The sequence below is a fragment of the Streptomyces sp. NPDC033178 genome, from assembly GCF_055577685.1.
The window spans coordinates 1-56372 of record NZ_JBVIPT010000015.1 but is presented as its reverse complement, the minus strand read 5'-3'; the positions used below and the strand labels follow the sequence as shown (position 1 = coordinate 56372).

Below are 56372 nucleotides of genomic sequence, written 5' to 3'. Positions count from 1 at the left end.
GGCACCCCGCTGCGGTACATGGACAAGCCCTCCAAGGACGGCCAGTCCCGCGACAACTGGGACGCCTCGCTGGGCAGCATCGACGTCCACTACTCCTCCGGTCCTGCCAACCACTTCTTCTACCTGCTGTCCGAGGGCAGCGGAGCGAAGACCGTCAACGGGGTGAACTACGACAGCCCCACCGCCGACGGCGTCCCGGTCGCGGGCATCGGCATCGAGAACGCGGCCCGGATCTGGTACCGGGCGCTGACGACGTACATGACGTCCTCGACCAACTACGCGGGCGCCAGGGTCGCGACCCTGCAGGCCGCGGGTGACCTCTTCGGTGCCTACAGTGACACCTACCTCGCCGTCGCCGCCGCCTGGGCGGGCATCAACGTCGGCGACCGCATAGCGCTGGGCGTCAACGTCTCCCCGATCGACGACCAGACCTCCGGTGTCGGCCAGGAGGTGTCCCTGCAGATCGACGCCTACACGACCAACACGGACGCGACGCTGACCTACGAGGTCACCGGCCTGCCCGACGGACTGACCGCGAGCGACAGCGGGCTGATTTCCGGGGTCCCGACCACGACCGGCACCAGTGAGGTCACCGTGAAGGTGACCGACAGCACGGGTGCGACGGTGTCGGACACCTTCGAGTGGCGGGTGGCGTACGTCTACGGCAACTCCACCCGGGTCGACATCCCCGACGTCGGTGCGGCGGTCGAGTCGCCCGTCACCATCACGGGCCGCCCGGGCAACGCCTCGGCGGCCACGGAGGTGTACGTCAACATCGTGCACACCTACCGGGGTGACCTGACGGTCGATCTGGTCGGACCCAACGGGACCGTGTACTCGCTGCTGAACCGCAGCGGCGGCTCGGCCGACAACGTGAACCAGACCTTCGTCGTGGACGCCTCGGCGCAGCCCGTCGACGGCACCTGGAAGCTGCGGGTGCGTGATGTGGCGTCGATCGACGTGGGCTACATCCAGCAGTGGAGGATCACTCCCTGATCCACCGCCCGCTCTCACGCCCGCCCGGACCGCGCCATGGTCCGGGCGGGCGTTCGGGTCGTACCTTCCGGTCGTACGTTTCGTAGCTTCGAGTCGTACGTTCCGGTCGCCCGGTATCGCTGTGGTGTGTCCGGTATCGCCTCTAGCCTCGGTGGTAGAGATGTCCCTCGGGGCTTCGGCCACGGAGGCGGCACAGGAGAGGCGGACCGATGGACTACTACGATCTCGGCACCCACGGGCGGCCCGTGACGACATCGTCCCCCGAGGCCCAGAAGTGGTTCGACCGCGGCCTGGTCTGGTCGTACGCCTTCCATCACGAGGAAGCCGTCTCCTGCTTCGAGGCGGCCGTAGCGGCGGATCCCGACTGCGCCATGGCCCACTGGGGCATCGCCTACGCCCTGGGCCCCAACTACAACAAGCCCTGGGAGTTCTTCGACGGCGAGGACCTCGCCCGCACCGTCGACCGCACCCACGCCGCCGTCGAGCTCGCCCAGCAGAAGGCAGCCGGCGCCACCCCCGTGGAGCAGGCGCTGATCGGCGCGCTGCGGGCCCGCTACCCGCAGGCGGAGGCGGTCGAGGACTGCTCGGTGTGGAACGCGCCCTACGCCGACAGCATGCGCGCCGTGTACGAACTCGCCCCGGACGACCTCGACATCGCCACGCTCTACGCCGACGCGCTGATGAACCTCACCCCGTGGCAGCTGTGGGACCTGCGCACCGGGGAACCCGCCGAGGGCGCGCGCACGCTCGACGCGAAGGCGGTCCTGGAGCGGGCGATCGCCACCGAGGCAGGGGCGCGGCACCCCGGCATCCTGCACATGTACATCCACCTGATGGAGATGTCCTCGGCCCCCGAGACCGCGCTGCCGGTCGCGGACCGGCTGCGCGGCCTGGTCCCCGACGCCGGCCACCTGCAGCACATGCCCACACACCTGGACGTGCTCTGCGGCGACTACCGGCGCGTGGTGTCCGACAACAGCACGGCGATCGTCGCCGACGAGAAGTACCGCGCGCGGGCCGGGGCGATGAACTTCTACACGCTGTACCGATCGCACAACTACCACTTCAAGATCTACGGCGCGATGTTCCTCGGCCAGTCGAGGACCGCCCTGGAGACGGCCGCCCAGCTCGAAGCCTCCATCCCGGAGGACCTGCTGCGGGTGCAGAGCCCGCCCATGGCGGACTGGCTGGAGGCCTTCCTGGCCATGCGGGTCCATGCGCTGATCCGGTTCGGCCGCTGGTCCGACATCGTGGAACTGCCGCTGCCCGCCGACCCGAAGCTGTACTGCGCGACGACCGCGATGCTCCACTACGCCCGCGGTGTCGCGTTCTCGGCCACCGGCCGGATCGACGCGGCCGAGACCGAACGCGAACTGTTCCGCGAGGCGGTCACCCGGGTACCGGAGACGCGGATGCTGTTCAACAACACCTGCGCCGACATCCTCGCGATTGCGGCGGCGATGCTCGACGGCGAACTGGAGTACCGCAAGGGCAACCACGAGGCCGCCTTCGCCGCCCTGGAACGGTCCATCGAACTGGACGACAGCCTCCCCTACGACGAGCCGTGGGGCTGGATGCAGCCCACCCGCCACGCGTACGGCGCCCTGCTCATCGAACAGGGCCGCATCGCGGAGGCCGAGGCCGTCTACCGGGCCGACCTGGGCCTGGACGACACGCTCCCGCGCGCCCTCCAGCACCCCGGCAACGTCTGGGCGCTGCACGGCTTCCACGAGTGTCTCGTCCGTCTGGGCAAGGTGGGGGAGGCGGAGATCGTGGCCCAGCAACTGAAGATCGCCACGGCACTGGCGGACGTACCGGTCGAGGCGTCGTGCTTCTGCCGCCTCGAAGCGGTCAACGGCGGTGCCGACGGCGGGTGTTGCTGAAGGGGCGAGGCAACGTCCTCGCCCACCCCCGGAAGTGTTCGGTGCGGTGCGGTCACTCCTGCGCAACGGTGAGGGCGATGAGTGAGGCAGGGCGCGCGGTTGATGTGGTGACCCGTAGTGCCACGTAGCGGGCGGTGCGGTCGGTGCGCAGGACGCCACGCGCCGACAGTCGCGCCGCGCCACTGTACGTACGGCCGTCCAGGCTGAACTCGACCTGGGATGCCGGGGCATGGCCTCCTCGCCACTGGGTCCGGATCTCGGTGATGTGCTGTTCGGCACCCAGGTCGACGACCATGCGACCGTCGGGACCGGGCGACCATGCGGTGCCCGCGTCGCCGTCGACCGCGGCCTTGGGGTCCGTCATGCCGGGTGGCAACGGCGCGGTCGGGAAGGTGGTGCGGCCGAGTGCCAGGTCGGCGAGGGGGTAGGCCGTGGCGCGTGGCACGGTGACCGTGGTCGTGCGGCCCGCCCGGACCGTGGCGTCGACGCTCTTGCCCTGTGCCGAGACGGTGACGTGGCAGGAGGGGCCGGTGAGGCGTACGGTCCGGCCGTCGCGCACCTCGGTGCGGAGCCCGACAGGAATGCGGCCGCCGGAGAGGACGAGGCGCGCAGGCGCCAGGGCGGCAGAGGCTGCGGACAGTTCGGCGTGGAAGGCAGTGCCCGATTCGGTGACGGTCTGAACGCCTTGGTAGAGGCGGATTCCCGCGGCGGGAGAACCGGGGATCGTCACGGTGGTGGTCACGGCGTCCGAGGAAAGGTTGAACAGGCTCAGGTGGTGGTCGGTGAGGGCCGCCTTCACCTGTGCGGACTGCGTCGAGGGGGTCTTGCGGGCGGCCGCGGTACGCAGTTCTTCGGGCGTTGCGCCGGGGAGTGCCTCGATGAGCACGCTCTCGGCCGGTCCGTCGGAGAGGACGACCGTGTCTCCGTACACCGAGATCGGGTTGGCGCCGCCTCGCACGAGGAGCCCCGCGCGGCCGTCGATGTCCAGCCATCCGCCACGGCTGGTGAGGTCCGGTCGCGGCCAGGAGACCAGGTCGGTCCACCGCTGCCCGTCGACCGATCCCTGTATCCGGTACGCACGGCCCGCCGCGGCCTCCCAGCGAAGCGTCACCCGGTCCACGTCCCGGGACGCGCCCAGGTCGACCGCGATCCAGCTGTCCGCCCGCGGACGGTCCGCGCGCGACACCGCCCAGCGGCTGGTGGCGTTGCCGTCGACGGCGAGCCTGGGTTCCCTGCCCGGGTCGAAGGAGGACGCGGAGGCTGCCGAACCGGCCTCGCGCGCCAGGTCGGGGCCCGAGGCTCCGTCACGTATCTCGAAGGCGTACAGCGAATAGCCGTACGACGGGTCGGGGCGCACCCCGAACATGCGCAGATGACGGAACCGGGCACGGGGAAAGGTCAGTTCGTCGACGCGTGGGCCGGCGGACGTGCCACCGCTCCCGGCCAAGACCGTTGTGCTTCCCTCTGCGGCCCGATAGGTGCGCTTCCCGTCCAGCCCCGGCATGCCGGGCATGGTCAGGTTGCGCACCTCCAGGTGGCCCTCGCCGTACGCCGTCCCGGAGGACGCGTACACGACGGCGCCGGACGGCAGCGTGGTGAACCCCGCGTACCCGCGGTCCAGCGTGAGCAGGTTCGCGCTGCCGTCGAACCCGTCCCGCAGCCGCGAGTAAGTGACGACCGAACGCCGGGTGACCTTGGCGCCGGTGGTCGGCAGGAACATCGGTGTCGAGCCGCTGAGTGCGAACAGCCAGTCGTCATGGGCCGGTTGCCAGGCGAACTTCACGAAGCCGGACTTGCTGACCGCACCGGACCACGCGCCCGGTGACTGATGGGAGACGAGGCCGGGCCCTGGGCCGTAGTCGGTGACGCCGCTCGCCCGTTCGAAGAGCTCGCGCTGTGACAGGGGACGCACCGGTGCCTGCCCCGACCGGGCCCGCCACTCGTGCAGCAGGTAGCTGATGGCCAGTTCGGCCCGGGCCTCCGGCTCGTACTTGGACTCGCCCGAGAACTTCGCGAGACGGTACTGCGGCGGGTACTCCTGATACGACTCCAGGCGCTCGGCCAGGGCCACTTCACAGCGGGCCGCCGCACGGTCGCCGACGACCTGGGCCAGGAAGGCGAGCGGAATGACGTCCCGCCCGTAGAGGTGCTCGCGATCGGCGACCATCGGCATCAGGGGCTCGCCCGCGTCGCTCATCACGCCGAGCAGGGTGCGCCACAACGGCCCGGCGTTCGGCTGTGCCGTGAACACCTCGGGCAGAGCGCGGCCCGCGGCGAGGAAGTGGGCGCTGTTGCGTCCCGAAGTACGCCAGAGTTCTTCCTGGTAGTGCGGGCCGAACGAACCGTGGTTCTCGACGATGAACGTGTCATAGAGGTTCTGCGCGGTGTTCGCGCTGACGGCGACCCCGTCCACGCGGGCCGGGTTGGCGAGGTCGGCGGCCGGCAGCCCCGCCTCGTTGCGGCTCCACCGGCCGAAGGCGGCGCGCCATGCCTCGTACCGCGGATCGTCGCTCGCCCAGGCCAGACCGGGGGCCAGTGACTGGGTGTAGACCCCCATCTCCTCCAGCTTGGTGTCGCCTTCGAATCCGCCGCTCAGGCCGTGCGGGGTCCAGCCACCGGAGCCGGGGTCGTCGCCCGTGCCCAACTGCGTGGTGAACTGCGCCTGTTCGCGGGCGATGGTGTCGACATTCCGGCGCGTCGCCTCGTCGAGGTCGTCCCACAACAGGCGGGCCGCGAGCACGAAGTACGACTGGAACGTGGTGTCCCAGAACAGCCGCCGCCCCCACTTGGTACCGCCGGTCAGCCGGTTGGACGCCGCGAAGTTCTTCACGGTGGCGACGGTCCTGGCGCGCAGGGTGTCCTTGTCGACTCCGGCCCGCTCGGCGTCGTACGGGCCGCGGGTCAGCAGGACGGCGTTGCCGAGTACGACGGCGAAGCCGAAGTCCTTGTCGGTGTAGTGGCCCTGGGCCGGGTCCCATTGCTGCTCCGACCACCGGGTGTGGGAGAGCAGGACGCGGTAGTACGTGTCGGAGACAGGGTCCTCTCCTGGGGCGGCCGCGGTTGTCGCGGCGGAGGCCCGGCCCGAACCCAGGGCGAGCGGGAGGCCGGTCACGATGCCGGAACCGCCGAGGAGTTGCATGGCTCGACGGCGTGTGAACCCCACGGCGCGCTGCGACATGTACGCAACCTTTCGACAACGTTGTCAGAGTGTGCGGTCATTCTGTGGTCGTCCCGTGCGCACGTCAATACTCTCGGAGTCCCTCGCAGCACATGGTGGGCCGCGCGTGACGATCGGCGCACGCCCACCTTCGGTCCCGGTTGGGGCGGGCTCTTCCCCGACCTGGTGAGTGTGCCGTACGCGGACGCGACAGCACCTCGCCCAACGCCCCGGGCCGACCTGCTCGACCGGGCCGCGTGGCGGGGCACTTGACCGGACGGGCGCCGGGTCAGACGTTGCGGCGGTACTGGCCTCCGACCTCGAAGAAGGCGTCGGTGATCTGCTGGAGGGAGCAGACTCGGGCGGTCTCCATGAGGACGGCGAAGACGTTGTCGCCGCTGACGGCCGCGTCCTTGAGGGCGGCCAGGGCCGCGTGGGCCGGGTCGCGGTGACGGGACTGGTAGTCGCGCACGCGCTCCAGCTGGGACTGCTTCTCGTCCTCGGTGGCGCGGGCCAGTTCGATGACGACGGGTTCGGCGGTGTCCGCGTGGGGGTTGCGGAAGGTGTTGACGCCGATGAGGGGCAGGGTGCCGTCGTGCTTCCGCTGTTCGTAGAGCATCGACTCGTCCTGGATACGGCCGCGCTGGTAGCCGGTCTCCATGGCGCCGAGCACACCGCCCCGCTCGCTGATCCGCTCGAACTCCTGGAGGACGGACTCCTCGACCAGATCGGTGAGTTCGTCGATGATGAACGAGCCCTGGAGGGGGTTCTCGTTCATGGCCAGGCCCCATTCCCTGTTGATGATCAACTGGATGGCCAGGGCGCGGCGGACGGAGTCCTCGGTGGGGGTGGTCACGGCCTCGTCGTAGGCGTTGGTGTGCAGGCTGTTGCAGTTGTCGTAGATGGCGATGAGTGCCTGCAGGGTGGTGCGGATGTCGTTGAAGTCCATCTCCTGGGCGTGCAGGGAGCGTCCGGAGGTCTGGACGTGGTACTTCAGTTTCTGGCTGCGCTCGTTGGCCCCGTACTTCTCCTTCATCGCGACGGCCCAGATCCGGCGGGCGACGCGGCCCAGGACCGAGTACTCCGGGTCCATGCCGTTGGAGAAGAAGAACGACAGGTTGGGGGCGAAGTCGTCGATGTGCATGCCCCGCGCGAGGTAGGCCTCCACGTAGGTGAAGCCGTTGGCGAGGGTGAAGGCGAGCTGGCTGATGGGGTTCGCCCCGGCCTCGGCGATGTGGTAGCCGGAGATGGACACCGAGTAGAAGTTGCGGACCTTGTTGGCGATGAACCACTCCTGGATGTCGGCCATCATCCGCAGGCTGAACTCGGTGGAGAACAGGCAGGTGTTCTGCCCCTGGTCCTCCTTGAGGATGTCGGCCTGCACCGTGCCGCGCACGTTCGCCAGTGCGTGCGCACGCAGTTCATCCGTCTCCTCGGGGGAGGGGTCACGGCCCTCGGCGGTACGGAACCTCTCGACCTGCTGGTCGATGGCCGTGTTGAGGAAGAACGCGAGCACGGTGGGGGCCGGGCCGTTGATCGTCATCGACACCGAGGTCGTCGGCGCGGTCAGGTCGAAGCCGTCGTAGAGCGCCTTCATGTCGTCCAGGGTCGCGACCGACACGCCGGACGTGCCGACCTTGCCGTAGATGTCGGGACGCTCGTCCGGGTCGCGGCCGTAGAGGGTGACCGAGTCGAAGGCGGTGGAGAGGCGGGTGGCCGGCTGGCCCTCGGACAGCAGCTTGAAGCGTCGGTTGGTGCGGAACGGATCTCCCTCACCGGCGAACATCCGCGCCGGGTCCTCACCGTCGCGCTTGAAGGGGAACACCCCGGCGGCGAACGGGAAGTGGCCGGGCAGGTTCTCCCGACGCCAGAACCGGACCAGCTCCCCGTGGTCGGTGAACCGGGGCAGCGAGACACGCGGGATCCTGTTCCCCGAAAGGGACTCGCGGGTCAGCTTGGTGCGGATCTCCTTGTCCCGCGCCTTCACGACCAGCTCGTCGCCGGAGTACGAGGCCACGACGGAGGGCCAGTTCGCGATCTGCTCCCTGATGTCCTGCGGGAGCTGCTTGCGGGCGCTGTCGAGCAGCGACTGGACGTTCCCCGCCTCGGAGCCGGCCGCGACCAGCTCGCCCTTCACGGCCTCCAGGAGCTGAACCCGCCGGGCCGCCTCGGCCAGCAGCTCGGTGGCGGCGTGGTACCCGCGGACCGAGTCGGTGATCTCGGCGAGGTAGCGGACCCGGTCCGCGGGAACCACCTGCCGGATGCCGGAGGAGTGGCGCACGTCGACCGGCGCCAGCGTGCCGTCGGACAACGGCAGCCCGTGCTCGGCCAGCGCCGCCTTCACGTACTGGTAGAGCGCGGTGACACCGTCGTCGTTGAACGTGGCCGCTGAGGTGCCGAGCACCGGCATGTCCTCGGGCCGCTTCCCGAACGCCTCGCGGTTGCGGACCAGTTGGCGGCCCACGTCGCGCAGCGCGTCCTTGGCGCCGCGCCGCTCGAACTTGTTGATCGCCACGACGTCGGCGAAGTCGAGCATGTCGATCTTCTCCAGCTGCGAGGCGGCGCCGAACTCCGGCGTCATCACGTACATCGACGTGTCGACGAACGGCACGATCGCCGCGTCGCCCTGGCCGATGCCCGGTGTCTCTACGATCACCAGGTCGAAGCCGGCGGCTTTGACCACGTCGATCACCTCGGACAGGTGCGCGGGCAGCTCGTGGCTGCCGCGGGTGGCCAGGCTCCGGAAGAAGATCCGGTTCCCGTCGAGGGAGTTCATACGGATCCGGTCACCGAGCAGCGCACCGCCGCCACGGCGGCGGGTCGGGTCGACCGCGATCACCGCGATCCGCAGCTTGTCCTGCTGGTCGAGACGGAACCGGCGCACCAGCTCGTCGGTCAGCGACGACTTGCCCGAGCCGCCGGTGCCTGTGATGCCGACCACCGGCGTGCTGCGTACGGCCCCGGCGGCACGCAGCTGCTCCAGGAGATCCGGGGGCAGCTTGCCGAGTTCCGCACCGGTGATGGCGCGGGCGATCGCGAACCGGTCGCCCGCGAGGACGGCGGCCGCGTCGGCGGGCTTGCCGTCCCAGAGGTCGAAGTCGCAGTCCTTCACCACTGTGTTGACCATCCCGGCGAGGCCCATGCGCTGGCCGTCCTCAGGGGAGAAGATGGTCACCCCGCTGTTGCGCAGCCGGGTGATCTCCTCGGGCACGATGACACCGCCCCCGCCGCCCACCACGCGCACGTGCTCGGCTCCCTGCCGGCGCAGCGAGTCGACCAGGTACTCGAAGTACTCCACGTGCCCGCCCTGGTAGGACGAGACGGCCACACCGTGCGCGTCCTCCTCAAGGGCCGCGTCCACGACCTCCTGCACCGACCGGTTGTGCCCGAGATGGATCACCTCGGCCCCTTGGGACTGGAAGATCCGCCGCATGATGTTGATCGAGGCGTCATGCCCGTCGAACAGCGCCGACGCGGTGACCAGACGGATGGGGTGCACGGGGCGGTGCAGGTCGCTCATGGGGGCCTTCCCAGACAGGTCAGGGGAACGCTGACTGATTAGATAGTAGGACGTCCTAGTAAATTACAGGAGGCGATGGCGGTGTGAGCAGAAGCACAGGGCGCGCGCGAGTCGGCTCGGCGTCTTGAGAGCCCCCTCTCGGGGCCCGCGCAGGTTACAGGCTCCGCGACCGCAGACCGCAGACCGCAGACCGCAGACCGGCGGACGGCACGGTGAGGACACGGACCGACCCGGCCATCCCGAAGGGCGGGGCCGCGACTGTCCCGCGGCGCTAGCTTTCCCCCATGAGCCGCCCCAACGTGCCACACGCCTTCACCGCGGTCGACAGCCAAGCCCGGCCGGCAGAGCTCGTCGAGGTGTTGAAGCGACTGACCGCCGAGCCGTTCTACGGGGCCTACAAGCAGCGGCTTCGAGAGCTCCTGCACGCCCGTCCCGGCGGACGATTCCTCGATGTGGGCGCGGGAACGGGGGACGGCGCCCTTGCTCTGAGCGCCGAATCGGGAGCACGGGTCGTCGGAGCGGACAGTTCCCTGACGATGGCCGCCGCGATGAAGGAGGCGGGCCTCGGACACGTAGTCGTGGCGGACGGGCACCGGCTGCCGTTCCGGGACTCGTGCTTCCGACGGCGCATGGGCGGATCGCGTGCTCCAGCACGTGGAGGATCCGGCGCGGGTCGTCGACGAGATGTCCCGCGTGGTCCGCCCAGGCGGCAGGATCGTGCTGGCCGACCCCGACTACGCCACCCAGGTCCTCGACATCGAGGACCAGCACCTCGACACCGCTGACGCCGACCGGTTCGTCGCCCAGTTCGATCAGGCGGTCCGCGCCGGACGCTTCACCTACGCTGTCACTTTCTTCCTGACCTCAGGGACACGAGAGGAACCCGATGGAGCCCACAGCCGACCTCTACGACGAGCACGGTGACGACCTCCAGTCGTGCACCACCCAGTTCCGGATCTTCGGCGCCCGGACGTCGTTCGAGGGGGCCGTCACGACCGTGAGGTGCCACGAGGACAACGTGATCCTCAAGGCCACCCTCGGTGAGCCCGGCGCGGGGCGGGTGCTCGTCGTCGACGGCGGTGGCTCGCTGGCCGCCGCTCTGATGGGGGATCTCATCGCCGACCTGGGTGCGTCCAACGGCTGGGAGGGCGTCGTCATCAACGGCGTCGTCCGTGATGTCGAGGCACTGTCCAAGATCAACCTCGGCGTGAAGGCCCTCGGTTCCAACCCCCGCAAGAGCCGCAAGGACGGGATCGGGGACAAGGACGTCGAGGTCTCGTTCGGCGGGGTGACCTTCACACCCGGCTGCCACCTCTACAGCGACGCCGACGGGATCCTCGTCACTCGCGCCCAGGGCTGAGCGCTCGCCTTGCCCGCGACGCCCGTCCGGCGCACGCTGGTCCTATGGGCGAGCACGACGGCCCCACCCTCATCACGTCCGTCCAGCGGGCCTTCCGCCTTCTGGAAGCCGTCAGCGCGCACCAGAACGGGGCGCCGGCGAAGCAGCTGGCACGTGAGACGGGCCTGCCCCTGGCCACCGCCTATCACCTGTTGCGGACACTGGTCCACGACGGATACCTGCGGAAGCTGGACGACGGCGGCTTCGTCCTGGGCGACAAGCTGCAGATGATGCAGAGCACGGGCCGTGGTCAGGCGCTGCTCAGCCGTGTCCGCCCCACGCTCGCCGCGTTGCGCGACGAGCTCACGACCGCGGCCTACCTCACCTTCTACGAGGAGGGTGAGATCCGGGTCGCGGAGATCGTCGACGGCCCCCGGGCGCCCCGCGTCGACCTCTGGGTGGGGTTCGAGGACGCGGGCCACGCCACCGCGCTGGGCAAGGCCGTGCTCAGGGAACTGGACGACGAGAACCGCAAGGACTACCTCTCCAGGCACCACCTCGCCGACCTCACACCACGGACGATCACCAGCAGACCGGAACTGCTCCGGCGCCTGGACACCTCACCCGTGGCCCCGGCCGTCACGGATCTGGAGGAGTACGCCCTGGGCACGGTCTGCGTCGCCGTGCCCGTCTACAGCGGGGACACGCTCGGCTCGCTCGGCGTCTCGATGCCGGTCGACCGGCTCTCCCGAGTGGAGGACGTCCGGGCACGGCTGATCCCGACCGCGAACCGCGTGACCAGGAGCCTGTCGCTCACTATCTGAAAATCCGCTTCTTGTGAGGTCCGGGCCGACACCGTTTCCTGGATGAAACCGGCATTTCAGGAATGTGCGCCGTGCACAGGTGAGGACAGCGGACGAAGTATGAGTCAGGCCCGTGATCATGGCGGCAACCACTGGTCCATACGGACACTCAGGAACCGGGTGAGCGATCCCGGGGCCTCGGCACGTGGCCGGGCCACCGCGCGGTTGGCCGCCGGGACGCCCGTACTGCACCTGCTCCACGTACTGCCCGTGCTGATCGTCTCCGTCGTCGTGCTCGCCGACTTCGTCGGTGGAGCGGGCATGGTCTGGCTGCCCCTCCTGGTGGCCGGGCCCGCACTGGCCGCCACCACGAACGGGCCGCGCGGTGTCGTGTGCGTCGGTTTCCTCGCGGCGGTGCTCGGGGCGACGCTCGGAGCCCGGGACGGCGTTCCGGGCCGTGAACTGGCGGCCGTGCTGTCGGCCCTGGCCGCCGTCACCGTGGCGAGTGGCCTGGCCAGCGCGCTGCGCGGGCGCCGTGACCGGGTGCTCGCCGCTGTCCGTTCGGTCGCGGAGACAGCCCAGCACGCGCTGCTCAAGCCCGTACCGGCGACCGTCGGCCCGTTCCAGGTGGCCGTCCGCTACAGCGCCGCGGCGGCCGAGGCCCGCATTGGCGGGGATCTCTACGCACTGATACCCACCCCGTACGGGGTGCGGCTGATCGTCGGCGATGTGCGGGGGAAGGGACTGCCGGCCGTGGGGACCGCCGCGCTGGTGCTCGGTGTCTTCCGTGAGGCCGCCTACGACGAGCCCGACCTCCTCGCCGTCATCGACAGGATCGAGCGGAGCCTGGCGCGCAATCTCGGTTGCGACGACTTCGTCACCGCCGTGGTCGCCGGTTACTCACAGGCAGGGCAGCTGGAGCTGGTGAACTGCGGACACGCGCCTCCGCTGCTGGTACGCGCGTCCGGAGGCGTCGAGGCGGTGGAGCCCACGCATCCGGCCCCGCCCCTCGGGCTGCGCGCCCTCGCCAAGCACACCCCCGCCCTGGAGGTCGTGCCGTTCGCCGACGGGGATCAGCTGCTGCTCTACACCGACGGGGTCACCGAGGCCCGCGACCGCGGCCGGGAGTTCTACCAGCTCGCCGATGGGCTGGCACGCCACGTGTCCGACGAGCCGGCCCGCACCCTCACCGCGCTGCATGACGAACTGCTGGCACATGTCGGCGGTCGCCTCCACGACGACGCGGCACTGCTCCTGATCCGCAAACCGACGGTCCGGGAAGTGGTGGTTCCCGAACCGACGGTTTCCGGAGTGACTCCTCTCGGAGCTACTGGTTCCGAAGCGACGGCTACTCGCCCGACGGCGCCGTCAGTGTGACGCCGAGGGCCACCGGTGTGCCGAAGTTCGGCGTGCCGTCGGCGTTCCAGGTGAACTTCTGCGCCCGGGTGGACCGGTTCATGTCGCAGCCGCCGCCCGCGGAGTTGTTCGCGTGGTAGACGATCCAGTCCTCGGTCCCGTCCGGCGACTTGAAGAAACCGTTGTGGCCGGGGCCGTACACACCGTTGGCGTTGGACCGCTGGAAGACCGGGTTCGGTGACTTGACCCAGGAGGCGGAGCTGAGCGGGTCACCTCCGTTGTACGTCAGCATCCCCAGCTTGTAGTCGGGCGTGGAGCAGTGGCTCGCGGAGTAGACGATGAAGGTCTTGCCGCCCCGCTGCAGCACCTCGGCGCCCTCGTTGACCGCACCGCCCACCGTCTCCCAGCCGTAGGTCGGAGTGGACAGCACCCGGCGCGTACCGCTCGCGGTCCACGGGTTCGACAGCGGCCGGATGAACATGGGCTGCGAGCCGTTGTAGAACGTGCCGAGGAGATAGAGCTGACCGTTCAACTGCAGGATGCCCGGGTCCAGTTCCCAGGTGTTGTCCTGGGTCGGGTCCAGCAGGTCGGCCTTGAAGCTGTAGGGGCCCATCGGGTCCAGGCCCGCGCTCTCCAGGACGTGGATCCGCTGGGTTCCCAGGTCGTACGGCTCCCGTCCGGCCGTGTAGTAGAAGTACCACCGCTTCCCGTTGGGACCGTCGAGCAGGTGGAACTCCGGAGCCCACATCGTGCCGGCGCCGTTGGGCCTGGTGAGGTTGAAGATCACCTGGTCGGTTGCCGTGGCGAGGCCCGCCAGGGTGCCGGCCTTGCGCATGGTGACCGTCGAGTTCCAGGTGGTCGTGGCGAGGTAGTAGTAGCCGTCGTAGTACGTCAGCCAGGGGTCGGGGCCGCGCTGGGAGAGCGGGTTGGCGAACGTGCCCGGGCCCGTGCCGCCGCCGGTGAAGCCGGGCAGGCGCCACACCCTGCCGTTCCCGGTACCGCACGGCAGCTGCACCAGGCCCGTGTTCGAGGCCGACGAACCGCCGCTCGGCACGACGCACTTGCCGGAGCCGACGGAGACGAGGTGGAACGTCTTGTCGGCTCCACTGACGGTCACGGGCACGAGCCGCCACCGCTGGTTCGTGCCGTTGTGGCAGGTCCACTGGATGATCGTGGCGTTGTCCGCGGTGGACGCGCCGTAGACGTCGACACACTGGCCCGAGGCATGCGTACTGATGGTGTAGGTGTCGGGCGTCCCCGCGACCGGCGTGAAGCCGAAGGACTGGCTCGCGCCGGAGGCGCAGGTGTTGGCACGGAGCTGTGTTCCGCTCGTCGTCGAACTGCCCGGCACACCAAGGCAGTTGGCGCTGTTCTGGTTCACCCCCGTCGAGGTGAACGTGACGGCGGCGGCCGCGCGCGGCGGCGCCAGGAAGACGAACACCATGGCGAGCACGGCGGTGAGCACGGACAGGCATCTGGAACGAGTCACTTGGGCACACCCTTCATCGCTTGGCCGTTGACGCGGGGCCGTACACCTTCGTCTCCAGAAGACCCACGGAGTTGGTGCCGTTCCCGGTGAGCAGCACCCGTAGCCGTGTGGTGCGTTTGAGCCGCGCGACCGCCGGGGCCGTAGGTGATGGCGTGTCCCTGACATGCGCAGTGCGCTGATGCGGCGCCGCAAATGAGGCTGACCTAAAAGGTTTTCGCAACGTAGAGGCGGGCTGACGCACTGTCAACAGCCGAGAGTGGGCCGCATCCCTTAGCCGTATCCCTTACATGGCAAGGGCTTACCGGTCTAGGTTCGGACCGGGCGAGGGCAGATGGCGTCTGAAGTGCCGGTTCCTCTATGCGGAAAAGGTTTTCGTGACGATGGGTTCTACGCGGCGACGCGCGACCACGATCACCGATGTGGCCACACGCGCGGGGGTGTCGATCGCGACCGCGTCCAAGGCTCTCAACGGCCGGAGCCAGGTCCGCGCCGAGACCCTCCAGCGTGTGCTCCGGGCGGCGGAGGAACTGGGATACCAGCCGAACGCGCTCGCCCAGAGCCTGATCTCCGGCCAGACCCGCACCGTCGGGCTGCTCACCAGCGACAGCGTCGGCCGCTTCGGCATCCCCGTGCTGCTCGGCGCGGAGGACGCCTTCGGCACGGGGGAGATGGCCGTCCTGCTCTGTGACGCCCGCGGAGACGCCATCCGCGAGCGGCACTACCTTCGCACCCTGCTCGCCCGTCGCGTCGACGGGATCATCGTGGTCGGCGAGAGCACGGATCCACGACCGTCGATCAACCTCGATCTGCCCGTGCCCGTCGTCTACGCCTATGCGCCCTCCGACGACCCGCAGGACGTCTCGTTCGTGCCCGACGACATGGGAGGGGCGCGCATCGCCGTCCAGCACCTGCTGACCGTCGGCAGACGGCGCATCGCCCACATCACCGGGCCCACCCACTACCAGGCCGCCCAGGACAGGGCGGCCGGCACCGTCGAGACCCTGGAAGAGACGGGCCTTGCCCTCTCCGGCGGCCAGGTTCTCTTCGGTGCCTGGTCGCGGCGATGGGGGCGGCAGGCGGCCGAGATCGTACTCACCGCCGACCCGGAGACCGACGCCGTGTTCTGCGGAAGCGATCAGATCGCTGCGGGGTTCGTCGAGGCGGCCCGCGAACGGGGCCGCCGCGTTCCCGACGACATCGCGGTCGTCGGATACGACAACTGGGAGGTCCTGTCCGCCGAGACCAGGCCACCGCTGACGACCATCGACATGAACCTGGAGGTGCTGGGCCGCACCGCCGCCCAGCACCTGTTCGCCGCCATCGGCGGCCGGGCCGCCTCGGGAGTGCATCGCATGCCCTGCAGCCTGACGATCCGGGAGTCGACCGTGGTGGAGTAGGACCGCCGGGCGCGGTGCCTACTGCACAACAGCACCCTCTGCACCACAGTGCCTACTGCACGAGTTCCCACTCCTGCGAGCCGTCCGTGACCGCGTTCTGCAAGGTGAGCGCCGCTCCGTCCGACGCACCGGTCAGGTACAGGTTCTGGTTCTTCACCGACTGCAGTCTGTAGAACCCGTCATCGGTCCTGACGAGGTTCCAACTGCCGGTGGGGCTGTTGTCGACCCACTGGCCGATCCGCTGGCCGACCGTCGCGTTGCCGGTCCAGATCGCCGCCGCGCGACCGCCCGACTTGTTGAGCAGCGTGACGCCGCCCTGGCGCTCGGTCACCACGTGCCAGTACTGGGTGTCCGGGTTCGCCGCCGCACCGGGCTCCTCCAACACGACGTCAGGGACGTCCCCGTTACCGATGTTTGCGTCGTTGGTCTTGTTCCCGGTGCCGATCACCTGGTCGGTCCTGCGGTTCACCAACTGGTAGTAGGCGCCGTCCGATTGGCCGAGGTCGACCTCGGCGAAGGCGATCGTCGAGGTGCCCTGGTTGTTGAGGATCGCGATGCGCCCGGTGCCCTCGACGTACTGCAGGTTGCGGCTGTAACCGGCCGGCGAGGTCGTCTGGTACTCCTTCCACGTGCCGTCGCTGCGGCCGCTCTCGTTGACCCAGACGTTGCCGCTGCCCGCGGCGTTGTAGACCAGGCGCCCACCGGGAAGCCTGATGACGACCGGACTGCCACCTCTGGCGAGAGGACGGGAACCGGCGGCGACCGGCAGTGAGGCGACGTCCGTGCCGGTGGCGGAGCCGCGGTAGAACTCCAGCGGGCTGTCGGCGATCACGTACCGGGTGTTGGCCCCGCCACCCCAGTACTCGAACGGGAGCATCCACTTGCCGTCCGTCGTCCGGACGACGTTCGTCATGCCCGGCCGTCCGCCTCCGATCTCCGTCTTGCCGCCGCCCATGTTCTGGGTCAGTCCCGCGAGGTCGACGACGGGGGCGCTCCACTGTGCACTGCGGCCGTCCCAGGTCTTGTGCACGAGGATCTGGCCGTGCGAATCAGGGGCGGTGTCGTTCGCGGGGTCCGGTGTCGGGACGCCGGTGGCCGGGTCGAAGCCGATGTAGTCGTTCTCGTCGGAGTAGTAGCAGACGAGCTTGCCCTTGTAGACCATCAGGTACGGCTCCCAGAGGGGATCCACCTGCTTGTGCGTGTTCGCGCTCGCGATGTTCTGGCCGACCGCGCCCGCGCTGCCACCCTGCCAGCCGCCGGTCGCGATGACGTTGATGACGTTCCATGTCCTGCCGTCGTCGGTGCTGGAGTACAGGGCGATCGCCAGGTCCTTGCGGTCTCCGTCGTTCGTCGGCGTCCAGTTCGGATCGGCCGCCTTGCGCTCCTTGTAGTAGTGGTCGTCGCCCGACACGACACTCGCGAGAAGCAGTGTGCCCTGCTTCAGGTTCCCGACGTCCTGGGGGAGCGTGTAGAGGTACGGGTTCGTCCAATTGCTCGTGTACTTCGCGTACTTGGGGTCGCTGGAGAGGTACGCGGGGGCCTTGACCTCCGACAGCGGCTGCCAGCTCGTTCCGTGGTCGTCGCTCTTGTACACGGGGAGGGTCTGCTTGTCGGCGCTGCCCGTCTCCGGCACCACCGTGGACTTCTCGAACGACGCGACCAGGCGTCCGCCCGGCAGCTGTGCCGACTTCGGGTAGACCGCGCAGTTGCCCCGCCCCTTGAGGCACGGTTCGTTTCCGAGCTGGTAGAGGATCCCTCCCGTCGGGTTGTAAGCCTGCGCCGTGCCCATGGGTATGGCCAGCAGCGCGGATGCCGCGACGAAGGTTCCCAGTGCTTTCCCTGCTCTTCTTCTGTGCAAAGCCCCTCCTCGGGGTGGCCACGGTGGTGCCTGTGGAGGTCGGATCAGGAGACGAACACGCGGACGTCCAGGGCATCGAGGTCAGGGACGTGCCCGCGGGGAGGCCACAGCCGCGCATATCGAGGCGTTGGCGGGCGTGCACGATCCGCACCCGGCGTCTGGAGTCGAGGGCGCTGCGGTGGAAGGGGTCGAAGATCCCGGTACGGCGGCTCGTCCTGGGATCACATGCCCGGCTGTGGGCGCTGTCGGCGCGGGGCCGATTGCCGCCAGTCGGCGGTTGTGAGCGGTCGGCAGTGCGGGTCGGCGAACCTCAATGGCCGGCGGGTGAACCTCCCTTCGGGAGCGGGGAGTTGCCGCGTCGGCCGCGTCCCGGGGTCTTCCGGGGCGGCGGAGGCGCGGTCGAGGAGCGTACGACGAGGTCGACCGGTGGGTCGCTCGCGGGCAGTGGGTCCGCCTGCGGATTCTCGATGGAGTGCACGAGACGCTTGAGGCCCTCCTGGGCCACGGCGTCGAACGGCTGGCGGATCGTGGTCAGCGGGGGAGTGACATAGCCCGCGACGGGGATGTCGTCGAAGCCGACCACACTGACGTCCTCCGGCACGCGTCGGCCGGCCTCGGTCAGCGCACGGATCAGACCGATGGCCATGTCGTCGTTGGCGGCGAAGACCGCGGTCACCTCCGGGCGGGAGGCCAGTTCACGGCCCGCCGCATATCCGGACGCGGCCGACCAGTCGCCCTGGACGACCGGCGGGACGTCCTTGCCGTGCTCCGTGAGTGCGGAACGCCATCCCACAAGGCGGTCCCGGGCGGCGTACCACCGCTGCGGACCGGCCAGGTGATGCACCGTCATATGGCCCAGGTCCAGCAGATGTTCGGTGGCCGCCCGGGCCATCCGGTCGGCGCCGCCGCCCGCGGCCAGCACTGTGGAGGCGGTGAAGGGCGAAGGCGCGCCGATGACCAGGACCGGCACGTCGAGCCGGGCGGAGATGTCCCCTCCGTCGCCTTCCTCGTCGATCGGCTCGGAGATGACGATGCCGTCCACGCCCTGGTCGAGGAGTGAATCCACCGCACCGGCGATGCCCGCAGGGTCGCCTTCCATCGTGTTGACCACGCGGAGCGCGTATCCCGTGTCCCGGACGATCCGCTCGACACCCATGAGCAGGGTGGCCGGGCCGTAGAGGGCGGTGCCCAGCGTCACCACACCGATGGACCGGGTCCGCCCCGAAGCGAGCGCCCTGGCCGCGTTGTTGAGCCGGTATCCGAGTTCCTCGGCGGCGGCCAGTACGCGTCGGCGCACGTCGGCGGACACGTACTGCTCGTCGTTGAAGACCCGCGACACCGTCTTCTGCGACACCCCGGCCAGCCGGGCCACATCCACACTGCGCGGCGCGGCGGAGCCCCCGCCCCGCCCTGTACCTCGCGTCATGGAGCCTCCCCGACGGCCGGCGATCGGATCCCAAGGATGCCAGACCACCGACGACCTGACTGCGCAGACATGTCTACGCAGTCATACAGTCGGCGTCAAGAGTTCCGGCGCGCATCCGGAGTCTCGTCCCCGTTTGGGCATGTGCACTTCCTGGGGTAGTCAACTACCTTAATAGCCGACTAGTTAGTCATCCCCTCTCGCTCCGCAGGCAGTGGGGGTCCGAGCTCGGAGAAGGCGGGCGATCATGGCGAACAGTGGCTACGCGCGGTACGTCGCCCTGGGTGACAGCCAGACCGAGGGGCTCGGTGACGACGACGGCACCGGGAACCCGCGAGGGTGGGCGGACCGGCTCGCCGAGCAGATCGCGCGCACCGACCCCGGCCTCCTGTACGCCAACCTCGCCATCCGCGGGCGCCTTGCGGGTGAGGTGCGCTCTGAGCAGTTGGAGCCCGCGCTGGCACTGCGCCCGGACCTGGCGACGGTCGTCGCCGGTGTCAACGACGTGCTGCGTCCCCGTTTCGACGCGGACGAGGTGGCCGAGCACCTGGAGGCGATGTTCGCCGCGCTCACCGGGAGCGGTGCCCGCGTAGCGACGCTGACCTTCCCCGACTTCGCGCGGATCGTCCCGGCCGCCAGACCAATCGGCCACCGGGTAACCGCACTGAACAGCCGCATTCGCGAGGCGGCCCGACGCCACGGTGTAGTCGTGGCCGACGCCGAGCCTCACTCGGTGGTCACCGACCTCCGGCTGTGGAGCCCCGACCGGCTGCACGCGAGCCCGCGCGGCCATGAGCTGATCGCCGCCGCGGTCGCCGAGGCACTCGCCGTACCGGGAAGCGACGACAGCTGGATCCGCCCTCTGCCCGCCGACGAGCCCAGGCCTTCGACGCTGCGCGTCGTCGGGACCGAGCTGCGCTGGGCGGGCTCCTTCCTCGGCCCCTGGCTCGCCCGCCGCCTGCGCGGCCGCTCGTCCGGCGACGGCCGGGAGGCCAAGCGACCCACCCTGCTTCCGGTGGCCCAGGTCGTCGAGGGCCCCTCGTGAGGCCCCGCTCATAGTCGTCGCATTGAGTAATCAACAGGCTGTTAGGTTGGATTCATGGCTCTTCGCAATGCGGTGATGGCGGCGCTTCTGGAGGGTGAGGCGTCGGGGTACGACCTCGCCAAGGGGTTCGAGGCGTCGGTCGCCAACTTCTGGATGGCCACACCGCAGCAGATCTACCGCGAGCTGGAGCGTATGGAAGGCGAGGGCCTGGTCGCCGCTCGCGTCGTACAGCAGGAGCGCCGTCCGAACAAGCGGCTGTTCTCGCTCACCGAGGAGGGCCTCGCCGCCGTACGGGCCTACACCGCCGAACCGCCCGCCAAACCGACGGCGATCAGGGACGAGCTGCTGGTAAAAGTCCAGTGCGTCGACGTCGGCGACATGGAGGCCGTACGAACGGCCATCGCCCAGCGCATGGAGCTGGCCGCGACCAAGATCGCGCGCTACGAGCGTGTACGGGAATGGCTGTTGGCCGGACGTACCGAGGACGAGTACTTCACCACCGCCGAACGCATCGGGCCCTACCTCACCTGCCTGCGGGGCCTCTCCCTCGAACGGGACAACCTGACCTGGGGCGAGGTGGCTCTCAAACGACTCGCACAGCGCGCGGAGGCGCTCGCTGCCCCGGCACGCGACTGAACACAGATGCCCCTGCCGCGGCCGACGATCGGCCTTCGGGCTGTCTATGTACACTCCCCGGCATGGCATGCCGCATCAGTGAACTGGTTCTCGACTGCGCAGACCCCGACCGGCTCGCCGCATTCTGGTGCGAGGTCCTCGGCTACGTAGAACTCGGCCGGGAGGACGACGGAAGCATCGAGATCGGGCCGCCCGACGTCGGCTTCGGCGGCCCGCAGCCCACCCTCGTCCTCAGCCCCAGCAGCGACCCGCGGAGAGGGAAGCTTCCGCTGCACATCGACGTCAACGCCACCGACCGCGACCAGGACGCCGAGTTGGAGCGGCTGCTCGCCCTCGGCGCCAGGCCTGCCGACGTCGGCCAGACCGGCGCCGAGAACTGGCACACCCTGGCAGACCCGGAAGGCAACGAGTTCTGCCTCCTGCACACCCGGCTCAAGCCCCTCTGACCTGGCCGGGGGTGCGTCGGACAGGAACCTACGGGCGCGCTGTCGCAGAGCGGCTGTTGTACGCCTCCACCTTCAGGAGCGGGCGGTGCGAGGGCAGAGCGCGCGCGGGCCAGGACAAGGTGACGGTCTGTGACTCGCCGGGCAGCAGCCACAGGTAGTTGTCGCTGTAGAGCGTCGGCAGCACGCGATGGCCGGTCTTGTCGTTGAGCAGGGACAGCCGGACCATCGCGGCGACGGACCGACCATGATTGCGGACGGTGGCGGTCAGTTCGTGACGGGCTCCGGAACGGGACAGACGCGGCACCGCCGCGGACACCTTGGTCTGCGGCGCCTTGGTCAGCGCCCGCATGGCGGCCGCGGTGCGGTGGCGCCAGTAGGTGTTGCGCGACAGGACGCGGCCGTCGCTGCTCTCCAGGGTCAGGCGCAGCAGGTGCAGGTCGGGCAGGTCGTCGGTCCAGGCGCTGGTGAACGCCTTCGCGGTGGCGGCCGGTGCCACGTCCAGCCGTGCGTCCTTCGTCTTGCCGAGCTGCCGGCCCGCCAGGTCGAACAACCGCGCCGAGACAGTGGCGTTCTTGAGGTCCTTGCGCGTGTGGTTGACGGCCAGGACCTGCCCCTTCGGGTCGGCCTGGACATGCAGGGGCTCGCACGCCGTCCGGGCCCCGTAATAGGTGCCGTTGACGTCGAAGTCGTAGTCGTAGGTCTGCCAGACCGTGCTGTGCCACGCGGGGTGGGACATCCACAGCATCAGGCCGCTGGCGTTGTCCCACAGGTTCGCGTTCCATGCCTCGAACATGGAGCGCGTGTTCTCGTAGTTGACGAACTGCGCCTTGCGGGCGAAGTCGTCCAGGTCCTCGGTTTCCCCGAGTCGGGCCTCGACGGCTGCCTTGTACGTGTGCGGTGCCTGGTTCCCGCGCTCACTCCAGTCGTGGTAGTACCACGCGCCACGTATCGGCCACTCGGGCTCGTCGCCCGTCATGTTCCGCATGCTGGCCGCGGTGGAGACGACCGGCATACCGATCTCGGTGTGGAAACCGAAGTCCTTGCTGCCGTACGTCGACGGATCGAAGTACTTCTCCGGCTCGACCCAGCCGTACGGGCCGCCGCCGGTGATGATGCCGCCGGCCGAGTTGTTCTGGTAGAGGATGCCAGGTGCCTGCTGTTCGACGGCCTGGCGCATGCCCTTGTCGATGGCGGCAGGCGGGTTGCCCTCGTTGGCTCCGCACCAGATCACCACGCTGGGGTGGATGCGGTAGCGCAGGACGGTGTCCCGCGCGATCGAGTTGAAGGCGTCATGGTCCGGCGGGTCCATGGCCCACGCGTTGGGGAAGTCGTTCCACACCAGGATCCCGTGCTCGTCGCAGGCGGCGAAGAACTCCTCCCGGTCGCAGGTGCCGACCCAGTTGCGGATCATGGTGAAGTTCATGTCGCGGTGCATCCGCACGGCCGCGTCCATCCGCTCCGGCGGCATCCGGCGCAGCAGCTCGTCCCAGCCCCAGTTGCCTCCGCGGGCAAGTACCCGCACTCCGTTGACGCTGATCTTCAGCGGATCGGGGGTGTTGGACACGGACTTCACGTCGGTCCACGTGTCGCCGTCGTCGGACACCTGGATCACGTAGGTCTTCGGGTAGGCCGGCTCCCAGACGATCGCCACCCTGTCGAACCTCTTCGCGGATCCCAGGTCGACCTGGAGCCACTGCTGGTCCTCGTACTGGGAGGACCAGCGGGTTCCCGCATCACCGTCGGTGGCGTGCGCGGCCGGGTGGTCGGACTCCTCGGTCGAGGCGGTCGCCTTCTGACGCAGGGCGAGGTCGGTTCCGGGCTTTGTGCTGTCGATGACGCCGAGGGACCACAGGGAGTTGCCCCAGCTCGTGTTGCGCACCCCGCAGGCGATACGGACGTACCGGGCGGTGCGCGGAGCGAAGTCCTCGACCTGGAGGCTGGCGTTGCCGTTGTTGAAGGGCAGCGGCACCGCGCTGTTGTCCACCGACGCCACATCGGTCCAGTCGGCGTCGTTCGAGGAGACCTGCACCAGATAGGTCTTCGCGTACGCCTGCTCCCAGGTCAGGTCGACCCGGTCGAACGACTGCGCCGAGCCCAGATCGACCCGGATCCACTGGTCGTCCTCGTAGGACGAGGACCAGCGGGTCGCGGGATTGCCGTCCGTCGCATTGGCCGGGCCGTGGTCGTTCCCGTCCTTGCTCGACGCGTCGGCCGGTGCGTGCAGCGCGAGGTCGACGGAGGGCCGGGTGCTGTCGGACACGGACAGCGTCCACAGCGAGTTGCCCCAACCGGAGGCCCGGGTCAGGCACTTGATGCGTACGTACTGGGCTTGCTGCCGGTCGAAGGTCACGGACTGGGTGTAGGCGTCTTCGGAGGCGGTGAACGGCAGCGGCACCTCGTACTCGTAGCCGAACTGACGGATGCCGAACCGGGTGGTGCGGCGGTCGCTCTCGGCGCCGTCGAGCGACGCGACCAGCGTGAGATCGTGCAGCACGGGGTCGCCGAGCCCGTTGGGCCACCACAGCTCGGGGTCGCGCAGCCGCAGCCGGCCGAAGGCGTCGGGGGTGAACGTGACGTCGATGCTCCCGCCCGCGGGCACGGTGACGACCTTGGACACCCGTACGCCGTCGAAGGCCGCGGAGACCGTCGCCCTGTGGTCGGTGGTGTCGGCGTTGCGGACCGGAACGACGATGGTCAGCTCGGCGACCGACACGTCGGGCAGCTTCGGCAGCAGGGTGTCGACACGAGGATCGCCGATCACGACATGGCCGGTGGATCTCAGCCGGACGTGGTTCCAGATGCCCGCGGCCCGGTCGCGTACCGCGGGCATCCAGTCCCAGCCCGAAGAGGCCAGGTAGGTGGGCGAGTTGAGGTTCATCTGGTTGGCGCCCGCGTCCACCCAGGCCTCGCCCGCGGGGCCCTTGTCGCCGGGACTGCCGGGCACCGGCATCGGCGTGATCTTCACCGCGAGCGCGTTCGCGTCGCCCGCCGAGAGCAGCTCGGTCACGTCGTGGGCCGAGCGGGCGAAGGGATACGTCAGGTCTCCGACCTGCTTGCCGTTGAGCCAGATGTCGGCCTTGTGGTTGATGCCGTCGAACTCCAGCCAGATCCGCCGCCCGGCTCCGGTGCGCAGACCGCGCGGCAGCTCGAAGTCCCGCTTGTACCACCACGCGTGCCGGGACAGGGCCTCGGGGACATGGAGGTTGTTGAGTCCGGTTACGGGATCGGGCAGCTTGCCCTGGTCAACGAGCGAGGCCAGGACCGTGCCGGGTACGGTCGCCGGCAGCCATCCGCTGGTGTCGACAGTCGTCTTCGACAGTTCCTCGCCGTCGGCGTCGGCCCAGTCGTCGAGGGTCAGCCGCCAGCCTGACTCCACCGGCACTGTGCCGTCGTCGGCCACCACCAGCCTGGGCGCGGGCCCGGAGTGCTTGCCCCAGTCCGTCCAGCCGGTGGCCGACGGCCGGTGCCCCTTGGGACTGCCGTAGACCTCGAAGCCGTTCAGACCGAGGGGATTGGGGTTGGAGCGCTTGCGCGAGGTCATCCGCACATGGCGCGCGGTGACCGGGCGCGGGAGCTGGATGTTCACCACTCCGCCGGTGCCCGCCGTCGTGCGGTACACGCTGGTCCAGGACTCGCGGTTGGTGGACGTCTCGACCACGTACTCGACCGCGTAGCTCGACTGGATCTCCTTGCCCGTGGTGCCACTGGCCGGATTTCCCGTGGTCGGGGGAGTGAACACCGGGTCGCTCGCGTCGCCTTCGAACGTGAGACGGATCCAGGTGACCTCGCAGGCGGCCTGCAGATCGATCGAGATCCACTGCGGGTCGCCCGCCCCGGCACGCCAGCCACTGCCCCGCACTCCCGGTGAGGCGAGCCGGTCGACCACGAACGAGCCCGGAGTGGGCGCGTAGGCCGTCGAAGAGACCGTGACGGGGCGGTAGAGCGCCAGCTCACGAGGCGAGGAGGGCGCGGCCGACGCGTCGGTGCCCGCCGCGGCGGCGGTCGACGCGGGCAACAGGGAACCAAGTCCGAACCCCGCCAGCAGGGTGGAACCCGTGGTGACGAGGGAGCGTCGCGACAGGCGTGGCGAGCTCGACTGATCTGTCATGAGCGTGATGTCCCATCAAAAGACAGCGGTGCGGGCCGGGTACGACACGGCACGTGATCCAACGAATGACAACGTTGCCAAAGGCTGTGGCGCGAGCGGGATTCTGTCAACCCCTGATGCGCAGTTCGTCTCTTGAGGCCTGTTTGACCGGCGCCGTGGCTCCGTACTCCGGGCGGCCTCCCCGGTTGCTTGAGCAGGGCGAAGTGCCTGCCGGGGCGCCGAGACGCACGGCGAGGCGCGGCACCTCTTTCTATTAAATTAGGAATTAATATTGACAGGGTTTCGGCCGCGCGCCACAGTCTTCGCCGTGACGTCGACGGCCCCCTGTCGCAGCGCGGCCCGCGTCACGTCCTCGTGCTTCCCAACCCTCGGGAGAGGCAAGTGACTTCACACCCGCAGGTCCGCACACCCGCGGCGTCCAGACTGACGCGCCGTGCCACCGCGGTCGCGATCGCAACCGTGCTGGCGGTGACCGCCGCCCCGGCGGCCACGGCGCAGACCGGCGCCGATCGGGGCGCCGTCGACCAGGGCGCGCCCGAGTACTACGACAGTGGTCTCGCGCCGACGCCCTACATGGGCTGGAACACCTACTACGGCCTGGGCGCACCCACCGAACAGGCGGTGCGCTCCGTGGCGGACAAGCTGGTCAGCAGCGGTCTGCGCGACAGCGGCTACGACATCGTGTGGCTGGACGGCGGCTGGCAGGCCGACAACCCACGTGACGCGCAAGGGCGGTTGGCCGCCCATCCGGACCGCTTCCCCTCCGGCATCCCCGCGCTGGTCTCCTACCTGCACAAACGTGGCCTCAAGGCGGGCATCTACACCGACGCCGGCGCCTACGACGGCGGCAAGACCTGCGGCCTCGGCAGCAGGGGCCACTACGAGGAGGACGCCCGGCAGTTCGCCGACTGGAAGATCGACGCGGTCAAGGTCGACTTCCTGTGTGGGATCGGCGCCAAGCTCGATCCGGGCCCGGCGTTCAAGGAGTTCAGCGACGCGGTGGCCAAGTCCGGCCGCAAGATGCTGCTCAACCTCTGCAACCCGCTCACCGACGACTGGGGCCTGCCGCACACACCCGAGCAGGACGCGCACAACTCGTACGTCTACGCCCCGACGATCGCCGACTCCTGGCGAACCGGCACGGACATCGCCTGGGGCACCCCGAGCCCCGGACAGTGGCCCAACGTGCTGCGCAACATGGACGCGAACGCCTGGCATCCCGAGGCGCAGGGGCCCGGCCACTACAACGACCCGGACTACCTCATCCCCATGCGGCGCATGGGCGACGGATCCCTGGAGCTGACGCAGGAGGAGTCCACCACACAGTTCGTGATGTGGGCCCAGATGGGCTCGCCGCTGGTCATCGGATCCGATCCGCGCACCCTGTCGGACTCGATGATCAGGACGCTGCGCAACCCGGAGATCATCGCCGTCGACCAGGACCCCCTCGCCGTCCAGGGCGTACGGGTGGCCAGTGACTCCGTCGGCGACGTCTACAGCAAGGTCCTCGCAGGCGACGGCAGGCGCGCGGTCGTGCTGCTCAACCGCTCTGACAAGGCGGTCGAGCGCACTGTCCGGTTCTCCGACGTCGGGCTCGGCGGCGGGGTGAAGGTGCGTGACCTGCGGGCCAGGGCGGACCGGGGCGTCCACACCGACTCGTACACGGTCGAGGTCCCCGCGCACGGCACCGCGTTCCTGAAGCTGACCGGCGCCGACGCCCTGCCCGGCACCAGCCTGGGACAGAGGGCCACGGCGAGCCCGTCAGTGGTACGCGACGGCGACACGCTCACAACGTTCCTGCGCGGACCGCACGGCTCCCTCGTCCAGCACACGGCCACCGCCGACGGCAACGGCAGGGCCCGGCCTCGGGATCTCGGCGGTCCCACGAAGGGCAGGATCCTCGGCCAGCCCACCGCGTACGCCTCGGCCGGCGGCCGGATCGACGTCTTCGTGCGCGGCACCGACTCGCGGGTGTACCGGCGGGTCTTCGCCGACGGCCGCTGGGGCGCCTGGCAGAGCCTGGGCGGCCGGGTGACCGACGCGCCGTCGGTGGCGTTCACCGACCCCGGGCACTGGACACTGTTCGCCACTGGCTCCGACGGGCAGGTCGTGCAGCGCGGCCCGTCGTCCGGCTGGTCCTCGCTCGGCATGCCCGGTGACCGGCCGGTGTACGGACGGCCGTCCGCCGCAGTCGACTCCCAAGGGCGGGTCCACGTGGCCGTGCGCTCCGCGGCGGACGACGTGTGGACGCGGTCCCGGGAGGCGTCGGCCTCGGGGGAGTGGTCGCAGTGGACGTCGCTCGGCGGGACCGTCAGCGGCAGCCCGACACTCGTCGCGGTGGGAGACGCCGTGGTGCTGTACGCGCGGGCCTCCGACTACACGCTCTGGCAGCAGCGGTACGAGAACGGCGGCTGGCAGGGCTGGACCAAGCGGCAGGAGTTCCCCAGCGCGGCTTTCGAAGGCGCGCTCGGAGCGGTGGCAGGGCCGGGTGGCACGGTCGACGCGGTGTTCCGCGGAGTCGACGGCTACGTGCACCGGACCCAGTTCAAATAAATTAGTAATTATTCTTGACGTGGCGTGAGTGCCACGCGAATCTGTATCCGCGCGAGCGGGGCCCGGCCGTCAGGAGGGCCGCCCCGCCCGCGCGGATCCACAGGGAGCCATCCATGACGAACCATCAGACCGGCCGACGCCGGTTCCTCGCAGGACTCGGTGCCGCCGGGACGACGGCGCTTCTCAGCGGCTGTGTCACCTCCACCTCCTCCGGCAAGAGCTCCTCCAAGGGCGCCGTGACCCTCCAGTCCAACGTGTCCGCACCGCAGGCCAAGGCCGCGATGCAGGACCTCGTCGCCGCGTACGCCAAGAAGGGGTCGGGGCGAGCCAGCCTCAACACGGTCGCCGCGGAGACCTTCCGTACGCAGCTGCCGACCTACCTGACCTCCGCCAACCCGCCGGACGTGTACACCTGGTACCCCGGCTCGGTGGCGGACGCCTACGCGAAGAAGGACCTGCTGCTCGACCTCGGTGAGGTCTGGAACGCCTCGCCCGACCTCAAGAGCTACTCCAAGGCCCTGAACTCCCTGTGCACCGCGAGCTCCGGCAAGAAGGTCTTCGTCCCCGCCACCTACTACTGGTGGGGCATGTTCTACCGGAAGTCCAACTTCGCCAAGTGGGGCGTGAGCGAGCCGAAGAGCTGGGACGAATTCCTCGACCTGTGCGACAAGCTCAAGAGCAAGGGCGTCGACCCGATCGGCCTCGGCGCGGGCGGCAACACCGCCTGGGTGGCCTCGGCCTGGTTCGACTACCTCGACATCCGGATCAACGGCGCCGAGTACCACCGCGAACTCCTCGCCGGAAAGCACCGGTTCGACGACCCCGAGGTGCGCAAGGTCTTCGACCGCTGGCAGGAGGTGCTGCCGTACTTCGACCCGAACGGCGCCGCCGTCCCCTTCCAGGACGCCACGACCACCCTGCTCAACGGCCGCAGCGGCATGATGCTCATCGGCACCTTCTTCGCCGACGCGGCGCCCAAGGACGCCCTGGACGACATCGACTTCTTCCGCTTCCCCGTCATCGACCCGAAGGTCCCGCTCGCCGAAGAGGCCCCGGTCGACGGCTACTTCGCCAGCGCCCGCACCGGCCGCCGCGAGCAGGTCGTCGACCTGATGAGCTATCTCGCCACCGCCGAGTCCCAGGAGATCTACATCAAGGGCTCGTCGGGCACCGTCCTGCCGTGCAACCCGAAGGCGACGGACGCCGGCACCGCCCTGGTGAAGAAGGGCCGCGCTCACGTCGAGGAGGCCGCCGAGATCACCCAGTTCTTCAACCGGGACTCCAGCGACGCCCTCCAGCCCACCGCGGACACCGCATTGACCAGGTTCCTGGCCAAGCCGAAGGAGATCGGCAGCATCCTCACCGGCTGGCAGCGCGACGCCGAGAAGATCTGGAACGCCTGACATGGCAGTCCTGACCGCGCCCGAACGGAAGTCCCCGGCCCCGCCGTCGCCCCGCGGCAGGCGGACCGGGGGCCCGCGCCGTACGCCCCCGCTGGTGCTCGCGTTCGTCCTCGTCCCGCTTCTCGCCGAAGCGGTATGGGTGTTCTGGCCCGCCCTGCAGGGCTTCTACCTCGCCCTCACCCGCTGGGACGGAGTCTCCGCACCGCAGTTCGTCGGCCTTGACAACTTCCGGGAGATGGCCCACGACGAGGTCTTCCGCAGCGCGGCGGGCCACACCGTGCTGTGGCTCGTCCTCTTCGGCGGTCTCTCCGCCCTGCTCGGCCTGGCGGCCGCGCTGCTGCTCCAGCAGGAGCGGCGCGGCGTCGGCTTCTACCGCGCGGCCCTCTTCCTGCCCGTCGTCTTCTCCCTGGTCGCCACCGCCCTGGTCTGGCAGGCGATCTACCAGCCCGACGGCGTCCTGAACCAACTTCTGGAATCGGTCGGCCTCGGCAGCCTGCGCCACGCCTGGCTCGCCGACCAGGACACCGCCCTGTACGCGGTCATCGTGCCCGCGCTCTGGCGGCAGATCGGCTACGTCATGGTCCTCTACCTCGCCGGCCTCAAGGGCATCGACCCGGCGCTGTACGAGGCGGCCAAGGCCGACGGCGCAAGCGCCTGGCAACGCCTCCGCCACGTCACCCTGCCCCAACTGCGCAGCGTCAACGCGGTCGTTCTGTCCGTCATCGTCATCGACTCGCTGCGCTCCTTTGACGTCGTGTGGTCGCTGACCCGCGGCGGCCCCTACCACTCGTCCGAGCTGCTGAGCACCTACATGTACTCAACCGCCTTCCAGTCCCTGCGACTTGGCTACGGCTCCGCACTCGCCGTCGTCATCTTCGTCCTGGCCTTCGGCGTCATCTGCTCCTACCTCGTCCGCGCGTTCCGGGAGGCCGACTGATGTCCGCCACGTCCACGGCCCTGCGCCGCAAGAGGGCCGCGACCGCCGGATTCCACCTGGGCGCCGGGACGTTGGCCCTCCTGTGGCTGCTGCCCATCGCCCTGGTCCTGGTGACCAGCCTGCGCTCCTTCGACGACATCGCCGCGAACGGCCTGGGCAGCTGGCCGCAGTCCTTCACCCTCGACAACTTCGGCCAGGCCTGGAACGACGGCGGCCAGCAGCGCGCCCTGATCAACAGCCTGCTGGTCACCGTGCCGTGCGTCCTGGTGACGCTCGCGCTGGCCGCGATGGCCGCCTTCTCGCTCAGCCGCTACGAACTGCCCTTCCGCCGCTCCCTGTTGCTGCTCATGCTCGGCGGCAACCTGCTCCCGCCGCAGATCCTGCTCATCCCGGTCTCCAAGCTCAGCGAGCAGATGGGCGTCTTCGACACGCTGCCCGCGCTGATCGGCGTACAGATCGGCTTCGGCGTGGGCTTCTACGTCTTCGTCCTGCACGGCTTCATGCGCTCCATACCGGCCGAGATCCAGCAGGCGGCGGTCGTCGACGGCGCGGGGCCCTGGCAGATCTTCTGGCGGATCATCCTCCCGCTCACCCGCCCCGCTCTGGCCGCCCTCAGCGCCCTGTCCTTCACCTGGATCTTCAACGACCTGCTCTGGGCCATCACCGTGCTGCGCAGCGACACGAAGATGCCGATCACCGCGGCCCTCATCGGACTTCAGGGACAGTACGTATCGATGTGGAACGTGATCGCCGCCGGCTCGGTCATCGCCGCCGCGCCCACCGTGATCGTGTTCCTGCGGTTCCAGCGGCACTTCGTGGCCGGCCTCAACCTGGGAGCGGTGAAGTGACGTCGTACCCGCGCTGGACGCTGCGCACCGAGCACACCAGCTACACCGTCCGTCTGTCCCCGGACGGACCCTGGGCCGAACTCGACGCCTGGGGCCCGCTCGGCGTCGAGGACGGTCCCTCCGCCCTCGACTGGTCCCGTCGGACCCACTTCGTCACCCCTGCCGACGCGGCGCCCGCGGAGTATCTGCCGTACGGGCTACGGCCGTTCACCGGGTCCGAGCTGGTCGCGGCACGCCCGGGTCAGGACCGTGGCGTGTGGTGGGACTTCGAGGGCGCGGAGGAGGGGGAGGGCAGCCTGCGGCTCACCTTCACCGACGACGTCCTGGGACTGCGCACGGTCCTCTGCTACGAGACGGTTCCGGGCACGGACGTGATCCTCCGCTGGACCGAACTGACCGCCACGCGGGAACTGCGCCTGGAGCGGCTCGACTCGGCCGCCGTGAACATCCCCGTCACGGGTACCGCCCGGCTGACCTATCTCACCGGCCAGTGGTCCCAGGAGTTCCAGCGAACCCAACTCGACCTGGCCAGAGGTACGTTCACCATGGGCAGCCTCCAGGGCGCGCCCGGACACGCGTACGCTCCCTGGCTCGCCGTGCAGGACGGGGAGGCCGAGGCGGCCTACGCCATCGCCCTCGAATGGCCCGGCAACTGGCACATCACCGCCGAGGCGGAGCCGGGCGGCAGCGTGCGCGTCCGCGCCGGGCGAGTGCCGCACGAGGGCGTCGTCCACCTGGCACCCGGCGAAACCATCACCACCCCCCGCCTCGCCTGCGCCTTCAGCCCCGACGGCCTCGACGGGCTTTCCCGCGTCTGGCACCGCTACGAACGCCACCTCTCCGGCGAGCGACTGCACCGCTCCCGCAAGGTGCTCTACAACTCCTGGGAGGCCACCGGCTTCGACGTCGACGCGGCCGGCCAACTGGAACTGGCCAAGCTGGCCGCCGACATCGGCGCCGAACTGTTCGTCGTCGACGACGGATGGTTCACCGGCCGCGGCGACGACACCGGGGGGCTGGGTGACTGGTACCCGGACCCGGCGGCGTTCCCGCAGGGCTTCGGCCCGTTCGTCGAGGACATCCGGGCGCTCGGGCTGGACTTCGGCCTGTGGGTCGAGCCCGAGGCTGTCAGCCCGACCAGCCGCCTTTACGCCGAACACCCCGAGTGGGTCTACCGGATCGAGGGCCGCCCCGCCCGCCTGGTCCGCAACCAGTTGCTGCTCGACCTGGGCCGCACGGATGTCCAGGACTTCGTGATCGGCACGCTCGACCGGCTGCTCGGCGCCTACGACATCAGCTACCTCAAGTGGGACATGAACCGCCCGCCCACCGAGCGCGGGCGACCCGGTGCCGGACCTGTCGACCTGGACGCGGAGCACGTCGCCGGGTACCTGCGCGTCCTGGACCATCTGCGTGCCGCCCGTCCCGACGTCACCGTCGAGGGCTGCGCGGGCGGCGGCGGGCGGATCGAGCACGCGACCATCGCCCGCACCGACGTCGTCTGGCCCAGCGACAACACAGCTCCCCTGGACCGGTTTTCGATCCAGTACGGGTTCCTGCACGCCCACGCCCCGCACGTCATGAGCTCCTGGGTGACCGACGCCCCCGGCGTCTTCGACCCACGCCCCCGCAGCCTCGCCTTTCGCTTCGTCAACGCCATCTGCGGCGTCCTCGGCATCGGCGCCGACCTGCGCGCCTGGACACCACAGGAGCGGGCCGAGGCCGCCGGGTGGACCGCCCGGTACAAAGAGGTGAGGGACGTCGTCCATCGGGGAGAGGCCCGACTCCTCGGCACGCCCGACGACAGCACCTGCGGCGTGCAGTACGACCTCGACGACCGTACGGTCGTCGCCGCGCTCGGCACCGGTCGCCTGGACGGGGCCCCGCTCGTGCCCGGGCGGCCCGACCGGCTGCGGCTGCGGGACCTGGAACCGGCGGCGCACTACCGCGACACCGCGACGGGGACGACGTACAGCGGAGCCCATCTGCTCCACTACGGACTGCCGTTCGCGTGGAGCGCCGACCATGACGCCGAACTGGTGGTGCTGATACGCCAGTGAGCCCGGTCCGGCATATGTTCTCAGGACGGCCGATCAACCGTCCCACGCCCGCGAAGGAGTCGAACCCCACGATGGACCAGCCCGTACGACGGCACGGAGCCCGCTTCGGCGGCCGCACGGCCGTGGTCACCGGAGCGGCCTCCGGCATCGGAGCCGCCACGGCCGCACGCCTCGCCGAGGAGGGAGCCGCCGTCGTACTCGTCGACCTGGCCGAGGAGCGGGGCGAGGCCGTGGCGGAGCGGATCGGCAAGGACGGCGGCCGGGCCCGGTTCGTGACCGCCGACGTCGCGGCCGAGGACGACTGGAGCCGAGTCGCCGCCGCGGCGCACGACTACGGGCCCGTGGACGTCCTCGTCAGCAACGCCTTCACCGTCGACGTCACCCCCGCCCACGCGATGTCCCTCCCCTCGTGGCAGCGGCAGCTCGACGTCAACCTCACCGGCAGCTTCCTCGGCTTCCGGGCGGTGCTGCCCGATCTGCGGGACCGGCGGGGCGCGGTCGTGCTGACCTCGTCCGTCCACGCCCACAAGGGCATCCCCGGCCATCCCGCCTACGCCGCCTCCAAGGGCGCCCTGCTCTCCCTGTGCGGCCAACTCGCCGTCGAATACGGGCCCGAGGTACGCGTCAACGCCGTCGTCCCGGGCCCGATCCTGACCGCCGCCTGGGACAGGGTCCCGCCCGAGGACCGGGAACGCAGCATCGCCGAGACGGCGGTGCACCGCTTCGGCTCCCCCGAGGAGGTCGCCGCCGCCATCGCCTTCCTCAGCGCCGACGAAGCCTCCTACATCACCGGGACGAGCCTCGTCGTGGACGGCGGCTGGAGCGTCGTCAAGGCCTCCGCATGACCACGCTCCCTCAACAGCAGAAAGGCTGTACGACATGACGCCCTATGCCCGTCGCGGCGTGCACGGACAGACCGTGGAACTCCTCGCCCGTCGCATCCTGGGCGGTGAGATCCCCGAGGGGGCCACGCTGGACCTGGTGGCACTGCAGAGCGAGCTGGACGTGAGCCTGACCGCGCTCCGCGAGTCGCTCAAGGTGCTCGCCGCCAAGGGAATGGTCGACGCCCGCCAGCGGCGCGGCACCTTCGTGCGCACCCGCGCCGAGTGGAACCTGCTCGACGCCGACGTGCTGCGCTGGCAGTTCGAGGGCGGCCGCACCAACGCGTCCGACCGGGCGCTGCTGCACAACCTCGCCGAAGTACGCGCCATCATCGAACCCGCCGCCGTGCGCCTGGCCGCCGAGCGCCGCACCGACGAGGACCTGGCAGCTCTGGACGCCGCCATCGAGGCGATGGGGGAGCAGGACGGCGACGCCGCCCACGCCGTCGAGTCCGACCTCGCCTTCCACCGCGCCCTGCTCACCGCCACCCACAACGAACTCCTCGAACGCATGGAGATGGTCATCGAGTCCGGCCTGGCACACCGCGACCGCATCGTGCACAGCTCCCCGCACAGCGAGGACCCGGTCCCGGCCCACCGCGCCGTCCTGGACGCCGTACGCGACCGGGACCCGGGGGCCGCCGAGGCCGCGATGCGTGCCCTGCTCGACCAGGCCGGCCGCGATCTGGACCGCGTCGGCGACTCCGACGCCGAGTCCGACGCCGATTCGGTCTCCGATTCCGATTCCGTGGAAGGCTCCCGCTCCCAGTGAAGATCACCCGCATCGAGACCTTCCTGGTCCCGCCCCGCTGGCTGTTCTGCCGCGTCGAGACTGACGAGGGCGTGGTCGGCTGGGGAGAACCGGTCGTCGAAGGGCGCGCCGAAGTCGTCCGAGCCGCCGTGGACGTCCTGGCCGAATACCTCGTCGGCCAGGACCCGCTGCGCATCCAGGACCACTGGCAGGTGCTCACCAAGGGCGGCTTCTACCGTGGCGGCCCGGTCCTCTCCAGCGCCGTCGCCGGCCTCGACCAGGCCCTGTGGGACATCGCCGGGAAGGCGTACGGCGCTCCCGTGCACGCCTTGCTGGGCGGCCCGGTGCGCGACCGCGTCCGGGTCTATGCCTGGGTGGGCGGCGACGAACCCGCCGAGCTGACCGAGCAGATAGCCGCCCAGGTCGAGGCGGGCTTCACCGCGGTGAAGATGAACGCCGCCGGAGCCACCTCACCGGTCCCCACCGCCGCCGAAACCGCCGCGGTCGTCGCCCGCGTGGCCGCCGCCCGCGAGGCACTCGGCCCGGACCGCGATGTCGCCGTCGACTTCCACGGCCGCTTCACCGCCGCGGGCGCCCGCCGGGTCCTCGCCGAACTCGCCCCGCTGCACCCGCTGTTCGTCGAGGAACCCGTCGTACCCGAGCACGGCCATCTGCTGGCAGGGCTGGTCGCCGCGAGCCCCGTACCGCTCGCCACCGGTGAACGGCTCTACGGACGCGCCGAGTTCCTGCCCGTACTCGCAGCGGGCATCGCGGTCGCCCAGCCCGACCTGTCCCACGCCGGCGGCATCTCGGAGGTGCACCGCATCGCCTCGCTCGCCGAGACCTACGGCGCCCAACTCGCCCCGCACTGCCCCCTCGGCCCCATCGCGCTCGCGGCCAGTCTCCAGATCGCGTTCGCCACCCCGAACTTCCTGATCCAGGAGCAGAGCCGTGGCATCCATTACAACAAGGACGCCGACCTGCTCTCCTACCTCGTCGACACCGAGCCGTTCCGGTTCGTCGACGGCCACGCCTCCCGCGGCGACGCCCCAGGCCTCGGCATCACCATCGACGAAGCCGCCGTACGCGCCGCCGACCGCACCGGTCACGCCTGGCGCAATCCCGTGTGGCGGCACCTCGACGGTTCCTTCGCGGAGTGGTGACCGTACCGATGGACATCGTCACCGACCTTGTCCACGGCGGTCGTTGGACCTCACTGCGTACCGCGGGGCGCGAATGGCTCTGGCGGCGCGAGGTACCCGAGCGGCGGAGCGTGTCACCCGGTGACGCCTTCGTGGACGCGGGCGGACTGGAGGAGTGCATCCCCACGGTCCGCGGCGCCCCCGACCACGGTGACGCCTGGTCACGGCGCTGGACGCGCGACGGTGACAGCGACGCCGTCCGCTGCGACCGCTTCACCCTGACCCGCACGATCCGCGGCACCACCGACGGGGCCGAGGCCGACTACGTGCTGAAGGCCGAGGCGGGCTTTCGTTTCGTGTGGGCCGCACACGCCCTGCTCGACCTCACCGACCGGGCGACGCTGCACATCCGCGACGGAGCGGACACCCGCCTCTTCCCCGAGGCGGCGCCGCTGCTGGACCGGGCGTGGCCGCAAGGCGCCGCCTGGGTCGAAGGGAGCTGGCCCGCACCCTGCGGACTGCGCCTGGACCAACTCGGTCCGGACGACGGAACCGCCGTCGGAGCCGTCGTGGACGCCTCCCGCTGCTGCGTCCACGACGAGGCCGACAGTCTGTCGCTGGCCCTCGAAGCCGACGGACAGCCCGTGTCCATCGCCCTGTGGCGCAACCTGGGAGGCTTCCCCGCCATGGGCCCCTACCGCAGCACGGGCGTCGAACCGATGCTCGGGCGCGTCTTCGACCTCGCCGAGGCGGGCCCCGGCGAGGCTGCCCTCGTACCCGCCTCGGGAGAGGTGCGATGGCGCCTGACACTGACCGCGAACTGCCGCTGTACGTGAACCGACCTGTGTGACTCTCGATGAACCTGTATGAGCCGTTGTGAACCCGCGTGAAAAGGAGAGCTCGTCCATGGATCTGCGAGCGGCCCTGGCCGCCCACCGCCTGGTCGCGATCATCCGCGGCACCGACTCCGAGGCCTCGCTACGCACCGTGCTGACCCTCGCCGAGGAAGGCGTCGAGCTGATCGAGGTCTCCCTGACCGGCGCGGACGCCCTGTCCGTCATCGAGCAGGGACGCAAGGCGCTCGGCCCCGACCGGCCCCTCGGCGCGGGCACGGTCCTGACCGCCGACGACGCTCGCGCCGCCCAGCAGGCCGGCGCGAACTTCGCCGTCACCCCCGCACTCGGTGAAGGCGTCGTCGCGGCACACGAACTCGGCCTGCCCGTCCTGGCCGGAGTCATGACCCCCACCGAAATCCTGGCCGCACGCCCCCTCGGCGCCGCCGCGCTGAAGATCTTCCCGGCAGCCCAGGCCGGCGGCCCCGCCTACCTCAAGGCCCTGCGCGGCCCGTTCCCGCACGAACTGTTCGTGCCGGTGGGCGGTGTCGACGAGGCCGCCGCCCGGGCGTATCTGGCCGCCGGAGCGACCGCGGTCGGAGTCGGCTCACCGCTGATCGGAGACGCCGCCGACGGCGGCAGCCTGACCGCGCTGCGCGACCGAGTCCGCGCCTTCCTGACCGTCGTACGGAAAGACACGCCGTGACCGAAGCCGCACCGCACACCGAGGCTGCACCGCACACCGAGGCCGCAGCGCGCACAGAAACCGAAGGGGACACCGCAGGCTCAGCCGGAGCCGGAGCCGGAGCCGTTGCGGAAGCCGTCGCCGAGGCTCTCCGTCCCGACCGTCTGGAACTCGGCGAGGGCATTCGCTGGACCGACAGCGGCATCGTGCTCGTGGACATCCTCGCCGGCCGTCTGCTCACCGCCGTCGGTCATCCCACCGACGCCTTGCGACAACTGGCCCAACTGCCAGTTCCCCTGGGCGCGGTAGCCCCCGTGGCCGATGTGCCCGGCACCTGGATCGCCGCCGCGGGCACCGGGATCTGCCTGCTTGGTCCCGACGGATCGACGCGGTGGCTGGCACAGCCCGAAGCGGACGCCGCACGGCCCATGCGCATGAACGACGCGACCACCGACCCGTTCGGCCGCTTCTGGGCGGGCAGCATGGCCTACGACGCCGACGAGGGAGCCGGCTCCCTCTACCGGGTGGACCACGACGGCACGGTGACCCGCGTCCTCGACAACATCACGGTGCCGAACGGGCCGGCCTTCACGGCCGACGGCGCCACCATGTACCTGGCCGACAGCGCCCGGGGAGTCATCAACCGCTACCCGGTCGACCCGGCCACCGCCGAACTCGGGACCCCGGAGGTGTTCGTCACCGTCGACGACGGCAGCCCCGACGGCATGGTGGTGGACGTCGAAGGCGCCGTATGGGTAGCGGTGTGGGGCACGGGATCCGTACGTCGGTATCTGCCGGACGGCCACCTGGACCGCGCACTTGGTCTGCCCGCACGACAGCCCGCCGGTGTGTGCCTGGAGGAGGACCTCCTCCACATCACGACTGCCCGTGTGGGACTTGCCGAGCCGGGTCCCTACGACGGTGCGTTGTTCACCGCCCGTGTCGACGTGCCGGGACGGCCGGTGACTGCCTACCGACACGACGGATCGGCGTCGTTCCCGGGGGAGAGGTCATGAAGGACGGCTGGAGGCCTGCCGAAAGACCGGTGGTCTGCATCGGCGAAACCATGGCCGCCCTGGCTCCCGCACCCTCCGAGTCGCTGGAGACCGCCGAGGATCTGCGTGTGTCGGTGGCCGGGGCCGAGTCGAACGTGGCGATGTACCTGGCAGACCTGGGCGTCCCTGTCTCCTGGCTGTCGGCGCTGGGTGACGACGCGTTGGGGCGGCGTGTGCGTGCCGCGGTCGGTGCGGCGGGCGTCGACGTCAGCGGCGTGCGCTCCGACCCGGAACGGCCCACGGGCCTGCTCGTGAAGGAGCCGACCGGCACCCGTACCCGCGTCCACTACTACCGCGGCAACTCGGCGGCCTCGGCGCTGGGACCCGAGGTACTGGACGACACGAGGCTGCGGTCGGCCTCCGTCGTCCACCTGACGGGCGTGACCCCGGCACTGTCGCCGTCCTGCCGGAGCATGGTCGTGGAGGCACTCGCCACTCCGCCCGCCGAGCGCCCGTACGCCATCAGCTTCGACGTCAATCACCGCCCGCCACTGTGGCCGCCCGGGACGGCCGCCCCCGTGCTGCGCGACCTGGCCGACCGTGCCGACATCACCTTCGTCGGCCTCGACGAGGCACAGGAACTGTGGGACGCCGACCTCGAACCGGCCGACGTACGGAAGCTGTTGCCGCACCCGCGCCTCCTCGTCGTCAAGGACGGCGGTCATGCGGCCACCGCCTTCGGCCACGAGGGTGCGTGGACGGTGCCCGCTCTCCGCACGGACGTGGTGGAGCCCGTCGGCGCGGGTGACGCTTTCGCCGCCGGATTCCTGGCCGGCCTGCTGCGTGGCGGGGGAATGGAGCGCGTGCTGCGGCTCGGACACATCACGGCCGCGTCGGCACTCAAGGTGACGGGTGATCATGGCCCGCTGCCGGACCCCGCCCGGATCAAACGACTCCTGGACCTCCCGGCACACGAGTGGGAGACAGAGGCCGACGGCCGCACCTGACAGCCCGGTTCGTATGGTGCGGCGCTACGGCATACCCCGCCGGGGCCGAACGGGCCTCCGTGACATGATGGTTACTGGCAAGTAATTTATGTGCCGGGAAAAGGAGTCCATCGTGCCCCGTACCTTCACCGTGTCCCGCAGCGTCCTCATCGAGGTGCCACCGGCGGTCGCGTACGAGGCGATCAGCCGCCCTGCCCACATGGGGCGATGGAGCCCGGAGAACCTCGGCGCGACCGTGTCGGCACCCGATGAATCGGCTCCACTCGGGTCGACATTCGATGGGCGCAACAAGCGTGGCGCCTTCCGCTGGGTGACTCGATGCACGGTGACGGCGGCAGAGCCGGGCAGCCGTTTCGCCTTCCGGGTTCACGCGATCGGGCTCAACCGCCCCCGCCTGAGAGGCCCGATCGCCACCTGGGAGTACCGCTTCGAACAGGACGGCGATGCCACGCGGGTCACCGAGACCTGGACCGACGACCGACGCTCCTGGCCGACCTTCGTGACCAGCGTGTTCGACCGCGTCGCCACCGGAGGCCACACGTTCGCGGACTTCCAGGTACGCAACATCGACAGGACTTTGCGGAACCTGAAGAGGGAACTCGAAACGGCACCTCAGTCCTGACGCTGGGGCACCGGATGGTGTCATTGGTGGCTCAGCACGTTGACCACCTTGCCGTTGGGGTCACGGACGAAGAACCGGCGTACCCCCCACTCCTCGTCCTGCAAGGGGTGCACGATCTCCGCGCCGCTCTCCCGCATCGCCGCATGGACCGCATCCACGTCGTCCACCTCGACACTCATGTCGGGCACGACCGGCGCGCTCTTGTCCTGGCTCATGAAGGTGACTTGTGCTGTGGGGTTGGAAGGAGAGGCGAGCGTCATGACCCAGCCCAGGTTCATGACCTCTTCGAACCCCAGGAGGCCGTAGAAGTCCCGGCTCTCCTCCATGGCCTCCGATCGGATGTCGGGCATGACTCGGCGGATGGACATGGGCGACTCCTGCTGACGGGCGAGAGCGGACGTGCCCCCGATTCTCCCCCACCGAGACGCGCGTCACATTCGGCGATGTCACATCTCGCCGGGCCGGCCCGTCATAGAGGTGTATCCGCCAACAACGGCAAGGGAGTGCACCATGGAAGCCCGTCTGAACCTTTTCGAGATCCCGCTCGCAGTCAAGTCGCTGAAGCACATCGTCTCGGCGGGCAAGGTGATCGGGGAGTCGACACTGCCGGCCGCGACCCAGGAGCTGGTCAGGCTCCGCGCCAGCCAGATCAACGGCTGCGGCTTCTGCACCGACATGCACACCAAGGACGCCGCCCACGCGGGGGAGACCTCGGTACGCCTCAACCTGGTCGCGGCCTGGCGAGAGGCGACCGTGTTCACCGACGCCGAGCGCGCGGCCCTGGAGCTGACGGAACAGGGCACCCGCATCGCCGACGCGGCCGGTGGGGTCACGGACGAGGCCTGGGCGAACGCCGCCAAGTACTACGACGAGGAGCAGCTCGCCTCGCTGGTGTCGATCATCGCCATCATCAACGCCTTCAACCGCCTGAACGTCATGGTCCAGCAGCCCGCGGGCGACTACCAGCCCGGCCAGTTCGGGTAACGAGGGGCAGCCGATCGGGGCCCGTGCTGCTTCTCACGGGCCCCAGGGGCAACGCCTTTCAGGACCTGTCCGGGGACCGGGGGCTGAAGGCCCGGCCCGGGCGGGGACGTCTGCCCTCCGGAGACAACGGCTGCGTCCCCGCGGGTCGGTTCGGTGGTCCCGAGTCGCCAGGCCCGCCGGGGCCCAGTGCATGGATCAGCTGGAGGTCCGTACCACTGTCGTCCACCACATGCTCCGCAGCGGCCGGGGCGGCGGGGTCGAAGCGGTAGCGCAGACAATTCAGGCCACTGGACTGGACCGTCCCGTCCGCCTGGGCGCCCAGGCGGCGCAGCACCGCGATCGAGGCCGCATTGTCGGGAAGGACGAACGCGAAAACGGCAGGGAGCGAGAGGCGGCGAAACGCCAGATCCAGGCATGCACGGCCCGCCTCACTGGCGATCCCACGGCCTTGGGCCCGTGGGTGCAGGGCGAAACCGAGGTCGACTCCGTACTGGGCCCGATTACGCAGTCCCACCCGGCCGAGAAACGCGTGCGTTGCGGCATCCCTGACGGCGAAGTCGCCGTATCCGTGTCTGGTCCAGTGGGCCACGTGGTCGTCGCACATGGCCACGGCCGCGGACCGGCTGTCCGCCCGACCGGTCGCCAGCCATCGCATGACGCTGTCCTGACTGACCACCGCCTCAAAGAGATCGTCGCTGTCCGAGCGGCGGATCGGCTCCATCACAAGCCTCTGGGTGTGCAGAACGGGTCCACTTGACCGGGCCAACTCAGCAACTCCTCTCGACCAAGGACCGGAGGAGTGTACCCGGCGAGTCTTTGGAACGATCGGGAGACAACCGGTGAACCCGGTCACGGCACCAGCCTGGTGGTCGGTGTCGCGTGAGGATTTTCGTCCAGCCGCCAACGGATTCGGTGCCGCCCTGCTGCCGTTCGGCCTCGGCCTTCCGGAGCCCGAGCGGGTGCCGGGCCTGGGAGCCAAGGCCCGGTACACGATGTGGCTGCTGATCTCCGCGCTGATCGGCATCGCCTCCCACCTGGCATGGGACTCCTTCACACACGGCGACGGCTTCGTGGTCACCCACGTGGAGGCGCTACGAGCCTCGGCACTGGGCGGCCTGACGGTCGCTCGGCTGTTGCAGTACGTGAGTACCGTCTTCGGCCTGGCGGCCGTCGCCCTGCATCTTCGGCGGCGCCGCGGCCGACCGCGTACCCAGGACGGCACCGTGGCCCGCCCGGGCCCTGTCACGCGGTGGATCGTGGTGGGCCTGCTGGTCCTGTCACCCGTGCTGGGCGGTGCCGTGGATGCCCGCGCCGACTTCGACGCCTACCGCCATGTGACGGAAGTGGACTACAGCCGCGCCAGCACCGTCGACTTCGAGAGCCACCCCGCACACGATCGAGACGAGGAACAGCAGCCCCAGTCCAACGGCCAACGGCGCGAAGGGTATTCGGCGCGGGCTCGTGCTCTTGATCGGGGTTCGGCGCACGGTCGGGGGCGGTCCTTCATCTGAGGCCGCCTGAACGTCAGTAAAGAGGCAGCCTGTACGACACGCCGGCCGTGCGGTCCCCTCTCGCAGTCCACGGCGAGCAGTCAACGGGTCGTACCACCTACGGGCGATCGGGCTCACGCGACGAACCACGGGTTCGCCGCGCACACCGTTGCGGGTCAGCGCCGGACTCTCACCGGACTTCCCCCACAGGCAGCGACGGGAGCGTAACAACCGGGGGAGCGGCGGATGAGCGGGGGAGTGGGCGACTGGATATTTGCGGAAACTGGGTTTCCGTAGCCGTGTGGATGAGCCAGCGTACGAATTTCGGCGTAAAAGGGCCCTGTTCTGGTGACCAGCAGACGGCGTACAACCTCATCACGACGGCCATGAACGCCGCGGTGACCCGCTACAACAACGTGAGCGACCTCGGCAAGACCATCACCGTCCGCTACGACCCGGGCGTACCCACAGCCGACGGCAACATCAACGGCACCATCCGCTTCGGCAACCGGAGCTACATGACCGAGCGGACCGCGCTGCACGAGATCGCCCACACCATCGGCGTGGGCACGAGCTCCGGCTGGTCCTCCCTCGGAGGCAGCGGCACCTGGCGCGGCGCGCAGGCCACGGCGCTCGTCAAACAGTTCGACGGTTCCGGTGCCACTCTGTCCACCGGCGGCGGCCACTTCTGGCCCTACGGGCTGAACTACGAGAACGAGTTCTCGAACGCGGCGGCCAATCGCCACGTCCAGATCGTCGCCGCCATGGTCCGCGACGGCCTGTAACCCGGACGCTGCTGGAGGGGTGGCCAGTCCCACCGGGTCGCCGCGCGGCCCGCGCACCCCTCCGGCTCGGCCGGTCGGTGTAGTAGGAAGGGTGCACATGCCCTGACGCATGACATGCACCCGCACCCCCGACCCACACACCCCCACGCGCACGCATAGAGGACTCCTGAATGAACGACGTGTCGGCTTCCTACCGTCTCGTGGCCGGCGCGCCGCACTCCCCTGTGATCCTGCACGTCCCGCACTCCTCGCGGGTGATCCCGCCGGACGCACGGAGCGGCATCGTGCTCGAAGACGCCGCTCTGGAACGGGAGTTGGACCACATCACCGACTCGCACACCGCCCGGATCGCGGGGGCGGCGGCCGAACGCTGCGCCACAGTGCCCTGGCAGTTCGTCAACCAGTTGTCTCGGCTGGTCGTCGACCCCGAACGGTTCCCGGACGATCGGGAGGAGATGCTGGCCGTCGGGATGGGCGCGGTCTACACCCGGACCACGCACCGGGAGGAGCTCCGTCCGGCCGACCACGAAGGACAGCAGCTCGTCGAACGCTACTTCCACCCGTACGCGGCCGCCGTCACGGATGCCGTGACGCAGCGGCTGGAAGCAGTCGGACGGGCCGTGATCATCGACGTCCACTCCTACCCGACCGAGCGCCTGCCCTACGAACTGCACGGTGACGGCCCTCGACCGCCCATCTGCCTGGGACAGGACGTCTTCCACACCCCGGCCGACCTGCTGGCCCAGGCCGAGAAGGTGTTCGCGGGCTTCGGCGGCACGGGCATCAACACCCCCTTCGAGGGAACGTACGTCCCGCTGAAGTACTACGGGAACGACCCGCGGGTCAGCGCCCTGATGATCGAGATCCGGCGGGACGTCTATATGTCCGAGCCGGGTGGCCCGGCAGGCCCCGGCCTCGACGTCCTCGCGAACACGCTCGCCGACCTGGTCGACATGGCGAGTACGGCAGGCACAGTGGAGACATGAACGCAGATCACAGAAACATTCTGGCCGGAGCACGCGTGGCGACGAGGCTCCCCGCCCAGGACCTGGACCGGGCGCGGCGTTTCTACTCCGAGCAACTCGGTCTGGAGCCCGTCGACGAGCGGCCCGGTGGACTGCTGTATCGGTGCGGAGGTGTGGACTTCGTCGTGTTCCAGTCGACGGGAGCGTCGACAGGGACCTTTACCCAGATGGCGTTGGAGGTCGACGACATCGAGACGGTCGTGTCGGAACTCAGGCGGCGTGGAGTGGTGTTCGAGGAGGTGGACGTTCCCGGACTCCGTACCAGGAACGGCATCGCCGAGATCGAGGGGAACTATCCGAGCAAGGGCGCACGGGGCGAACGCGGTGCCTGGTTCCGCGACAGCGAGGGAAACCTGCTGGGAGTTGGCGAGTTGGTCTTCTGAGCACGGATGGGATCAGAAGCGGCCCTTGACCGACGAGTACAGGGTTTCCACGCTGCTCCGGGTGCCGTCACCCCCGCCGATGAAGTTCGTACGGGGGTTCAGGCGGAAGGTGCTGCCGTCCGCGCGGCGTATGCGGACGTACGTGTTGCCGGTGTAGGCGCCGTTCATGTGCAGCTCATTGGGTCTGCTGCCCAGAGCCACCTCGTCGAGGGGATCCGCCCACAGGAGACCCTTGTCGCGGACCGACCAGTAGGCGCTCCTGACCAGAAGCACCCGACGGTCGGTCACCCCAAGGACGGCACGCCGGAAACCGGCACCGAGGTAGCCGGACAGGGCCACCTTCAATGTCTCCTTGCGCAGATGGGGGTGCACGGCTCGCTTCAGTTCGGAATCGATCATGAGAACCCTCCGTTGGCCGGTGCGTGCGGACCTGGCGCAGCGCCCGGTCGAGTGCGTACACCCTCGTCGGTGTCCGCACCGCCGGTGCACCCACAGATGATGCCCGCCGCACCGTCCCCGAGTCACGTCTGGTATCCCAACGGATCGCGGTGGCGGCCGAGTTGGGCCGGCGTCGTCGGCAGGGCAGTCGACGTGGTGCCCGGCGGTCCGGTCGGCCGTTGGTGCGAGTTCGCGCGCCCGGGAGCGGTCCCGGGCGCCGTACGTCACCATGAGCTCGCCCGGAACAGCCATCGGTCCTGACCGCGGAGCGGAGCCCATGCGCCAGAAGTTTTCCACTCGACGCCCAGGCGTCCTCGTCGCCCTCCTCGCCCCGGGTGTGGCACTGCTGCTGGCAGGGTGCGGGAGCGACGGTGCGGACGAGACCGCCCAGGACCGATCGAGCGCGCCCCGGACGTCGGCGACGGCTGCCGTGCAATCGCCGGATCCGGACGCCACGCCCGACGAGAGTCCGAGCGCTTCGCCCCGCCCCACCGACGACACCCTTCCGGCGGACCCTGCCACGGACGCGAGCGCCCAGGTCGAAGAGGCGTTTCGCGCGGCGCGGCTCGTCGCGCTCCAGGGCAACCTGCGTTACATCGATCCCGCACTGGGCGCACCCGAGGACATCGACAAGGCCGATGCCCAGTGCGCCGACCTCCAACGCAACGTCGCCCATCCTGACCAGGTCGCCGCCCGGCGCTTCAGCACCGCGAACCACAAGGTGACCACGGCTGACGGCAAACGGATCAACACGCTGTTGCGCAACACGTATTGCGGCTGAGGCGGTTGTCCGTGAGTCCGCAGTCTCCTGGGCCGGTCAGTATCCGATGGCTTCTCGGAGAAGCAACACGGTTCCGCGCCCCGGGCGGGGTTCCGCGTTGAGGATGAGCAGGCGGTTGACGACACTGGGCATTCCGTACACCGCCTGGGCGCGGGCGTTCTCCAGCGGGAGGGCGTGCTCCTCGACGCGGCGCAGCGCTGTGCTCAGGTCGGGCACCACCTTCTGCGCACCGACGATCCACACCGCGTGTGCGGCGCCGCCCGCGTTGGCAGGGAGTTGGCTGCCGCTGCCCGAGGCAAGAACGAGCGAGCCGGTCTCGGTGACCGCGGCGACGCTGTTGACGACGAAGTCGGGGCCGGCGACCAGCCTTCGGATCTCGTCGGCGCCGGTGGCACGGTCGATGGCCAGCACGCGCGGCCTGATGGCCTCGTACCGGCCGCCGACGTTGATGTCCTCGTCGATGCCGGACAGTCGGAGCGTCTCGCTGGCTCCGGTGAGCACACTGGCGCCCTCGGGGAGCAGATCCTTGACGCGGGAGCGCGCGGCCGCGGCGTCGTCGAGGACCTCGGCGGCGAAGCCGCCCGCACGCAGCGCGGCGGCTGCCCGCTCCAGTCGTTCAGCCGATGCAGGGTCGCTGAAGGACGCGGCCGACGACGGGCTTGCCGTGGCGTCCGCGGTCCCCGGCCGCAGGAGATGACCGTGGTCAGCGCCATGTCGATGGCCACGGCCTCGCCGTGCAGGAGGCCGGGAGCGCGTGCATCTCCAGGGCCGGGCTGAAGGAGTGGCCGTAGTCGACGGCCCGCTCGAGTTGGTCCTCCCACAGGTTCGGTTCCAGTTCGGCGAGCATGCCGCCGATCGCGCGGCGCAGCGTCTCGTCCGCGGCCCGCGCTCCGGGTGCGGAGACGCCCTGGAAGCGTTCGGTGCGCAGGAGGGATCCGTGCTCCTCCAAAAGTTCGAACAACCGTCGGTCCAGGACCAGCGCGATCTTGAGGATCTCCGCCAGCCCGTTGGAGAGGTGACGGTTCGGCAAGGTCGCCAGGAAGGTGGGGTCGACCAGGGTTCGCCGTGCGGGGAAGTAGCTGCCCAGCCGGTTCTTGCTCCCGCCATGGTTGACACCGGTCTTGGCCCCGATGCCCGCGTCGACCAGTCCGATCAGTGTGGTGGGAACCCTGACGTGGGGCAGTCCGCGCCGATAGGCGCTGCAGGCGAAGCCCACGATGTCGGTGAGGACACCGCCGCCCACGGCGATGACGGGCTCCTGTCGCCGCAGGATCCCGTGGGAGTCGAAGGTGTCCACGACCCGCAGGACGGATTCGATGGTCTTGTTCTCCTCGCCGAGGTCCAGGACCAGCCACCGCACATCGATCCCGTGGGCCCGGAAGTACGCCGACAGACGGTCTGCGTAAAGCTGTTCGACGGCTCGCTCGGTGATGACACAGCCCCGTGCCGGTGCCGCGAAGGCTGGTTCGACACCTGCTTGGACAAGACCGACACCCGCTCGGGCAGGGGAGTCGTCGGCGGGATGCAGCAGGTCGCGGGTGAGGACGACGTCGTACTCGACGGCCTGCTCGGCGCGTACCGCCCAAGCCGTTCGGGGCGGCACGAGCGCCCGGGGGAGGGGTGATCGAGGACCGCACCTCCCGGTCCTGCGGGCTCTGATGTGTTTTGGGCATGACGACAGGACCTTCTTCACTTCGGATGTGGGGACATCGGGGCTGGCCGGAGCTCTTGAGCCCGTTGCGGCCCCGACGCGACGAAGGTTGCATGTGGTGATCTCTGTGCAACAATCCGTCACTCGACAAGTGAGTCCCCTGCTCAGACCCCTCCCGGGGGTGCCCGTGGCAAGATCGAGGAGAGCATGGCGCCGGCGGTAACTTCCCAGGGCCCCAGGCCGTTTGAGTACGACGTCGTGATCGTCGGCGGTGGCTCCGCCGGGGCGGTTCTGGCCGCGCGGCTGAGCGAGTCACCCGGCCGCAGCATGCTCCTGACCGAGGCCGGGCCCGCCTACGCGCCCCACGAACTGCCCCGCCACATCCTCAGCGGCGCGGTCTACGAAGGCGACCCCTCCCTGATGTGGGAGGTGTCTCCAGCAGACGCCCAACGCACCGGCCATGCCGCCTCGTTCGTGCGGGCCAAGGTCCTCGGCGGCGGATCGGCCAACGCCGGAGTGGCCATGCGCGCACTCCGCCGATTTCCGCCGCTGGGCGCGGAACGGGCTCACCGGCTGGGGCTACGACGACGTCCTGCCCTACTACCGGAAACTGGAAGTGGACAGGGGCGGCAGTGCGGACAGCGACCCGGCCCTGCACGGACAGGACGGTCCCGTACACATCAACCGTGTCCCGCCCCGGGACCTCACGCCGGCCCATGGCGCCTTCCGTGACGCCTGTGCCGCTCTGGGCTTCGGTTCCGTCGACGACCTCAACGCGCCCCAGGCAGGCGGCATCGGACACTTTCCGCTCAGCCTCGTCGGCGGCATTCGCCAGAGCACCGGCCTGGTGTACCTCCACCAGGCCGTGCGCAGCCATCCCAACCTGCACATCATGGGCGCGACCACCATCGACACCGTCGCCTTCGACCGGCGGGGCAACGCCATCGGGGTCCGCACCACCGACGGCGCCCTCCTGCGAGCCAGGGAAACCGTCCTGTCCGCCTGTGCGGCAGGCAGTGCGGCCATCCTGCTCCGCTCCGGCATCGGACCGGCCGAAGAGCTCAAGCGGCTCGGCGTCGAGGTCGCCACCGATCTGCCGGTCGGCCGCCGTCTGCGCGAACACCCCGGCGCCTACCTGCTGTTCAGCGCGCCCGCCGAACAACTCGGTGCGACCACGCCCCCGGTGTCCGTCCTGCTGACGACTCGCAGCTCCCCGGCCCGGGCCGACGAGCTCGACCTGCAGATCGCTCCCAGCCACCTCGTACGGTCCGACGCCTACCCGCACGGCAGCGGACTCGGTCTCCTGCTCTCCGTCACCCGCCCCGAACCCGACGCCCACGGCACGCTCCAACTGGCAAGCACCGACCCGGCCGTCCCGCCCCGGCTCCACCTCCGCCTGCTCGACCACCCCAAGGACCTGCACAAGATGATCGAGGCGACGGCTCTCGGCCGGGAGCTCGCCGGCACCGCCCCGCTGCGCTCACTGGGCCTGAGCGAGATCGTCCCCGGCCCCCACCTCACATCGGACACCGATGTGGCCGCGTACCTGCGCGCCCACGTCAAGCCGTACCCACACCTGTGTGCCACCGCGCCCATGGGGCCCGACGCCGACGCCCACGCCGTCGTCGACCTCCGCGGACGTGTGCGAGGAGTGCCCGGCCTCAGAGTGGTCGACGCCTCGATCCTGCCCGACGTCCCCTCCGTGGCCACCAACCTCACCGTGATCATGGTCGCCGAACTCTTCGCCGACCACTTCACTCAGGACACCGCGGTCTGACGTCGATGCTGCAGTTCCCCGAGTTCACGGTGGGGGAGCGGCCGTTGAGGTGGGACGGTGTCGCGGTCTACTTCGCCGAGTGCGCTGCGCCGACCGAGACCGTGTACGCCTCGAGCGCGGACCGCGGCTCCCGTTCCAACAGCCCGCGCAGCGCGTTGTGTTCGATGTCCGTGCCGTCCAGGAAGCCGGCCGCGATCGCCGAGTACGTCCCCACGAGCATCGGCAACTGGTAGGGCAGCGCCTCTCCGGCCGCAGTGATCGTTTCCCGGGCCCGGGTGAGTGAGCCGGGTTCGTAGGAGCCGCCGGCCGCGCCCGCCAGCTCCGTGCCGCCGAGTGCTTCCTCGCCGACAAGTTCGTACGTGCGGCCCGCGTGCCGCTGCGGGGCGCTCACCACGCGAGCGGCCACCTCCGCGAGATCCTCGCGGGCGACGGCGGCCAGGCGCCCTTCGCCGAGCGGCGCGGTGATGGTCCCGTCGGGGCCCGGGGCTGCAATGGCGGCGAGGAACTCGGCGTACAGGCCGTTGCGCAGGATGGTCCACTCGGCGCTGCTCTGCCGAATCCTGCGCTCGGTCCAGCGATGGGGGAGTGCGTAGGCGAGGTGGTCGCCGTCGCCGCTCAGGCTGGTGTAGACGATGTGCCGTACCCCCGCCTTCTCGGCCGCGGTGACGGCCGCGTCGTGACGGGCGATGACCACGTCGTCCTCTCCGAACCCCGCGGAGATCAGCAGCAGCGTGTCCACGCCCGTGAAGTCGAGCGACGACGGGGCGTCGAAGTCGACGCGGCGCTCGCCCGCGGAACGGGGTGTGCGGGTGCCGAGCACCACGTCGTCGCGCGCCGCCAGTTGCCGGGCGACGAGTCGACCGAATGCCCCGGCGGCGCCGGTGACCAGAATCATGGGAAGTCCCTCCTGAGCTGTGTGGTTCCATCCTCAGCAGAGCAACTCGATCGCATAAGGAGGCACTTTCATGTCAGCAGGGCACATGGCGGTAACCAGCCCGGCGACCGCCCCGGTGGTCGCCGAGCCCGTGATCGCCTGCGAGACACCGCAGGACGAGTGCGGTGTCCGGGACGTGCTGGACCGGCTCGGCGACAAGTGGTCCGTCTACGTGGTCGTCGAACTCGCCTCCGGCATCCGCCGATTCAAGGAGCTCCAGCGCGCCATCCCCGGCGACATATCGCAGCGCATGCTCACGCTCACCGTCCGCCGCCTTGAGCGCGACGGCCTGGTGAAGCGCACGGTGTATCCCACCGTCCCGCCCCAGGTCGAGTACGAGCTGACCGAGATGGGACACAGCCTCACCCACCTCGTGAAGGCCCTCGCCGACTGGTCGATCGCCCATCGCCCGGCCATCGCCGCCTCCCACCAGGCATGGGACACGGCCCACCCGGACTCGGACGTCCGCTGACCGCTAGAAGTTACGTGGGATCGAGCTGGGTGAATCAGGTAGCCCGGCTTCACCCGCGAACCTGGGGAACGGCCTGAGCAGTACGTCGGTACTCATGTCCAAGTGGCCGGTGCTCGCACGCGACGAGCACGCAACGACCTGGCTGTAGGCGTGGGAAGACCTCGGCCGTGCGGCGCCGGCCTGGGACGCGTACGCCCGTGGTCTGGCGGAGTATCCGCGCGGGTCTGTGCCCGCTGCGAATTCTGCACGCCGAAGGGCTCCAGGTCTCACTCATGGGGGCTGTTTTCCTGCTCCGCTTCGTGTGTGGAGCCGAGCCCGGTGCTGTTGCGGGGTGATCCCGCGTTCTCGTTTGAACGCGGTGCTGAGGGCGGATGCGCTTGCGTAGCCGACCTGCCGAGCCACGGCATCGATCGTCACTTCCGGTTCCTGGAGCAGGTCGGCGGCCAAGTCCAGCCGCCAGTCGGCGAGATAGGCGATCGGTGCCTGGCCGACGAGCTCCGTGAAACGGCGCGCGAGAGTGGCACGAGAGACCCCGACTTCCGTCGCGAGGGAGCTCACCGTCCAGGGCGAGGCGGGATCGCTGTGCAGGTGGCGCAGCGCCTGACCCACGACAGGGTCGGAAAAGGCGCGGTACCGGGCCGGGGCTTCCGTCTCGGCCTGTGCGAACCACGTTCGGAGCGAGGTGACCAGCAGCAGGTCCAGAAGCCTGTCCAGAACGACCTGCTGACCAGGTTCCTCCCGGATGACTTCCTGTGCGAGCAATCCGACCGGATCGATGGGGCGTTGAGGATGATGGGGCAGGACCAGCACCGGCGGCAGGGCGCGCAGGAGTCTGCGGCTGACTTCGCCGGTCATCTGGTACTTGCCGATCAGCATTACGGTCGCATCGCGGGGGACGTCGTTTCCCCAGGTGCGAGGGCCCAGATCAACGACCTCGCGCAGGTGTTCGCCCGACGGTGTCATGCGATGAGGCCCTGGGTGGATGACTGTCTGGACGGGCGTGGAGGGCGTGTCGGCGAAGGTGTAGGGGTCCGGGCCGCGCATCAGCGCGACGTCGCCGGAGCAGAGGCGCCTGGCCGCGCCGGCCTCGGGCATTACCCAGGCCTCGCCGTGTGCCAGGGCCACGATGCTCAGCGGGGCCGCGTCTTCCACCCGGACCGACCAGGGCGGGCTCTGGATGGAACGCAGGATGAAGGCGCCCTGGGCTCTGGGGCCGGCCAAGAGGCCGGACAGTGCATCCATGGAGCCCTAGGTTAGACGCGCAAGCACGAAATCGAGCTTCTCAGCTATTCAGCGTCTGTCTCGTGGTGGCGTGTACTGGCCGTATGAGGACAACGAACAGCAGCGAGAAGACGCTGGTTCTGGCCGGGACGGGGAAGACCGGACGGCGTGTGGTCGAGCGCCTGGCCGCGCGAGATGTGCCGGTTCGGGTCGGCTCCCGCAAGGGGACGCCACCCTTCGATTGGCAGGAGCAAGCCAGCTGGGCGCCCGCGCTGCAGGGAGTGAAGGCGGTGTACGTGGCCTATCACCCGGACGCCGCGTTTCCCGGGGCCGCAGAGGCGGTGGAGTCGTTCGCCTGTCAAGCGGTGCGCTGCGGCGTGACGCGGCTGGTGCTGCTGGCTGACCGTGGTGCAAGCGAGGCGGAGCGCTGCGAGCAGGCAGTGCGCGAATCGGGTGCCGAGTGGACCATCGTGCGCACGGGCTTCATCTCTCAGAACTTCAGCGAAGACGTCCTCACCGGCGCGGTACGGGCCGGCGTGGTGGCACTGCCGGCCGGCGAGGTGGCAGAGCCGTTCACCGACGCCGAGGACATCGCTGACGTCGCGGCTGCGGCTCTCACCGAAGATCGTCACGTCCATGAGACATACGACGTGACCGGTCCACGGCTCATGACCTTCGCCGAAGCGGCCGCAGAGATCGGCAAGGCCATCGGGCGCACAATCCGGTACCAGGCAATCAGCAGGGACCAGTTCTCCGCCGACCTCAAGGAAAAGGGCACACCGGCGCAGCTCGCGGAGCCGCTCGCTGATCTCATGGCCGAGGTCTTCGACGGTCGCAGGGCCCGACTTGGCGATGGCGTCTACCGCGCTGTCGGCCGACCGCCCACAGACTTCGCCGACTACGTCAGGAATACGGCCACCACCGGCGTCTGGACCCCTGCTCGATAGCGAGGCAGCGAGGCAGCGATGCACGACTCACGATCGAGGTGACTAGTTCCGGCAACACGGCTGCGCGTCCACGTGGTGTGCCTTCTACCCCCACGAGACCCGGCGGATCCCGGTCCGGTCCGGACCAGTCCGGACCGGGTCCCGGCCGCCGGAAGGTCGCACGGCGTCACCGCGCACGCCGTGCCATCGTGGTGGCATGACCATCGAAGTGCGTCCGGCTGCGGTCTTCGAGGACGTCCGTACCCTGGTCGGCCCGAAGTCACCCGGGGCAAACGTCTGCTGGTGCCTGAGCTACCGGATTCCGTCCAGGCTGAACAACGAGCTTCGCGGGCCGGCCCGCGGCGAGTACGTCGCCGAACTGTGCCGTACGGGACCCCCTCCAGGAGTGCTCGCCTACGACGGCGACGAGCCGGTCGGCTGGGCCGCGGTGGCGCCGCGCTCCGACACGTCCTTCGCGCGCAACCGCAAGATCCCGCACGTCGACGACCTCCCGGTCTGGTCGCTGTGGTGCATCCGCGTTCGTCCCGGCCATCGGAAGCAGGGGATCTCGCACGCCCTCATCGCCGGTGCGGTCGAGTACGCCCGCGACCGCGGCGCACCGGCGATCGAGGCGTACCCCCTCGACAACGGTGACGCCAAGGTCGACATGACGATGGCGTACGCGGGGCTCCGCAAGAACTTCGAACGCGCCGGGTTCACCCACGCCGCCGACACCACCTCGGTACTGGCCGGTCATCCCCGGATCCTGATGCGCCTCGACCTGCGCTGACAGGCCGGCCAAGGCCTCCCCGGCCAACCAGGAGCAGCCGTGGCCGCCCCCGCTCACCCAGAGGCAGCCACGGTGGATACGCGCCGGGCAGGCTAGCCGGCAGCCGCCTTGAGTACCCCGGTGTCGCCGCTCCCGCGGGCCGTGCGTCTCGGGCCGCCTCCGCCGGGTCGAGCACCGGGACGGCTGCCGGCAGGGCCTTGGCGTACGGGTCCTGCGGGCTGTCGTACACCGTGTCCGACGGGCCCTCCTCGACGACTGTTCCCTGGCGCATGACGGCCACCCGGTCGCTGGCCCGGCGCACCACCGCCAGGTCGTGGGCGATCAGCACCAGCGCGAGCCCGACGTCGCGTTGGAGCTGCGCCAGGAGGTCCAGGACCTGTGCCTGGGTGGTGACGTCGAGCGCGGAGACCGGCTCGTCGCACACGATGAGCCTGGGGCCGGGCGCGAGCGCCCGGGCGATGCCCACACGCTGGCGCTGACCACCGCTGAACCCGTGCGGATAGCGGTGATACCACCGCGGGTCGAGCCCGACACGCTCCAGGAGTTCCCTCGCGCGCCTTGTGATCTCCTCGTCGGTCAGGGTTCCGCCGGCGCGCAGCGGATCTGCGACGGACTCGCCGATGCTGCGGCGCGGATTGCAGGACGTCTCCGCAGCAACCCGCGGCACAGGAAGAACCGAACTCCCGTCTCGACGACCGCGGTCCGGCGGACACCGCGGCACGGGAGCCGAGAGTCGTGCGAATCGGCAGGACCGTGGCCGCCGTCGTGATGATCGCCGCCGCGTTCGGCGGACTGGTCCTGGGCTGTAGAGCCGAACAGCGCGACGCAAGAGCGGAACAGCGTGAAATCAATGCGGAACAGCGCGAGGAAGAGGGCCAGGGGCGAGCGTACGCAGAGCGTGTGGACTTCTATCGCTCCGGATCGAACGTGGTCGTGGTGAGCAACAGCGCCCGTGTTATGAGCATGCGCCTCGTCCTCAGTGGGCGCGTCGGTGTCTGGTGGGACCTCAACTCCATCAGGCCGTGCACGCAGATCACCATTCCCAACACCGCGCTGTTCCGGAGCATGGCCTTGCAGGTCCCTGAGCTGCCACGGTTGACCGAGGCCGATCTCGACGGCCTTCGCCTGGAGTTCGAGGACCCCGGCGGCAGGAGTTGGATCCGGACCAGCGGAGGGACTGTCTCCCGTTCGGAGTGGAAACCCGATTCGGCCAAGGTCGCATGGGTGGACACGGAACGGTGGAACCTGGCTCCGAAGGACTCACCAGACTGCGCATGAATGCACCGCACCGACAGCACTGCATACGATCTCGTGCTGGTTCGGTGGTCCTACGATGAAGGGCCCCGCCCTCCACCCGACCACCAAGGGACGCCAGGCCGTGGACGTCGAGATACCCCCGTTCGTACGCGACACCGCCACCCAACTCGGGACCGGTGTCCCCTACGCCCTGAAGGTGCTGGCCGGTCAGTTGGCCGACGACCCCGACATGGGCCGGTCCTCGAATCTGCCTGGCATCCTCACCGTGACGGTGGACGGCGACCTGTTCGAGGACTGCCCGGCCCTGGCCGTCGGCTACATTCGCGAGCCCGATCGGATCGAGATCCGGTACGTGAGCCCGATCTCCTTCGTCGAGTCCCCCGAGTCCCCCGAGTCCCCCGAGTCCGGCGAGTCCGGCGAGCCCGTTGCGGGCGCCCAGGGCTGGGAGCAGCAGGAGCAGCAGCCGGGCGACCCTGCCACCGACGCGGTCACCGTACGGGAGGTCGCCGATGCCTGGCAGCGCATCACCGGCTGGCTCCAGCACAACGCCCCCGATTCCTACGCCGCGCTCCGTGCTGGCGCCGGCCCCGCCGCCATCGCCGCCTTGGAGGGTGACCTAGGCATCCGGATACCCGTCGAGCTGCACGCCTTGTGGCTGCTGACGGCGGGTGACGACGGGGCCGATGGTGGGGGATGCCTTCCGGGCAACTGGGCTCTGATGACCCTGGACGCCGTGGCCGCCACCTACCGGCTGAAGACGGACTCCCAGGCCCACCAGGACACCTTCAACACCGACCGACCCGAGGACGAGCGGATCACCGTGTGGAAGGCAACCTGGATTCCGGTGGTCGCCTTGGGCCCGGCTGACGGCACTTCGGGCCTGTACCTGGACGCCGCGACCGGCTACCTGGGCCGGTGGTCCCGCTACAACGAAGCCCCCGGCGAAGAACTCGACACGCTGGTCACCTACTTGGAAGAGGCCGCCGACACGCTCGAAGCCCCGGCCCTGGCCACACGGGACAAGCCAGGCCTGATCGGTGGGGAGCTGGTGTGGCTCAGCAGTATCGACCCCGCACAGGAAGACCGGTGGCAGCCCTGGACCGGCTGAGCTGAACCCACCGGTCACGATCCGGTTTGTTCAGGTGGTGACCAGCAGGCCCCGGCTGCGCAGTACCCGTCGCTCCAGCGGGCTGAAGATGAGCAGGTCGATGGCGATTCCGACGATCAGGATGAGGAGGATGGCGAGGAAGACCATGGACATGCTGTTGGCGGTGCGGCCGTTCTC

48 protein-coding genes and 3 pseudogenes (1 of these 51 running past the window's edge) are annotated in these 56372 nt (G+C 69.8%); 36 read left to right on the top strand and 15 right to left on the bottom strand.

Going from position 1 to position 56372, the window contains the following annotated elements:
* Window positions 1–996: the final stretch of a M4 family metallopeptidase gene (locus ACZ5VQ_RS32600; RefSeq protein WP_469108068.1), read on the top strand. 1278 nt of this gene lie to the left of the window's left edge; only the last 996 of its 2274 coding nucleotides appear in the window; the start codon falls outside the window, past its left edge; the stop codon is at window positions 994–996.
* 209 nt (window positions 997–1205) lie between these two features.
* A complete protein-coding gene (locus ACZ5VQ_RS32595) occupies window positions 1206–2879 on the top strand; it encodes a tetratricopeptide repeat protein (RefSeq protein WP_469108067.1) in 1674 nt (557 codons plus the stop codon).
* Window positions 2880–2931: 52 nt separating this feature from the next.
* On the opposite strand, the gene ACZ5VQ_RS32590 is transcribed toward ACZ5VQ_RS32595, so the two are convergent.
* Together ACZ5VQ_RS32590 and icmF are read right to left on the bottom strand one after the other, a co-directional pair.
* Window positions 2932–6057: a discoidin domain-containing protein gene (locus ACZ5VQ_RS32590; protein WP_469108066.1), complete on the bottom strand. Its 3126-nt coding sequence runs from the start codon at window positions 6055–6057 to the stop codon at window positions 2932–2934.
* Window positions 6058–6325: 268 nt separating this feature from the next.
* Window positions 6326–9556, bottom strand: a complete 3231-nt coding sequence (gene icmF / locus ACZ5VQ_RS32585; RefSeq protein WP_469108065.1) for a fused isobutyryl-CoA mutase/GTPase IcmF — start codon at window positions 9554–9556, stop codon at window positions 6326–6328.
* 284 nt (window positions 9557–9840) lie between these two features.
* Between icmF and ACZ5VQ_RS32580 the strand changes: the two are divergent.
* The 5 genes and pseudogenes from ACZ5VQ_RS32580 to ACZ5VQ_RS32560 form a co-directional block, all read left to right on the top strand.
* Window positions 9841–10116, top strand: a pseudogene (locus ACZ5VQ_RS32580) (methyltransferase domain-containing protein); the annotation flags it as partial.
* Between the two features lie 82 nt (window positions 10117–10198).
* Window positions 10199–10480 carry a methyltransferase domain-containing protein gene (locus ACZ5VQ_RS32575; RefSeq protein WP_469108064.1) on the top strand — a complete coding sequence of 94 codons (282 nt, stop codon included), beginning with the start codon at window positions 10199–10201 and terminating at the stop codon, window positions 10478–10480.
* Window positions 10443–10916 (top strand): ribonuclease E activity regulator RraA, encoded by a 474-nt coding sequence (gene rraA / locus ACZ5VQ_RS32570; protein WP_469108063.1) that lies wholly within the window; start codon window positions 10443–10445, stop codon window positions 10914–10916. Before ACZ5VQ_RS32575 ends, rraA begins: the two co-directional genes overlap by 38 nt.
* Window positions 10917–10960: 44 nt before the next feature.
* Window positions 10961–11719 (top strand): IclR family transcriptional regulator, encoded by a 759-nt coding sequence (locus ACZ5VQ_RS32565; RefSeq protein ID WP_469108062.1) that lies wholly within the window; start codon window positions 10961–10963, stop codon window positions 11717–11719.
* 99 nt (window positions 11720–11818) lie between these two features.
* The gene (locus ACZ5VQ_RS32560) at window positions 11819–13075 is read left to right on the top strand and encodes a PP2C family protein-serine/threonine phosphatase (protein ID WP_469108061.1); all 1257 of its coding nucleotides are present in this window, start codon (window positions 11819–11821) and stop codon (window positions 13073–13075) included.
* On the opposite strand, the gene ACZ5VQ_RS32555 is transcribed toward ACZ5VQ_RS32560, so the two are convergent.
* Complete coding sequence (locus tag ACZ5VQ_RS32555; RefSeq protein ID WP_469108060.1) at window positions 13047–14543, bottom strand: family 43 glycosylhydrolase; 1497 nt, start codon at window positions 14541–14543, stop codon at window positions 13047–13049. The genes ACZ5VQ_RS32560 and ACZ5VQ_RS32555 overlap by 29 nt on opposite strands.
* A gap of 380 nt (window positions 14544–14923) precedes the next feature.
* Here ACZ5VQ_RS32555 and ACZ5VQ_RS32550 point away from each other — a divergent pair, with 380 nt between their 5' ends.
* Entirely contained in the window at window positions 14924–15940 is a 1017-nt protein-coding gene (locus ACZ5VQ_RS32550; protein WP_469108059.1) for a LacI family DNA-binding transcriptional regulator, read from the top strand.
* Window positions 15941–15992: 52 nt separating this feature from the next.
* On the opposite strand, the gene ACZ5VQ_RS32545 is transcribed toward ACZ5VQ_RS32550, so the two are convergent.
* Both ACZ5VQ_RS32545 and ACZ5VQ_RS32540 read right to left on the bottom strand, forming a co-directional pair.
* Complete coding sequence (locus tag ACZ5VQ_RS32545; protein ID WP_469108259.1) at window positions 15993–17729, bottom strand: RICIN domain-containing protein; 1737 nt, start codon at window positions 17727–17729, stop codon at window positions 15993–15995.
* Window positions 17730–18108: 379 nt separating this feature from the next.
* A complete protein-coding gene (locus tag ACZ5VQ_RS32540; RefSeq protein WP_469108058.1) occupies window positions 18109–19224 on the bottom strand; it encodes a LacI family DNA-binding transcriptional regulator in 1116 nt (371 codons plus the stop codon).
* 244 nt (window positions 19225–19468) lie between these two features.
* Between ACZ5VQ_RS32540 and ACZ5VQ_RS32535 the strand changes: the two genes are divergently transcribed.
* From ACZ5VQ_RS32535 to ACZ5VQ_RS32525, 3 genes are all read left to right on the top strand, one after another.
* On the top strand, window positions 19469–20266 hold the full coding sequence (locus tag ACZ5VQ_RS32535; protein WP_469108057.1) for an SGNH/GDSL hydrolase family protein: 798 nt from the start codon (window positions 19469–19471) through the stop codon (window positions 20264–20266).
* A 54-nt stretch (window positions 20267–20320) separates the two neighbouring features.
* Complete coding sequence (locus ACZ5VQ_RS32530; protein ID WP_469108056.1) at window positions 20321–20902, top strand: PadR family transcriptional regulator; 582 nt, start codon at window positions 20321–20323, stop codon at window positions 20900–20902.
* Window positions 20903–20964: 62 nt separating this feature from the next.
* A complete protein-coding gene (locus ACZ5VQ_RS32525; RefSeq protein ID WP_469108055.1) occupies window positions 20965–21348 on the top strand; it encodes a VOC family protein in 384 nt (127 codons plus the stop codon).
* Window positions 21349–21376: 28 nt separating this feature from the next.
* Here the strand turns inward: ACZ5VQ_RS32525 and ACZ5VQ_RS32520 are convergent, their stop codons facing one another.
* Window positions 21377–25456, bottom strand: a complete 4080-nt coding sequence (locus ACZ5VQ_RS32520; protein ID WP_469108054.1) for a discoidin domain-containing protein — start codon at window positions 25454–25456, stop codon at window positions 21377–21379.
* Window positions 25457–25837: 381 nt separating this feature from the next.
* Between ACZ5VQ_RS32520 and ACZ5VQ_RS32515 the strand changes: the two genes are divergently transcribed.
* The 13 genes from ACZ5VQ_RS32515 to ACZ5VQ_RS32455 all read left to right on the top strand — a co-directional run bounded on the left by ACZ5VQ_RS32515 (window position 25838) and on the right by ACZ5VQ_RS32455 (window position 40173).
* Window positions 25838–28009: a DUF8189 domain-containing protein gene (locus tag ACZ5VQ_RS32515; RefSeq protein ID WP_469108053.1), complete on the top strand. Its 2172-nt coding sequence runs from the start codon at window positions 25838–25840 to the stop codon at window positions 28007–28009.
* A gap of 113 nt (window positions 28010–28122) precedes the next feature.
* The gene (locus tag ACZ5VQ_RS32510) at window positions 28123–29412 is read left to right on the top strand and encodes an ABC transporter substrate-binding protein (protein WP_469108052.1); all 1290 of its coding nucleotides are present in this window, start codon (window positions 28123–28125) and stop codon (window positions 29410–29412) included.
* Window position 29413: 1 nt separating this feature from the next.
* Window positions 29414–30349: a carbohydrate ABC transporter permease gene (locus ACZ5VQ_RS32505; protein ID WP_469108051.1), complete on the top strand. Its 936-nt coding sequence runs from the start codon at window positions 29414–29416 to the stop codon at window positions 30347–30349.
* Window positions 30349–31197 carry a carbohydrate ABC transporter permease gene (locus tag ACZ5VQ_RS32500; protein ID WP_469108050.1) on the top strand — a complete coding sequence of 283 codons (849 nt, stop codon included), beginning with the start codon at window positions 30349–30351 and terminating at the stop codon, window positions 31195–31197. Before ACZ5VQ_RS32505 ends, ACZ5VQ_RS32500 begins: the two co-directional genes overlap by 1 nt.
* Complete coding sequence (locus ACZ5VQ_RS32495; RefSeq protein WP_469108049.1) at window positions 31194–33257, top strand: alpha-galactosidase; 2064 nt, start codon at window positions 31194–31196, stop codon at window positions 33255–33257. Before ACZ5VQ_RS32500 ends, ACZ5VQ_RS32495 begins: the two co-directional genes overlap by 4 nt.
* 71 nt (window positions 33258–33328) lie before the next feature.
* On the top strand, window positions 33329–34102 hold the full coding sequence (locus tag ACZ5VQ_RS32490) for an SDR family NAD(P)-dependent oxidoreductase (protein WP_469108048.1): 774 nt from the start codon (window positions 33329–33331) through the stop codon (window positions 34100–34102).
* Window positions 34103–34136: 34 nt separating this feature from the next.
* Entirely contained in the window at window positions 34137–34910 is a 774-nt protein-coding gene (locus tag ACZ5VQ_RS32485) for a FadR/GntR family transcriptional regulator (protein WP_469108047.1), read from the top strand.
* Window positions 34907–36052: a galactonate dehydratase gene (gene dgoD / locus ACZ5VQ_RS32480; protein ID WP_469108046.1), complete on the top strand. Its 1146-nt coding sequence runs from the start codon at window positions 34907–34909 to the stop codon at window positions 36050–36052. The genes ACZ5VQ_RS32485 and dgoD overlap by 4 nt, the downstream gene beginning before the upstream one ends.
* An 8-nt stretch (window positions 36053–36060) precedes the next feature.
* A complete protein-coding gene (locus tag ACZ5VQ_RS32475; RefSeq protein ID WP_469108258.1) occupies window positions 36061–36867 on the top strand; it encodes a hypothetical protein in 807 nt (268 codons plus the stop codon).
* 70 nt (window positions 36868–36937) lie between these two features.
* On the top strand, window positions 36938–37570 hold the full coding sequence (locus tag ACZ5VQ_RS32470; protein WP_469108045.1) for a bifunctional 4-hydroxy-2-oxoglutarate aldolase/2-dehydro-3-deoxy-phosphogluconate aldolase: 633 nt from the start codon (window positions 36938–36940) through the stop codon (window positions 37568–37570).
* A gap of 143 nt (window positions 37571–37713) precedes the next feature.
* The gene (locus tag ACZ5VQ_RS32465) at window positions 37714–38565 is read left to right on the top strand and encodes an SMP-30/gluconolactonase/LRE family protein (protein WP_469108257.1); all 852 of its coding nucleotides are present in this window, start codon (window positions 37714–37716) and stop codon (window positions 38563–38565) included.
* Window positions 38562–39551 carry a sugar kinase gene (locus tag ACZ5VQ_RS32460; RefSeq protein WP_469108044.1) on the top strand — a complete coding sequence of 330 codons (990 nt, stop codon included), beginning with the start codon at window positions 38562–38564 and terminating at the stop codon, window positions 39549–39551. The genes ACZ5VQ_RS32465 and ACZ5VQ_RS32460 overlap by 4 nt, the downstream gene beginning before the upstream one ends.
* Before the next feature lie 112 nt (window positions 39552–39663).
* Entirely contained in the window at window positions 39664–40173 is a 510-nt protein-coding gene (locus ACZ5VQ_RS32455; protein ID WP_469108043.1) for an SRPBCC family protein, read from the top strand.
* Window positions 40174–40193: 20 nt separating this feature from the next.
* On the opposite strand, the gene ACZ5VQ_RS32450 is transcribed toward ACZ5VQ_RS32455, so the two are convergent.
* Window positions 40194–40541 (bottom strand): VOC family protein, encoded by a 348-nt coding sequence (locus ACZ5VQ_RS32450; RefSeq protein ID WP_269647751.1) that lies wholly within the window; start codon window positions 40539–40541, stop codon window positions 40194–40196.
* A gap of 142 nt (window positions 40542–40683) precedes the next feature.
* Here ACZ5VQ_RS32450 and ACZ5VQ_RS32445 point away from each other — a divergent pair, with 142 nt between their 5' ends.
* Window positions 40684–41157, top strand: coding sequence for a carboxymuconolactone decarboxylase family protein (locus tag ACZ5VQ_RS32445; protein WP_469108042.1), 474 nt, complete (start codon window positions 40684–40686; stop codon window positions 41155–41157).
* A gap of 58 nt (window positions 41158–41215) precedes the next feature.
* Here the strand turns inward: ACZ5VQ_RS32445 and ACZ5VQ_RS32440 are convergent, their stop codons facing one another.
* On the bottom strand, window positions 41216–41878 hold the full coding sequence (locus tag ACZ5VQ_RS32440; protein ID WP_469108256.1) for a GNAT family N-acetyltransferase: 663 nt from the start codon (window positions 41876–41878) through the stop codon (window positions 41216–41218).
* Between the two features lie 151 nt (window positions 41879–42029).
* On the opposite strand from ACZ5VQ_RS32440, the gene ACZ5VQ_RS32435 reads away from it, so the two are divergent.
* The 4 genes from ACZ5VQ_RS32435 (at window position 42030) to ACZ5VQ_RS32420 (ending at window position 44840) form a co-directional block, all read left to right on the top strand.
* Window positions 42030–42668, top strand: a complete 639-nt coding sequence (locus ACZ5VQ_RS32435; RefSeq protein ID WP_469108041.1) for a DUF4184 family protein — start codon at window positions 42030–42032, stop codon at window positions 42666–42668.
* A gap of 284 nt (window positions 42669–42952) precedes the next feature.
* Complete coding sequence (locus ACZ5VQ_RS32430; RefSeq protein ID WP_469108040.1) at window positions 42953–43432, top strand: hypothetical protein; 480 nt, start codon at window positions 42953–42955, stop codon at window positions 43430–43432.
* Between the two features lie 170 nt (window positions 43433–43602).
* Window positions 43603–44418 carry an N-formylglutamate amidohydrolase gene (locus ACZ5VQ_RS32425; protein WP_469108039.1) on the top strand — a complete coding sequence of 272 codons (816 nt, stop codon included), beginning with the start codon at window positions 43603–43605 and terminating at the stop codon, window positions 44416–44418.
* Window positions 44415–44840 (top strand): VOC family protein, encoded by a 426-nt coding sequence (locus tag ACZ5VQ_RS32420; protein WP_469108038.1) that lies wholly within the window; start codon window positions 44415–44417, stop codon window positions 44838–44840. The genes ACZ5VQ_RS32425 and ACZ5VQ_RS32420 overlap by 4 nt, the downstream gene beginning before the upstream one ends.
* Before the next feature lie 12 nt (window positions 44841–44852).
* Here ACZ5VQ_RS32420 and ACZ5VQ_RS32415 read toward each other — a convergent pair whose 3' ends face one another.
* On the bottom strand, window positions 44853–45239 hold the full coding sequence (locus ACZ5VQ_RS32415) for a hypothetical protein (protein ID WP_469108037.1): 387 nt from the start codon (window positions 45237–45239) through the stop codon (window positions 44853–44855).
* A gap of 316 nt (window positions 45240–45555) precedes the next feature.
* Between ACZ5VQ_RS32415 and ACZ5VQ_RS32410 the strand changes: the two genes are divergently transcribed.
* A complete protein-coding gene (locus ACZ5VQ_RS32410; protein ID WP_469108036.1) occupies window positions 45556–46059 on the top strand; it encodes a hypothetical protein in 504 nt (167 codons plus the stop codon).
* A gap of 36 nt (window positions 46060–46095) precedes the next feature.
* Here the strand turns inward: ACZ5VQ_RS32410 and ACZ5VQ_RS32405 are convergent, their stop codons facing one another.
* Window positions 46096–46671, bottom strand: coding sequence for an LUD domain-containing protein (locus ACZ5VQ_RS32405; RefSeq protein ID WP_469108255.1), 576 nt, complete (start codon window positions 46669–46671; stop codon window positions 46096–46098).
* Between the two features lie 91 nt (window positions 46672–46762).
* The gene (locus ACZ5VQ_RS32400) at window positions 46763–47662 is read right to left on the bottom strand and encodes a sedoheptulose 7-phosphate cyclase (RefSeq protein ID WP_469108035.1); all 900 of its coding nucleotides are present in this window, start codon (window positions 47660–47662) and stop codon (window positions 46763–46765) included.
* Window positions 47663–48170: 508 nt separating this feature from the next.
* Between ACZ5VQ_RS32400 and ACZ5VQ_RS32395 the strand changes: the two genes are divergently transcribed.
* Entirely contained in the window at window positions 48171–49487 is a 1317-nt protein-coding gene (locus tag ACZ5VQ_RS32395) for a GMC family oxidoreductase (RefSeq protein ID WP_469108034.1), read from the top strand.
* Between the two features lie 67 nt (window positions 49488–49554).
* Here the strand turns inward: ACZ5VQ_RS32395 and ACZ5VQ_RS32390 are convergent, their stop codons facing one another.
* Window positions 49555–50382, bottom strand: a complete 828-nt coding sequence (locus ACZ5VQ_RS32390; RefSeq protein ID WP_469108033.1) for an NAD(P)H-binding protein — start codon at window positions 50380–50382, stop codon at window positions 49555–49557.
* A gap of 70 nt (window positions 50383–50452) precedes the next feature.
* On the opposite strand from ACZ5VQ_RS32390, the gene ACZ5VQ_RS32385 reads away from it, so the two are divergent.
* The gene (locus ACZ5VQ_RS32385; protein WP_469108032.1) at window positions 50453–50893 is read left to right on the top strand and encodes a winged helix-turn-helix transcriptional regulator; all 441 of its coding nucleotides are present in this window, start codon (window positions 50453–50455) and stop codon (window positions 50891–50893) included.
* 270 nt (window positions 50894–51163) lie between these two features.
* Here ACZ5VQ_RS32385 and ACZ5VQ_RS32380 read toward each other — a convergent pair whose 3' ends face one another.
* Window positions 51164–52135: an AraC family transcriptional regulator gene (locus ACZ5VQ_RS32380; protein WP_469108031.1), complete on the bottom strand. Its 972-nt coding sequence runs from the start codon at window positions 52133–52135 to the stop codon at window positions 51164–51166.
* An 83-nt stretch (window positions 52136–52218) separates the two neighbouring features.
* Between ACZ5VQ_RS32380 and ACZ5VQ_RS32375 the strand changes: the two genes are divergently transcribed.
* Window positions 52219–53061: an NmrA family NAD(P)-binding protein gene (locus tag ACZ5VQ_RS32375; protein WP_469108030.1), complete on the top strand. Its 843-nt coding sequence runs from the start codon at window positions 52219–52221 to the stop codon at window positions 53059–53061.
* 196 nt (window positions 53062–53257) lie between these two features.
* Window positions 53258–53830 carry a GNAT family N-acetyltransferase gene (locus tag ACZ5VQ_RS32370; RefSeq protein ID WP_469108029.1) on the top strand — a complete coding sequence of 191 codons (573 nt, stop codon included), beginning with the start codon at window positions 53258–53260 and terminating at the stop codon, window positions 53828–53830.
* A 130-nt stretch (window positions 53831–53960) separates the two neighbouring features.
* On the opposite strand, the pseudogene ACZ5VQ_RS32365 reads toward ACZ5VQ_RS32370, so the two are convergent.
* Window positions 53961–54476: pseudogene (locus ACZ5VQ_RS32365) on the bottom strand (ATP-binding cassette domain-containing protein); the annotation flags it as partial.
* 107 nt (window positions 54477–54583) lie between these two features.
* Here ACZ5VQ_RS32365 and ACZ5VQ_RS32360 point away from each other — a divergent pair.
* Both ACZ5VQ_RS32360 and ACZ5VQ_RS32355 read left to right on the top strand, forming a co-directional pair.
* The gene (locus ACZ5VQ_RS32360) at window positions 54584–55108 is read left to right on the top strand and encodes a hypothetical protein (RefSeq protein WP_469108028.1); all 525 of its coding nucleotides are present in this window, start codon (window positions 54584–54586) and stop codon (window positions 55106–55108) included.
* Between the two features lie 55 nt (window positions 55109–55163).
* Window positions 55164–56195, top strand: a complete 1032-nt coding sequence (locus ACZ5VQ_RS32355; RefSeq protein WP_469108027.1) for an SMI1/KNR4 family protein — start codon at window positions 55164–55166, stop codon at window positions 56193–56195.
* A gap of 30 nt (window positions 56196–56225) precedes the next feature.
* On the opposite strand, the pseudogene ACZ5VQ_RS32350 reads toward ACZ5VQ_RS32355, so the two are convergent.
* Window positions 56226–56372, bottom strand: a pseudogene (locus tag ACZ5VQ_RS32350) (ABC transporter permease); the annotation flags it as partial.

What these genes read in the sequence shown, in the direction of transcription:
- ACZ5VQ_RS32595 (WP_469108067.1), top strand. Translation starts at nt 1,206, where the DNA reads ATGGACTACTACGATCTCGGCACCCACGGGCGGCCCGTGACGACATCG.
- ACZ5VQ_RS32590 (WP_469108066.1), bottom strand. Translation starts at nt 6,057, where the DNA reads ATGTCGCAGCGCGCCGTGGGGTTCACACGCCGTCGAGCCATGCAACTC.
- icmF (WP_469108065.1), bottom strand. Translation starts at nt 9,556, where the DNA reads ATGAGCGACCTGCACCGCCCCGTGCACCCCATCCGTCTGGTCACCGCG.
- rraA (WP_469108063.1), top strand. Translation starts at nt 10,443, where the DNA reads ATGGAGCCCACAGCCGACCTCTACGACGAGCACGGTGACGACCTCCAG.
- ACZ5VQ_RS32565 (WP_469108062.1), top strand. Translation starts at nt 10,961, where the DNA reads ATGGGCGAGCACGACGGCCCCACCCTCATCACGTCCGTCCAGCGGGCC.
- ACZ5VQ_RS32560 (WP_469108061.1), top strand. Translation starts at nt 11,819, where the DNA reads ATGAGTCAGGCCCGTGATCATGGCGGCAACCACTGGTCCATACGGACA.
- ACZ5VQ_RS32550 (WP_469108059.1), top strand. Translation starts at nt 14,924, where the DNA reads ATGGGTTCTACGCGGCGACGCGCGACCACGATCACCGATGTGGCCACA.
- ACZ5VQ_RS32545 (WP_469108259.1), bottom strand. Translation starts at nt 17,729, where the DNA reads ATGGGCACGGCGCAGGCTTACAACCCGACGGGAGGGATCCTCTACCAG.
- ACZ5VQ_RS32540 (WP_469108058.1), bottom strand. Translation starts at nt 19,224, where the DNA reads ATGACGCGAGGTACAGGGCGGGGCGGGGGCTCCGCCGCGCCGCGCAGT.
- ACZ5VQ_RS32535 (WP_469108057.1), top strand. Translation starts at nt 19,469, where the DNA reads ATGGCGAACAGTGGCTACGCGCGGTACGTCGCCCTGGGTGACAGCCAG.
- ACZ5VQ_RS32530 (WP_469108056.1), top strand. Translation starts at nt 20,321, where the DNA reads ATGGCTCTTCGCAATGCGGTGATGGCGGCGCTTCTGGAGGGTGAGGCG.
- ACZ5VQ_RS32525 (WP_469108055.1), top strand. Translation starts at nt 20,965, where the DNA reads ATGGCATGCCGCATCAGTGAACTGGTTCTCGACTGCGCAGACCCCGAC.
- ACZ5VQ_RS32520 (WP_469108054.1), bottom strand. Translation starts at nt 25,456, where the DNA reads ATGACAGATCAGTCGAGCTCGCCACGCCTGTCGCGACGCTCCCTCGTC.
- ACZ5VQ_RS32510 (WP_469108052.1), top strand. Translation starts at nt 28,123, where the DNA reads ATGACGAACCATCAGACCGGCCGACGCCGGTTCCTCGCAGGACTCGGT.
- ACZ5VQ_RS32505 (WP_469108051.1), top strand. Translation starts at nt 29,414, where the DNA reads ATGGCAGTCCTGACCGCGCCCGAACGGAAGTCCCCGGCCCCGCCGTCG.
- ACZ5VQ_RS32500 (WP_469108050.1), top strand. Translation starts at nt 30,349, where the DNA reads ATGTCCGCCACGTCCACGGCCCTGCGCCGCAAGAGGGCCGCGACCGCC.
- ACZ5VQ_RS32490 (WP_469108048.1), top strand. Translation starts at nt 33,329, where the DNA reads ATGGACCAGCCCGTACGACGGCACGGAGCCCGCTTCGGCGGCCGCACG.
- ACZ5VQ_RS32485 (WP_469108047.1), top strand. Translation starts at nt 34,137, where the DNA reads ATGACGCCCTATGCCCGTCGCGGCGTGCACGGACAGACCGTGGAACTC.
- ACZ5VQ_RS32475 (WP_469108258.1), top strand. Translation starts at nt 36,061, where the DNA reads ATGGACATCGTCACCGACCTTGTCCACGGCGGTCGTTGGACCTCACTG.
- ACZ5VQ_RS32470 (WP_469108045.1), top strand. Translation starts at nt 36,938, where the DNA reads ATGGATCTGCGAGCGGCCCTGGCCGCCCACCGCCTGGTCGCGATCATC.
- ACZ5VQ_RS32460 (WP_469108044.1), top strand. Translation starts at nt 38,562, where the DNA reads ATGAAGGACGGCTGGAGGCCTGCCGAAAGACCGGTGGTCTGCATCGGC.
- ACZ5VQ_RS32450 (WP_269647751.1), bottom strand. Translation starts at nt 40,541, where the DNA reads ATGTCCATCCGCCGAGTCATGCCCGACATCCGATCGGAGGCCATGGAG.
- ACZ5VQ_RS32445 (WP_469108042.1), top strand. Translation starts at nt 40,684, where the DNA reads ATGGAAGCCCGTCTGAACCTTTTCGAGATCCCGCTCGCAGTCAAGTCG.
- ACZ5VQ_RS32440 (WP_469108256.1), bottom strand. Translation starts at nt 41,878, where the DNA reads ATGGAGCCGATCCGCCGCTCGGACAGCGACGATCTCTTTGAGGCGGTG.
- ACZ5VQ_RS32430 (WP_469108040.1), top strand. Translation starts at nt 42,953, where the DNA reads ATGAGCCAGCGTACGAATTTCGGCGTAAAAGGGCCCTGTTCTGGTGAC.
- ACZ5VQ_RS32425 (WP_469108039.1), top strand. Translation starts at nt 43,603, where the DNA reads ATGAACGACGTGTCGGCTTCCTACCGTCTCGTGGCCGGCGCGCCGCAC.
- ACZ5VQ_RS32420 (WP_469108038.1), top strand. Translation starts at nt 44,415, where the DNA reads ATGAACGCAGATCACAGAAACATTCTGGCCGGAGCACGCGTGGCGACG.
- ACZ5VQ_RS32415 (WP_469108037.1), bottom strand. Translation starts at nt 45,239, where the DNA reads ATGATCGATTCCGAACTGAAGCGAGCCGTGCACCCCCATCTGCGCAAG.
- ACZ5VQ_RS32410 (WP_469108036.1), top strand. Translation starts at nt 45,556, where the DNA reads ATGCGCCAGAAGTTTTCCACTCGACGCCCAGGCGTCCTCGTCGCCCTC.
- ACZ5VQ_RS32395 (WP_469108034.1), top strand. Translation starts at nt 48,171, where the DNA reads ATGCCGCCTCGTTCGTGCGGGCCAAGGTCCTCGGCGGCGGATCGGCCA.
- ACZ5VQ_RS32390 (WP_469108033.1), bottom strand. Translation starts at nt 50,382, where the DNA reads ATGATTCTGGTCACCGGCGCCGCCGGGGCATTCGGTCGACTCGTCGCC.
- ACZ5VQ_RS32385 (WP_469108032.1), top strand. Translation starts at nt 50,453, where the DNA reads ATGTCAGCAGGGCACATGGCGGTAACCAGCCCGGCGACCGCCCCGGTG.
- ACZ5VQ_RS32380 (WP_469108031.1), bottom strand. Translation starts at nt 52,135, where the DNA reads ATGGATGCACTGTCCGGCCTCTTGGCCGGCCCCAGAGCCCAGGGCGCC.
- ACZ5VQ_RS32375 (WP_469108030.1), top strand. Translation starts at nt 52,219, where the DNA reads ATGAGGACAACGAACAGCAGCGAGAAGACGCTGGTTCTGGCCGGGACG.
- ACZ5VQ_RS32370 (WP_469108029.1), top strand. Translation starts at nt 53,258, where the DNA reads ATGACCATCGAAGTGCGTCCGGCTGCGGTCTTCGAGGACGTCCGTACC.
- ACZ5VQ_RS32355 (WP_469108027.1), top strand. Translation starts at nt 55,164, where the DNA reads ATGAAGGGCCCCGCCCTCCACCCGACCACCAAGGGACGCCAGGCCGTG.